55 protein-coding genes and 2 pseudogenes (1 of these 57 running past the window's edge) are annotated in these 57,671 nt (G+C 35.9%); 40 read left to right on the top strand and 17 right to left on the bottom strand.

From position 1 onward, the window contains the following. The 4 genes from BM012_RS22135 to BM012_RS22120 form a co-directional block, all read left to right on the top strand. Positions 1-645, top strand: the 3' portion of a protein-coding gene (locus BM012_RS22135; protein ID WP_061802946.1) for an ABC transporter ATP-binding protein. Its footprint begins 291 nt before the window's first position; 645 of the gene's 936 nt are visible here — the last part of the coding sequence; its start codon lies off the left edge, out of view; its stop codon occupies positions 643-645. A 17-nt stretch (positions 646-662) separates the two neighbouring features. Beyond that, positions 663-1,787: an ABC transporter permease gene (locus tag BM012_RS22130; RefSeq protein ID WP_061802947.1), complete on the top strand. Its 1,125-nt coding sequence runs from the start codon at positions 663-665 to the stop codon at positions 1,785-1,787. Then, complete coding sequence (locus BM012_RS22125) at positions 1,788-2,927, top strand: ABC transporter permease (protein WP_061802948.1); 1,140 nt, start codon at positions 1,788-1,790, stop codon at positions 2,925-2,927. A gap of 214 nt (positions 2,928-3,141) precedes the next feature. Then, complete coding sequence (locus BM012_RS22120; RefSeq protein WP_061802949.1) at positions 3,142-4,011, top strand: PhzF family phenazine biosynthesis protein; 870 nt, start codon at positions 3,142-3,144, stop codon at positions 4,009-4,011. A 62-nt stretch (positions 4,012-4,073) separates the two neighbouring features. Here the strand turns inward: BM012_RS22120 and BM012_RS22115 are convergent, their stop codons facing one another. Continuing rightward, entirely contained in the window at positions 4,074-4,346 is a 273-nt protein-coding gene (locus BM012_RS22115; protein WP_019392321.1) for an HU family DNA-binding protein, read from the bottom strand. A 370-nt stretch (positions 4,347-4,716) separates the two neighbouring features. Here BM012_RS22115 and BM012_RS26580 point away from each other — a divergent pair, with 370 nt between their 5' ends. Next, positions 4,717-4,881 carry a hypothetical protein gene (locus BM012_RS26580; RefSeq protein WP_161939282.1) on the top strand — a complete coding sequence of 55 codons (165 nt, stop codon included), beginning with the start codon at positions 4,717-4,719 and terminating at the stop codon, positions 4,879-4,881. Positions 4,882-4,921: 40 nt separating this feature from the next. Here the strand turns inward: BM012_RS26580 and BM012_RS22110 are convergent, their stop codons facing one another. Further along, the gene (locus BM012_RS22110) at positions 4,922-5,059 is read right to left on the bottom strand and encodes a YycC family protein (RefSeq protein WP_019392323.1); all 138 of its coding nucleotides are present in this window, start codon (positions 5,057-5,059) and stop codon (positions 4,922-4,924) included. Positions 5,060-5,117: 58 nt separating this feature from the next. After that, positions 5,118-6,341 (bottom strand): MFS transporter, encoded by a 1,224-nt coding sequence (locus tag BM012_RS22105; protein WP_061802950.1) that lies wholly within the window; start codon positions 6,339-6,341, stop codon positions 5,118-5,120. A gap of 175 nt (positions 6,342-6,516) precedes the next feature. Here BM012_RS22105 and BM012_RS22100 point away from each other — a divergent pair, with 175 nt between their 5' ends. Further along, a complete protein-coding gene (locus BM012_RS22100) occupies positions 6,517-8,226 on the top strand; it encodes an ABC transporter ATP-binding protein (RefSeq protein ID WP_061802951.1) in 1,710 nt (569 codons plus the stop codon). Positions 8,227-8,260: 34 nt separating this feature from the next. On the opposite strand, the gene BM012_RS22095 is transcribed toward BM012_RS22100, so the two are convergent. Beyond that, the gene (locus BM012_RS22095) at positions 8,261-9,493 is read right to left on the bottom strand and encodes a polysaccharide deacetylase family protein (RefSeq protein ID WP_061802952.1); all 1,233 of its coding nucleotides are present in this window, start codon (positions 9,491-9,493) and stop codon (positions 8,261-8,263) included. Positions 9,494-9,755: 262 nt separating this feature from the next. Between BM012_RS22095 and BM012_RS22090 the strand changes: the two genes are divergently transcribed. Together BM012_RS22090 and BM012_RS22085 are read left to right on the top strand one after the other, a co-directional pair. Then, positions 9,756-10,010, top strand: coding sequence for a hypothetical protein (locus BM012_RS22090; protein ID WP_061802953.1), 255 nt, complete (start codon positions 9,756-9,758; stop codon positions 10,008-10,010). 264 nt (positions 10,011-10,274) lie between these two features. Continuing rightward, positions 10,275-11,618: a hemolysin family protein gene (locus tag BM012_RS22085; protein ID WP_061802954.1), complete on the top strand. Its 1,344-nt coding sequence runs from the start codon at positions 10,275-10,277 to the stop codon at positions 11,616-11,618. 122 nt (positions 11,619-11,740) lie between these two features. On the opposite strand, the gene BM012_RS22080 is transcribed toward BM012_RS22085, so the two are convergent. The 3 genes from BM012_RS22080 to BM012_RS22070 all read right to left on the bottom strand — a co-directional run bounded on the left by BM012_RS22080 (position 11,741) and on the right by BM012_RS22070 (position 14,069). Continuing rightward, positions 11,741-12,196: a hypothetical protein gene (locus tag BM012_RS22080; RefSeq protein ID WP_061802955.1), complete on the bottom strand. Its 456-nt coding sequence runs from the start codon at positions 12,194-12,196 to the stop codon at positions 11,741-11,743. A gap of 120 nt (positions 12,197-12,316) precedes the next feature. Further along, a complete protein-coding gene (locus BM012_RS22075) occupies positions 12,317-13,174 on the bottom strand; it encodes a TIGR03943 family putative permease subunit (protein ID WP_061802956.1) in 858 nt (285 codons plus the stop codon). A 13-nt stretch (positions 13,175-13,187) separates the two neighbouring features. After that, positions 13,188-14,069 (bottom strand): permease, encoded by an 882-nt coding sequence (locus BM012_RS22070; RefSeq protein WP_061802957.1) that lies wholly within the window; start codon positions 14,067-14,069, stop codon positions 13,188-13,190. Between the two features lie 179 nt (positions 14,070-14,248). On the opposite strand from BM012_RS22070, the gene BM012_RS22065 reads away from it, so the two are divergent. From BM012_RS22065 to BM012_RS22050, 4 genes are all read left to right on the top strand, one after another. Further along, positions 14,249-15,970: a pyruvate oxidase gene (locus BM012_RS22065; RefSeq protein ID WP_061802958.1), complete on the top strand. Its 1,722-nt coding sequence runs from the start codon at positions 14,249-14,251 to the stop codon at positions 15,968-15,970. Between the two features lie 63 nt (positions 15,971-16,033). Next, positions 16,034-17,608 carry an FMN-binding glutamate synthase family protein gene (locus tag BM012_RS22060; RefSeq protein ID WP_061802959.1) on the top strand — a complete coding sequence of 525 codons (1,575 nt, stop codon included), beginning with the start codon at positions 16,034-16,036 and terminating at the stop codon, positions 17,606-17,608. A gap of 129 nt (positions 17,609-17,737) precedes the next feature. Next, positions 17,738-18,598, top strand: coding sequence for a CvfB family protein (locus tag BM012_RS22055; protein WP_061802960.1), 861 nt, complete (start codon positions 17,738-17,740; stop codon positions 18,596-18,598). Positions 18,599-18,735: 137 nt separating this feature from the next. Then, positions 18,736-19,044: a hypothetical protein gene (locus BM012_RS22050; RefSeq protein ID WP_019392335.1), complete on the top strand. Its 309-nt coding sequence runs from the start codon at positions 18,736-18,738 to the stop codon at positions 19,042-19,044. A 77-nt stretch (positions 19,045-19,121) separates the two neighbouring features. On the opposite strand, the gene BM012_RS22045 is transcribed toward BM012_RS22050, so the two are convergent. Both BM012_RS22045 and BM012_RS22040 read right to left on the bottom strand, forming a co-directional pair. Then, positions 19,122-19,595, bottom strand: coding sequence for a MarR family winged helix-turn-helix transcriptional regulator (locus BM012_RS22045; RefSeq protein WP_061802961.1), 474 nt, complete (start codon positions 19,593-19,595; stop codon positions 19,122-19,124). Between the two features lie 122 nt (positions 19,596-19,717). Beyond that, positions 19,718-20,158: an Lrp/AsnC family transcriptional regulator gene (locus BM012_RS22040; protein ID WP_061802962.1), complete on the bottom strand. Its 441-nt coding sequence runs from the start codon at positions 20,156-20,158 to the stop codon at positions 19,718-19,720. Positions 20,159-20,295: 137 nt separating this feature from the next. Between BM012_RS22040 and BM012_RS22035 the strand changes: the two genes are divergently transcribed. Continuing rightward, positions 20,296-20,703: a carboxymuconolactone decarboxylase family protein gene (locus BM012_RS22035; RefSeq protein ID WP_061802963.1), complete on the top strand. Its 408-nt coding sequence runs from the start codon at positions 20,296-20,298 to the stop codon at positions 20,701-20,703. 31 nt (positions 20,704-20,734) lie between these two features. On the opposite strand, the gene BM012_RS22030 is transcribed toward BM012_RS22035, so the two are convergent. Continuing rightward, complete coding sequence (locus tag BM012_RS22030; RefSeq protein WP_061802964.1) at positions 20,735-21,616, bottom strand: 5'-3' exonuclease; 882 nt, start codon at positions 21,614-21,616, stop codon at positions 20,735-20,737. A gap of 308 nt (positions 21,617-21,924) precedes the next feature. Between BM012_RS22030 and BM012_RS22025 the strand changes: the two genes are divergently transcribed. The 5 genes from BM012_RS22025 to BM012_RS22005 are packed head-to-tail and all read left to right on the top strand — an operon-like array spanning position 21,925 to position 25,618. After that, on the top strand, positions 21,925-22,563 hold the full coding sequence (locus BM012_RS22025; protein ID WP_061802965.1) for a biotin/lipoyl-containing protein: 639 nt from the start codon (positions 21,925-21,927) through the stop codon (positions 22,561-22,563). A 43-nt stretch (positions 22,564-22,606) separates the two neighbouring features. Then, positions 22,607-24,220: a DHA2 family efflux MFS transporter permease subunit gene (locus BM012_RS22020; protein WP_061802966.1), complete on the top strand. Its 1,614-nt coding sequence runs from the start codon at positions 22,607-22,609 to the stop codon at positions 24,218-24,220. Positions 24,221-24,252: 32 nt separating this feature from the next. After that, on the top strand, positions 24,253-24,786 hold the full coding sequence (locus tag BM012_RS22015; protein WP_061802991.1) for an NAD(P)H-dependent oxidoreductase: 534 nt from the start codon (positions 24,253-24,255) through the stop codon (positions 24,784-24,786). A gap of 8 nt (positions 24,787-24,794) precedes the next feature. After that, the gene (locus tag BM012_RS22010) at positions 24,795-25,160 is read left to right on the top strand and encodes a hypothetical protein (RefSeq protein ID WP_061802967.1); all 366 of its coding nucleotides are present in this window, start codon (positions 24,795-24,797) and stop codon (positions 25,158-25,160) included. A gap of 23 nt (positions 25,161-25,183) precedes the next feature. Beyond that, a complete protein-coding gene (locus BM012_RS22005) occupies positions 25,184-25,618 on the top strand; it encodes a MarR family winged helix-turn-helix transcriptional regulator (RefSeq protein ID WP_061802968.1) in 435 nt (144 codons plus the stop codon). A 30-nt stretch (positions 25,619-25,648) separates the two neighbouring features. Here BM012_RS22005 and BM012_RS22000 read toward each other — a convergent pair whose 3' ends face one another. After that, positions 25,649-26,128, bottom strand: a complete 480-nt coding sequence (locus tag BM012_RS22000) for a hypothetical protein (protein WP_061802969.1) — start codon at positions 26,126-26,128, stop codon at positions 25,649-25,651. 219 nt (positions 26,129-26,347) lie between these two features. On the opposite strand from BM012_RS22000, the gene BM012_RS21995 reads away from it, so the two are divergent. The 11 genes and pseudogenes from BM012_RS21995 (at position 26,348) to BM012_RS21945 (ending at position 38,197) form a co-directional block, all read left to right on the top strand. Then, entirely contained in the window at positions 26,348-27,871 is a 1,524-nt protein-coding gene (locus BM012_RS21995; protein ID WP_082802491.1) for a 3-hydroxybutyrate oligomer hydrolase family protein, read from the top strand. Positions 27,872-28,147: 276 nt separating this feature from the next. Continuing rightward, a complete protein-coding gene (locus tag BM012_RS21990; protein WP_061802970.1) occupies positions 28,148-28,915 on the top strand; it encodes a hypothetical protein in 768 nt (255 codons plus the stop codon). A 135-nt stretch (positions 28,916-29,050) separates the two neighbouring features. Beyond that, positions 29,051-29,575, top strand: coding sequence for a PadR family transcriptional regulator (locus tag BM012_RS21985; protein WP_061802993.1), 525 nt, complete (start codon positions 29,051-29,053; stop codon positions 29,573-29,575). Next, entirely contained in the window at positions 29,572-31,188 is a 1,617-nt protein-coding gene (locus BM012_RS21980) for an MFS transporter (protein ID WP_061802971.1), read from the top strand. Before BM012_RS21985 ends, BM012_RS21980 begins: the two co-directional genes overlap by 4 nt. Before the next feature lie 256 nt (positions 31,189-31,444). After that, positions 31,445-32,515 (top strand): ABC transporter ATP-binding protein, encoded by a 1,071-nt coding sequence (locus BM012_RS21975; protein ID WP_061802972.1) that lies wholly within the window; start codon positions 31,445-31,447, stop codon positions 32,513-32,515. After that, positions 32,515-33,438, top strand: a complete 924-nt coding sequence (locus tag BM012_RS21970; RefSeq protein ID WP_111924392.1) for a carbohydrate ABC transporter permease — start codon at positions 32,515-32,517, stop codon at positions 33,436-33,438. Before BM012_RS21975 ends, BM012_RS21970 begins: the two co-directional genes overlap by 1 nt. After that, on the top strand, positions 33,435-34,253 hold the full coding sequence (locus BM012_RS21965; RefSeq protein WP_061802973.1) for a carbohydrate ABC transporter permease: 819 nt from the start codon (positions 33,435-33,437) through the stop codon (positions 34,251-34,253). Before BM012_RS21970 ends, BM012_RS21965 begins: the two co-directional genes overlap by 4 nt. A gap of 20 nt (positions 34,254-34,273) precedes the next feature. Beyond that, positions 34,274-35,650 (top strand): ABC transporter substrate-binding protein, encoded by a 1,377-nt coding sequence (locus BM012_RS21960; RefSeq protein WP_061802974.1) that lies wholly within the window; start codon positions 34,274-34,276, stop codon positions 35,648-35,650. A gap of 62 nt (positions 35,651-35,712) precedes the next feature. Next, complete coding sequence (locus tag BM012_RS21955; protein ID WP_061802975.1) at positions 35,713-35,943, top strand: hypothetical protein; 231 nt, start codon at positions 35,713-35,715, stop codon at positions 35,941-35,943. A 624-nt stretch (positions 35,944-36,567) separates the two neighbouring features. Next, a pseudogene (locus tag BM012_RS21950) lies at positions 36,568-37,080 on the top strand (AAA-type ATPase lid domain-containing protein); the annotation flags it as partial. A gap of 241 nt (positions 37,081-37,321) precedes the next feature. After that, complete coding sequence (locus BM012_RS21945) at positions 37,322-38,197, top strand: DMT family transporter (protein ID WP_061802977.1); 876 nt, start codon at positions 37,322-37,324, stop codon at positions 38,195-38,197. A 735-nt stretch (positions 38,198-38,932) separates the two neighbouring features. On the opposite strand, the gene BM012_RS21935 is transcribed toward BM012_RS21945, so the two are convergent. Further along, positions 38,933-40,441, bottom strand: coding sequence for a glycine betaine uptake BCCT transporter (locus tag BM012_RS21935; RefSeq protein ID WP_061802978.1), 1,509 nt, complete (start codon positions 40,439-40,441; stop codon positions 38,933-38,935). Between the two features lie 1,227 nt (positions 40,442-41,668). Here BM012_RS21935 and BM012_RS21925 point away from each other — a divergent pair. After that, positions 41,669-42,337 (top strand): hypothetical protein, encoded by a 669-nt coding sequence (locus BM012_RS21925; protein ID WP_061802979.1) that lies wholly within the window; start codon positions 41,669-41,671, stop codon positions 42,335-42,337. 754 nt (positions 42,338-43,091) lie between these two features. On the opposite strand, the gene BM012_RS21920 is transcribed toward BM012_RS21925, so the two are convergent. Both BM012_RS21920 and BM012_RS21915 read right to left on the bottom strand, forming a co-directional pair. Beyond that, entirely contained in the window at positions 43,092-43,799 is a 708-nt protein-coding gene (locus BM012_RS21920) for an IS6 family transposase (protein ID WP_061802995.1), read from the bottom strand. A gap of 363 nt (positions 43,800-44,162) precedes the next feature. Then, the gene (locus BM012_RS21915) at positions 44,163-45,398 is read right to left on the bottom strand and encodes a Bcr/CflA family multidrug efflux MFS transporter (protein ID WP_061802980.1); all 1,236 of its coding nucleotides are present in this window, start codon (positions 45,396-45,398) and stop codon (positions 44,163-44,165) included. 284 nt (positions 45,399-45,682) lie between these two features. Here BM012_RS21915 and BM012_RS21910 point away from each other — a divergent pair. Then, positions 45,683-46,398, top strand: a pseudogene (locus BM012_RS21910) (IS6 family transposase). 194 nt (positions 46,399-46,592) lie between these two features. Further along, positions 46,593-47,954 carry a penicillin binding protein PBP4B gene (gene pbp4b / locus BM012_RS21905; RefSeq protein WP_061802996.1) on the top strand — a complete coding sequence of 454 codons (1,362 nt, stop codon included), beginning with the start codon at positions 46,593-46,595 and terminating at the stop codon, positions 47,952-47,954. Positions 47,955-48,372: 418 nt separating this feature from the next. On the opposite strand, the gene BM012_RS21900 is transcribed toward pbp4b, so the two are convergent. Together BM012_RS21900 and BM012_RS21895 are read right to left on the bottom strand one after the other, a co-directional pair. Continuing rightward, positions 48,373-49,764 carry a sodium/glutamate symporter gene (locus BM012_RS21900; RefSeq protein ID WP_061802981.1) on the bottom strand — a complete coding sequence of 464 codons (1,392 nt, stop codon included), beginning with the start codon at positions 49,762-49,764 and terminating at the stop codon, positions 48,373-48,375. Between the two features lie 21 nt (positions 49,765-49,785). Beyond that, a complete protein-coding gene (locus BM012_RS21895) occupies positions 49,786-50,952 on the bottom strand; it encodes an alanine dehydrogenase (RefSeq protein WP_061802982.1) in 1,167 nt (388 codons plus the stop codon). Between the two features lie 819 nt (positions 50,953-51,771). Here BM012_RS21895 and BM012_RS21890 point away from each other — a divergent pair. The 8 genes from BM012_RS21890 (at position 51,772) to BM012_RS21855 (ending at position 57,182) form a co-directional block, all read left to right on the top strand. Next, positions 51,772-52,194, top strand: a complete 423-nt coding sequence (locus BM012_RS21890) for a carboxymuconolactone decarboxylase family protein (protein ID WP_061802983.1) — start codon at positions 51,772-51,774, stop codon at positions 52,192-52,194. 207 nt (positions 52,195-52,401) lie between these two features. Then, entirely contained in the window at positions 52,402-52,935 is a 534-nt protein-coding gene (locus BM012_RS21885) for a GNAT family N-acetyltransferase (protein ID WP_061802984.1), read from the top strand. Positions 52,936-53,111: 176 nt separating this feature from the next. After that, positions 53,112-53,915 (top strand): tyrosine-protein phosphatase, encoded by an 804-nt coding sequence (locus BM012_RS21880; RefSeq protein WP_061802985.1) that lies wholly within the window; start codon positions 53,112-53,114, stop codon positions 53,913-53,915. 139 nt (positions 53,916-54,054) lie between these two features. Beyond that, positions 54,055-54,237, top strand: a complete 183-nt coding sequence (locus BM012_RS21875; RefSeq protein WP_061802986.1) for a hypothetical protein — start codon at positions 54,055-54,057, stop codon at positions 54,235-54,237. Between the two features lie 130 nt (positions 54,238-54,367). After that, positions 54,368-55,249, top strand: coding sequence for an alpha/beta fold hydrolase (locus tag BM012_RS21870; protein WP_061802987.1), 882 nt, complete (start codon positions 54,368-54,370; stop codon positions 55,247-55,249). A 228-nt stretch (positions 55,250-55,477) separates the two neighbouring features. Beyond that, positions 55,478-55,705, top strand: coding sequence for a DUF3923 family protein (locus BM012_RS21865; RefSeq protein WP_061802988.1), 228 nt, complete (start codon positions 55,478-55,480; stop codon positions 55,703-55,705). Between the two features lie 376 nt (positions 55,706-56,081). Continuing rightward, positions 56,082-56,765 carry a Type 1 glutamine amidotransferase-like domain-containing protein gene (locus BM012_RS21860; RefSeq protein WP_061802989.1) on the top strand — a complete coding sequence of 228 codons (684 nt, stop codon included), beginning with the start codon at positions 56,082-56,084 and terminating at the stop codon, positions 56,763-56,765. Positions 56,766-56,891: 126 nt separating this feature from the next. Beyond that, complete coding sequence (locus BM012_RS21855; protein WP_061802990.1) at positions 56,892-57,182, top strand: hypothetical protein; 291 nt, start codon at positions 56,892-56,894, stop codon at positions 57,180-57,182. Between the two features lie 178 nt (positions 57,183-57,360). Here BM012_RS21855 and BM012_RS21850 read toward each other — a convergent pair. Beyond that, a partial coding sequence (locus BM012_RS21850; RefSeq protein WP_139210422.1) for an IS3 family transposase occupies positions 57,361-57,671 on the bottom strand: 311 nt, incomplete at its 5' end.

Below are 57,671 nucleotides of genomic sequence, written 5' to 3'. Positions count from 1 at the left end.
AAATTCTTCGCTGGACTTTATGGACTAAGAGGAAGTTTGTTAAAACAGCGCGTTGAAGAAGCTTTAGAGTTTGTAGGGCTTGCGGATAAAGCAAAAAGTTTTCCAAAAAGTTTCTCAGGAGGAATGAAACGCCGTCTGAATATTGCATGTGCTATTGCACATCGACCAAAGCTATTAATTATGGATGAACCAACGGTTGGTATTGATCCTCAGTCTCGTAAACACATTTTGGAATCAGTCAAAAAGCTTAATGAAATAGGTTCTACCATCATTTACACAAGTCATTATATGGAAGAAGTAGAAGCGCTATGTACGAACATTGCGATTGTTGATCATGGCAAAATTATTGCAAAAGGATCAAAAGAAAATCTTAAGTCGCTGATTACAGATGTAAAAGAGCTATGGGTTGAAGTGAAAGATCCCTTGTATGTTAATTGTGAATCGATAGAAGAAATTGGTGGAGTAAAGCGTGCAAGCATTGAAGGAAATATAATTAAAATTTATTCAGACGTAGAAATTCAAAACTTGAATAAAATTATCCAAACTTTACTGAAAGCAGAAGTGGAAATAAGTTCGTTGGAAGAAAAAGCGCCTAATTTAGAAACGGTGTTTTTAACATTAACAGGACGTAATCTAAGAGACTAGGAAAGGAGGGAGGAATTATGAGGATAATTAATCTGATGGTAAAAGAAATAAAAAGCTATTGTCGAGATAAACAAATGTTTCTGTTTTATCTCGCTCTTCCGATTGGCCTCATGTTTATTTTAGGAACAGCCCTTTCCGGAGCGTTTGCAAAAGATGTGTCTATTAATGACGTGAACATTCTGTATAAAAGTAAAGGAGACAGTGAATTTACTGAAAGTTTTAAAAGCTTTATAAAAAAAATGGAGAAAGAAAGTGATCTATCTTTTAAGGAAGCAAAGGGAACATTAGAGGGAAAAGAAGCGATAAGGAAGGGAGAATATACGGCTTATATTGAACTTCACTCAAAAGAGGTAAAAATTTACAAAAATAGCACTACCTCTGTTGAACAAAGCGTTGTTCAAGCTATTATGCAAAATTTCGTAGATCGATATAATGCCGTATATGAAATAGCTAAAATAAATCCTAAAGGAATAGAAGAAGCTACAACAGCAAGTAACAGTGACTACATGAAAGAAAGAGCGCTAAACTCACCTAATAAGCCAAATGCAATGGATTACTACGCTGTTGTAATGACAACAATGACCGCGTTTTTTAGCTTGTTTCATAGTTTTCAGCTTTTAAGAGGAGAAACAGTGCTTCATACGAGTGACAGACTTCTATCTTCACCAATTAGCAAGTTTGAAATTTTTGTTGGAAAGGTTTTAGGGATATTAGTGGTGAATATGATGTTTCTCTTAGCTGTTATCTTATTTAGTAAATATGTTTTTAAAGCGAATTGGGGGGATCATCTTTTCCTTATTTTCCTCCTTTTAGCTACGGAAGTATTTCTAGCCGTCAGCTTAGGAATTTGTATTAGTTATATTGCTAAAACCCCTCAAACAACAAGCGTTATTTCCGTTGTCTTTGTACAGCTTGCTAACTTTTTTGGAGGAGCATATTTTCCTTTCACAGCAGAAGAAGGCACATTTTTGCATCTGATCGTAAATCTTTCTCCGCTTCATTGGGCAAATGAAGGAATTTTAGATGTTATATATACCGGAAGTTTTGACACAGCCTTCTCTGTTCTCTTTAGTAACATTGGGATAGCTTTACTGTTTATTTTAATCACTACTTTTGCTCTGCGGAGACGGGAGGGACTATAAGTGAAAGAAACAGGATGGATTATAAAAAATATTATAAAAAGCTTGCTAAATATGAAAGGAGGCCTTCTTTTATATTTATTCATTCCCCTTGCAGGAATTATTTTATCAACGGTTATACATGGAAGTGACAACCCGAATATCCGAATTGGCGTTGTTGATAAAGATAAAAGCGGCCTTACAGAAGACACTTTCTCCTTTTTAAAAGGGCTGGAAAATACGAGCGTTGAAAAAATTTCAATTAAACAACAAGAGGAATCCCTAACAGCGGGAGAAAAAGATCTTATTGTTATTTTTAAGAGCGGATTTGAAGAAAGTGTTAAAAGAGGAAAACCAGAAGGGATTGAGCTTGTATCTCTTAAAGGAGAAGAAGCAACGGCTTTTGTGAAAAGCTATCTTGCTAGTTATATTGATAATGTGGCTTCAATTGCGCGTGGAACAGAGGGGAATGAAGAGTTTCAGCTTGTTTATAACCGCTATCAGAACTCTGAAGTTAGGGTGACAGCTGCAGCACTTGAAAACACATCTCAGTATAAGCAAATGACGTACAGTTCCATTGGTTTTCTAATTGTAATCATGTTGTCCTTTGCTATGTCACTATCACTGCTTATTTTAAAAGAGAAAGAGACGAGAACTTATTACAGAATTACAGCGGCTCCTATTACAGCAAGACAGTATGTAGCAGCAAACATTATTGTAAATATGATTGTGATGAGCGTACAGGCTATTTTAACGTTAACCATTATGAAAGCTGTTTTTCACATTGATTACGGGATACCGTCTTGGCAACTTTTTTCTCTTATGTTCTTATTCTCTTTTGTTTCCGTTGGACTTTCATTAGCGCTCATTTCCTTTGTGAATTCAACTTCTGCAGCACCTGCTTTACAAAATGCCGTACTTATTCCTACATGCATGCTATCAGGCTGCTTTTGGCCTATTGAAGTTATGCCAGATTCCATCCGGAAAATTGCTGACTTCCTGCCACAAAAATGGGTATTAGAAACTATTACGGAATTTCAAGAAGGAAAAGGATTAGAAGATTTGTATATGAATTTTATTGTGCTGTTTTCATTTGGGATTGCTTTCTTTTTGATTGCTATCTATAAATTTAGTCGAAATAAAAGTGTAAGAACGTTTGTTTAACAAAACTTGTCTTACCTAGAATCAAAGAAGTTAAAATAATAAAAAGAGCTAATTTCTTATATAGAGCTGGGAAATTAGCTCTTTTTATAAGTTGCTGACGCTCTTATTGTAACTAGTAAATAACAGCAACCTAAAGCATGAGATGCGAAAATTAACAAATAAGAATTTATATTTTAATAGGATATGGTAAAATTTATAAAAAGGAGGACGTGTAATGACCATTAAATTTCATATTGTTGATGTGTTTTCAAAAGGGCGCTACAGCGGAAATCAGCTTGCTGTTTTTGAAAATGCTCGTCATTTATCAACGGAAGAGATGCAGAAGATTGCAAAAGAAGTGAATTTCTCTGAAACAACCTTTATTTTGGATTATAAAGAAAGGGACGGAGCGTGGGACGTAAGGATTTTTACGCCAACAGAAGAGGTTCCATTTGCAGGTCATCCCACATTAGGAACAGCACATATTATTAGGCAACATTTATTAGAAGAAAATGTGAAAAATATGACCTTACGTTATAAAATTGGCTCAATTTCAGTTTCATTTGAAGAAGATGGAAAAGTTTTGATGCTCCAAAACGAACCAACATTTGGGGCAACGATTGAAAAAGAAGAAGCGGCTGCTGTTCTAAATATAGGGACAGAAGAGCTTTGTGATACATATCCTGTTCAAGAAGTTTCAACAGGACTGCCTGTCATTATTGCTCCTATTAAAACACTACAAACCGTTAAAAACATTGTTGTGAACGAAAGAGCTTATTGTGAAATGATAAAAGATAGAGAAGCAAAAGCAATCATGGTATTTTGTCCGGAAACAGTAGAAGGGAATACGCTGCATGCTCGTGATTTTTGCTCTTACTATGGAGTCCCAGAAGATCCAGCGACAGGAAGTGCTAATGGATGTCTTGGTGCCTACTGCGTCTACCACAACTATTTTGGGGAAAGTTCTATATCTATGACGGTCGAACAAGGGTATGAGATAGGGAGACCTTCTCTTTTGTTTGTAAAAGTAAAAAAGGATGAGAATTTTCATATCGAAGTTGGTGGATATGTTGAACATATTGCTTCTGGTGCATGGAACGTATAGGTTAGGTATGAAAAAAGTCGCCTTCTCAATGAGAAGACGACTTCTTTGTAGTGGCATTTTTTTTACTTAACAGCTTCTTTTAACTCTTTCCCAGCTTTAAAGGCAGGCACTTTTGAAGCTGGGATTTGAATTTCTTCTCCTGTTTGTGGGTTACGGCCTGTACGAGCTGAGCGCTCACGTACTTCAAATGTACCGAAGCCAATAAGCTGGATTTTTTCTTCTTTTGATAATGTTGATGAGATTGTGTCAAACAAAGCATCAAGAGCTTTTGTTGCATCTTTTTTGCTTAGTTCCGCTTTTTCAGCTACTGCATTAATTAAATCTGTTTTATTCACACTAAACACCTCTTCATTTTAGCTTTTGTGTAGAAATATCCTTTATATGAAACATTTTACAAGCATCATCTCTTCTACACAAGAAAAATTGTTTGAAATAAAAAATTAGTTTGGTTATACATGAAGCATGATATGTTTTTATGATAACCTGTTATCAGTAATAACCGAATCTTTCATAGAATAAACCTTTTCTATTAAAAAAATTTATTTTGCTCTCCTAAGATGACATTTGTACAATAGAAAAGATGGGAAAAAAGCGCTTCATAAGCGGGAAAGAACCGTCTATCGGAAGAGGATCTAGAAAGAAAAGTTTGCTATAAAGAGAGAAAAACAATCTATTTTCAAAGGGAAAGATAACAGGAGGGATACAGTGGCAGATTGGACGATGCTAACAGAACAAGAACGAGAGCAGCTTTCAAATATGATAGAGGAAATGACGTCTTCAGAAAAAGAAAGCGATGTAAAACAAACAAGCGAGAAGATTCATCGCTTTATTAATTTATTGGAAGAAAAGCAGCAATCTAAAAAAAGATAGTATTGTAAAAAGGCAGAAGAATTTCTTCTGCCTTTTGTTTTTATTGTTCTTCTTTTTGCATTTCCGCAAGCTTTGCAAGTAGAATATGCTGTGGCATATGCATAATTTGCTCAAGCGGCATATTTAGCGACTGTGCTAGTTTTTGAGCTGTTTCAGCCGATATTTGTAAAGGTCTCATACAAGTTTCTCCTTAGCTTTTTTTTAATCATATCATAAATTAAAGCTGTACGTGATGCTTATTTATACCACTCTTGGATCCGTTCATCTTTTGGAAGAAGAAACGTTAAAAGTCCAAAGATAGGGAGGAAACCTACGCTAATAATCGTTGGATTGAGACCTATTTTATCAATAAAAAATCCTAAAGCAACGCCGCCAATGGCTCCCATTCCAAATGCCAATCCAACGGTTAATCCAGACATTGTACCAATTTTCCCTGGCACAAGCTCTTGTGCATATACAACGGTTACAGAAAAACTAGACATTAAAACGAGCCCAATGAGAGCTAGAAAAACGTAAGCTAAGAGCGGACTGACGTAGGGAAGGGCAAGTGAGAATGGAACGGTTCCAAGCATTGAAAATAAAATAACGTTTCTTTTGCCAAAACGATCTGCAAGAGGTCCACCTAAAAATGTTCCAACAGCTCCCATGAGAAGAAAAAGAAAAATATAGCTTTGAGATTGAGAGATGCTTGCTTCATAGTTTTGAATCGTATAAAAAGCATAAAAATTAGAAATAGCACTAATATACCAAGAACGGGCAAAGATGAGAAAAATAATAATAAGTAATGCGCCTTTAATTGCCTTTTTGGATTCTACATTCATCTGTCGCTGTGCTTTTCTTTTCTTCGGCGTATACATAACAAGGCGTGAACTATACCATCTAGCAATATAAAAAAGTAGGGCAACGGCAACCCCGCCGAAGATTGTAAACCAAGCAGCTCCAGCTTGCCCAAGCTTTGCTAGCACAAGCGCTGTCATTAAAGGAGCAAGCGCTTGCCCTGAGTTTCCTCCAACTTGATAAATAGATTGAGCAAGCCCGCGTCTATTTCCAGCTGCCATGTAGGCCACACGCGAACCTTCTGGATGAAAAACTGCAGACCCAAGCCCGATAAAAAATACACAAAGTAAAATAGTTTCAAATGAAGGAGCAAAAGCAAGAAAAAACATGCCAAGCATGCTGCTTGTAAGCCCAAGTGGCAGAGCATAAGGGATCGGCTTCTTGTCTGTATAAAACCCTACAACAGGCTGCATGACAGAAGAAACCATATTAAGGGTAAAAGAAATAAGTCCAAGTTGTGTGAATGTCAATCCCATTGATCTTTCTAAAATTGGAAACATAGCAGGGATAACAGCTTGTAAGGCATCATTTAATAAATGACAAAGTCCAATAATGAATAAAATGTTGTACACTGTTATTTTTTCTATGTTATCCGGTTTTGGTGCAGCAACAGTGGTTCCCATTAAAGAAAGTCCTCCTTTCAAAATATGTAAAATAGAAAAGCTACTCTTTATGATAGGCACAAATGAAAAGGAATTCAAGATAAGCAAGAGAAAAGAGGTAAAAAAAGCTTGTAAAACACAATGATAATCATTATCATTGTATGGAGTTATACTATAATGATAAGGGAGGAAAAAGGTGTTAAAACGTTTTTTTTCATACTATAAACCATATAAAAAACTTTTCATACTTGATTTTTCATGTGCTGTTTTTGTTGGGATTTTAGAGCTTGCTTTTCCGATTGCTGTAAATGAAGTGATTGATCGTTTACTTCCTATGGAAAACTGGACTGTTATCTCATTGGCATGTTTAGGTCTTTTAGCTATTTATCTTCTTAATACAGGTCTTCAGTACATTGTAACTTTTTGGGGACATAAACTTGGTATTAATATCGAAACAGATGTGAGAAGAAAGCTTTTTGGTCACATGCAAAAGCTCTCTTTTAGCTACTATGACGAAAATAAAACAGGACATTCGATTTCAAGGCTGACCAAAGATTTAGAAGAAATCGGGGAAGTTGCCCATCATGGACCTGAGGATGTATTTGTCGCTATTATGACGCTTCTAGGCGCATTTGGAATTATGCTTACGATTAATTGGAAACTTGCTGTGCTTTCTTTTATCGTTATCCCATTTTTAATGATTTGTGCTATTCACTTTAACAAAAAGATGACAAAAACGTTCCGTAAAATGTTTAGTGATGTAGGGGATATTAATGCCCGCGTAGAGGATAGCATTGGAGGCATTCGCGTTGTAAAAGCATTTGCAAATGAAGAACATGAACAAAAACGCTTTGAAGTAAACAATGAACGCTATCGCCAAACAAAGCTTCAATCTTATAAAATTATGGCTCAAAATATTATGGCCAACTACATGCTTATGCGCATTGTAACACTCTTTACACTTTTGTTTGGAACGCTTTTCGTTATTAAAGGTCAGCTTACATATGGAGAGTTTGTTGCGTTTCTTCTCCTTTCTAACATTTTAATAGGACCAATTCAAAAAATTAATGCGGTGATTGAAAGTTATCCAAAAGGAATCGCCGGGTTCAAGCGCTATACTGAAATCATGGATACACATCCTGATATCGTTGATTCAGAGCACGCTAAAGATATGACGGTAAAAGGAGAAATCCGTTACGAAAAAGTTGCATTTCGCTACAAAAATATGGAAAGAGTCTTAAATGGACTAACCCTTTCTATCAAAGAAGGTGAGACAGTTGCGTTTGTAGGTCCATCAGGAGCAGGAAAAACAACTTTGTGCAGCTTGCTTCCTCGTTTTTATGAGATTGAAGAAGGGAAAATTACAATTGATGGCGTAGACATTCGGGACTTTACTCTTCAATCACTGCGTAGCCAAATTGGTATTGTGCAGCAAGATGTTTTCCTTTTCTCAGGCACGATTCGGGAGAATTTGAGCTATGGTAAGCTAGATGCAACAGATGAAGAGATAGAGGAAGCAGCTCGTAAAGCTCAGCTGTCTGACTTTATTTCAACTCAGCCTGACGGACTTGACACCATCATTGGAGAGCGAGGAGTAAAACTTTCTGGTGGTCAAAAACAACGCCTTGCTATCGCACGAATTTTTCTTAAAAACCCACCAATTTTAATTTTAGATGAAGCAACCTCTGCTCTTGATACTGAAACAGAAGTTGCCATCCAACAAGCGTTAAATGAGCTTTCAAAAGGGCGCACAACTCTTGTTATTGCTCATCGCCTTGCTACAATTAAAAACGCAGATCGCATTATGGTTGTCACAAAAAATGGTATAACAGAACAAGGAACACACGATAGATTGCTAGGAGAGAAGGGAATATATAGCCGTCTTCACCAAGCACAGTTTGGATAATAAAAAAAGATTCAGCAGTTATGCTGAATCTTTTTTATTTAAAAATTTCTTGAAACTTTTCTAATGTTATGTCTGGTCCGATGCCGAACCGGTTAAGCAGCAGTGGGTTATCCCCAGGAAAGACGTAGCCTTTTTGTGTTGTAAAGGCTAGGGTAAATCCTGCATCTTTGACAGCTTGAACAGATGTCTCATTTAAGTGTCCAAAAGGATAAGCAAAGTATGCAGAGTGAGATGGAAGTACTTGTCTACTTTGTTTGAAGTCTGCTAACACTTGATCATAAGGAAGTTGGGTAATCATACCGCGTTTCTTCTCCTCATTCATTGAATGAAGCGCATTCGTATGAGAACCAAACGAGAACACATCCTTCATTTTTTCCATATCTTGATAGCTTAAAAAGTCTAATCGATCTGGATTGAATGGTTTGCTTTCCTGTGAAATTCTACTTGTAATAATGAAGTTTTCTGCTTTAAATCCATATTTTTTAAGAATAGGATAAGCATATTCTCTCGAAGAAATAATCCCATCATCAAATGTAATGACAACAGATTTTTCAGGTAATGCTTTTTTTCCTTGTATGTAAGGCTCTAATTCTTTGAGCGTAATAGCAGTATAGCCGTTGTCATGAAGCCACTTCATTTGTTCCTCAAAGGCTTCAGGAGTGATAGTTGTGGAAACATCTCTGAAGTTATGATTCTCCTCATCTTTTAAAAGGTGATGATACATAAGAACAGGAACGCCATTTTGTTTTTCAACACTATCTTTTGGAATGTAACCGATAAGACCGCCAACGTTTACTTCCATCCAGTCTTGGCCTGTATCCTTTGCTTCAATTTGAGTATGCTGATCAAATTCTCCAATTTTTTTAGACTTTTTAGACATTGAGCGATAAATTGGAGTTGCTTTTTTCACTAAAAGCGTTTCTCCTTCAAAAGCGCTCGTTAGCGACTGATCTTTGACAGCTGTTGCACTCGCTGTTTTCGTTTCCTTGCGTGGAACATAGCCAACGTCGTTTCCAACAGCAACTCGCCACCAGTCTTGGTTAAACGCCATATAGTTGCGATACTCAGTATCTTTAGTTAAATACCCTTTAACTTCTCTTTCTGTGTAAGGAGAAGGAACAGAATAGATTGGCGTGTATTCCTTTTCTGTTACAAGAGCTTGAGGAGCTTCTTTTGCAACTTCTTTCTTATAGAAGAGATATGAAGCAAATCCGACAATAAACACTAAAAACAAACAAGATAAAACAATAACCCCTTTTTTCTTCATCTCAAAAACTCCTAAATTTTTTTCTCTATTTGTGAGTATAATAGACTTTATTAACATTTGCAATAAAAATGTAACGAAATCGTAATATATAAGGTAAAAAATGATAATTAACGGAAAAGATTAACTAATCTAAATTCATTGAATATTTTTTCTATACTTTTTGTAAATCTTTACTATATGTTAAAATAAGGGTAAGACATACATTTCGTGAACTTTTTTGAAAAAAGAAGAAAAGGGGAAGTTTTGAGAAAGGGATGGAAAGATGGATCGCTTATGTAAAGCAGGTGGTATAGTTTTTTCTATTTTCACCATCATATTGGCTTTAACTATACTCATTATGGAAAAGGAAGGGAATATCGAGAATTTTAATGTTGTTTCTTGGATGCTAGTAGCGATGTCTTTGTCGCTTATTTTTAATAACATAACAGAGTTTAAAAAAGAAAAAAGTGAAGGGCATGTATCATGTGTCGTTTTAGGAGGGGCTGTGCTTCTTCTGCTTCTTACAAATGTGTTGTAATACATAGTGAAGAAAAAGTAAAAAACGGTGCCGGAATAATAAATATACATAGAAGTTAATATATGCTAAAATATAAGCTAATAAAAAGGGGGTGAAGACGTTGGGAAGGCGCTATGGAGAACGATTAGTCAGAAGAATGTAACCGCGTTAATTGAAAACAAAGGATCATTTTGGCTTGAGTACCTATCTCATGGTCATCACTCTACGGGTGGATATAAATAATTTTTATAGCGGAGGTGATTCCCTCTTTTTAGAGGGGATAAGTTGGACACGACCATTATCATTAATTTAATATTAGTAGCTCTTTTAATTGTATTGACAGCCTTTTTTGTAGGGGCCGAATTTGCTGTTGTAAAAGTAAGAATGTCGCGAATTGAGCAGCTTATCTCAGAAGGAAATAAAAAAGCGGTTGCTGTAAAGAAACTAGTAACCAATTTGGATTATTACCTTTCAGCTTGTCAGCTCGGAATCACAGTGACAGCTTTAGGTCTTGGGACGCTCGGAGAACCTACTGTAGAACGACTTTTGCACCCTGTATTCCATGAATTGGGCATTCCTACAGCTTGGACAACAGTTGTTTCTTACGCGCTTGCATTAGGTATTATGACGTTTTTACATGTTGTCTTAGGAGAACTTGCTCCGAAAACATTGGCTATTCAGTATACTGAAAGAGTTACGCTTTTGTTAGCTCAGCCGCTTGTGCTATTTGGGAAAATTTTATTTCCCCTCATTTGGCTTTTAAACGGCTCAGCGCGCATTATCCTTCGCATATTTGGGGTAAAGCCTGCTGGTCATGAACAAGCACACTCAGAAGAAGAGCTTAAAATTATTATGACGCAGAGTTACCAAAGTGGAGAAATTAATCAAACAGAGCTTTCATATATGCAAAACATCCTTTCATTTGATGAAAGGGTTGCAAAAGATATTATGGTACCAAGAACAAGAATGATTGTTTTTGATCAGGAGATGGAAAAGGAAGAGCTCTTACAAATTATTGATGAAAACCACTTTACACGTTACCCTGTAACAGAAGAAGGAGATAAAGACAAAATTATCGGTGTTGTAAATGCTAAGGAAATGGTCACAAACCTTGTTCTTGGGCGATCATTAAATATGAAAAAGCATATTCATCCAATTCCTTTTATTCATGAATCAACACGCTTGCAAGATGTGTTAGTGAAGATGAAAAAAGAACACATTCATATTGCAGTTGTTATGGATGAATACGGAGGAACGTCAGGGATTATTTCGATGGAGGATATATTAGAAGAAATTGTTGGTGACATCCAAGACGAATTTGATACTGATGAAATTCCAGACGTAGTAGAACAAGAACAGGGCTACTACCTTTTAAATGGACGCGTTCTTTTAGATGATTTAGAAGAGCGGTTCGGAATGACGTTTGATCAGCGAGAGAACGTTGATACAATAGGGGGATGGATGCAAGTGAAGATGGCTTCAACCCCAGATGAGAATCCTGTTGTTGAAGATGATCAGTACCGGTTTGAAGTAGTAGAAATTGAAAATCATCAAATTCTTCAAGTCTCTTTCTTAATTAAACAATTAAATGAAGAAACAGAAGACAATACGGAACGAAAGCACGGATAGTGAAGAAAGCTTAGAAGCTCCTGCAAAATAGCAGGAGTTTTTTTATGGAGAAATGCACTTAAACTTGTCCACTTTTTATCAATGAAGGACTCCTTTAAGAGGAAGACCTTCTACTCTAGCGTTTACATCCGGACAATAATAGATCCGCCTCCACCTGGCGCTGTGACCGTTTGACTTTGTTCAGGAGCTTTTCGATCTAAACGCTCAAGGAGCTGTTTGTTTTGCTCAATAAGTTGCTGAACTTGGTAAGAAAGATAATTCAAACGATATTCTAAACTACCTTCTCCATGTGAAAATGGGGGAGCAGTAGAGTGGGCAAAATTTTCATGATGTGGTGAAGAATAATTTTGTTCTAAACTACCTTCTCCATATGGAAATGGGGGAGCAGTAGGGTGGGCAAAATTTTCATGATGTGATGAAGAATAATTTTGTTCATAATTTCCTTCTCCATATGGAAATGGAGGAGCAGTAGGGTGGACAAAATTTTCATGATGTGATGAAGAATAGTTTTGTTCGTTTTGGTCGTTCGGCTTATAGTTTCTTTGATAATAACGAGGAAAGTAAGAGTGATGATGCACATGGATTACCTCCTTTTACAAGTCTCTTATAATATATACGAAAGATAAAATTCGGGGATTTGTCCTAAAAAAAATAGACAATTGCCTAATAAAAAAAGCCGCATTAAGCGGCTTTTTTTATTAGTATTGACGATAAACATAAGCATCTTCTGGTTCGCTTATTTTCTCGTACTTTTTCACTTTTAAAACAGGAATTGTTTTTTTGAACGGTTGATAATACATTGTGTCTAGTTCTCCACTTACGCGTAGCCATTCATCATTTTTTAAGTTCATATCGTCTGGGAATTGAATGAGCATCCCATAGACACCCGAATCTGCTACACAGTGAATAATTCCGAATCTAAATAGAAAAATTTCATTCTTCTTCAAGTCATCACTATTATAGGAAAAACCGGTTAGTGATACCGTTTTTCCGGTGAACTCTCCAGGGAAATTATAGATGGTTTCCATTCCCTTTAAATAATTGTTGTCATTTAGAATAATGGAGTTCTTCTTTTCATACTGTTTCTTTGATTTATCCATTAATTTTTCGTAATCTTCGGCTCCGTAATACGTGCTTGTATCAGGTTGCAAAATTTGATGGTTACTTGACGCATCATCACCTTCTAGAATAGGAAAGTGAAATCCTTTTGCTTCAACCATTTTTGAATCAAGCGTTGCAATTGGAAAGCACATAACAGCAACGAGAGGAAAAATCATAATAGGGTACACAACGAGCTTTTTGTACCATTTATCTTCATCATGGCTGTGATCATGGCCACAGCTGCATGAATGATCATGTTTATGATCATCGTGATTTTTCTTATCACCATCTTTTACGTAAAAATAAACTTGAGCAATGGTTAGTAAAATAAAGATAAATATCGTACTAAATGAGATATAGCTATATTTCATATTAATATATTTATTAATTGTTCCTGTAGCGTGCAGGTGCATAAAAATAAAACTAAAACCAATTAAGATTAAAATGCGTACCACTTTGTCTCCTCCTTTACAAATAAGAAATAATAAGTGCTCCTAAAAAGACAAAAATCGTAACGTAAAAGAGTAGGAAAAATACGAGTTTAGACTTAAAAGTTCCGAGCATAACAAGCATATTTTTAATATCAAACATTGGACCAAATACTAAGAATGCAACAAGTGAACCATTACTGAACGTGCTTCGGAAAGATGAAGCAACAAAAGCATCAGCTGATGAGCAAAGAGAAAGAACGAAAGCGAGTCCCATCATGATAATGATGGATATAATAGGTCCATCTCCTAAAGAAAGAAGTGTGGATGTTTTAACAAATGTTTGCATCGCTGCCGCAATTAAAGCTCCAATAATAAAAAACTTACCAACTGAGAAAAATTCATCTAATGTGTGACGTACCATATCGCCAAACTTCTTCGAAAAAGCAAGAGAATGGTCATGATGATGGTGTGTAGCCTCGTTGCGTAGCTGTCCGTCTTTAAACTGAAGGGAGATAATCCAACCAGCAAAAAGAGCTACAATAAAGGATAAAATGCACCGATAGCCAACCATCGTCCAATTGTTCCCAAATGCTACATATGTAGAGAAGATCACAACCGGGTTGATAACAGGTCCTGTTAGCATAAAACTTGTAGCTCCATGAAGAGGAACTCCTTTTCCGATCAGTCTTCTTGTAATAGGGACAATGCCGCACTCGCAAGCAGGAAAAAGGCTCCCAAGCACAGAGGTCACTATAACAGAGAGAAAACGATTTTTAGGAATAATTTTAGCTAGCATACTTTCTGTAATGAACATTTGAATCACGCCTGAAATAATGACGCCAAGAACGACGAATGGTAAGGCCTCTACTAATATACTAATAAAAACCGTATTCATTTGTAAAAAAGATTCTTTTGACATAAGTCTTCCATCTCCTTGTAAAGTAATCGTAATCCACGTTGATGAAAGAGGACAACAAAGACACATAGTTACAAACGAATGGAGAAATAAAAAGTTTCACTATATGAAGCTTTTTTATTTAATAATGTTTAAACTTTAAACAACGTGGAATATTTACCTAAAAAAGGAGGAACTACATTATGGCTAAAACAACGGCTGGTCAAGCATTAATTCGTTCACTACAAGAATGGAATATTAACCATATATATGGTCTTCCAGGAGATTCCATTAACAATGTAATGGAAGAGTTAAGAAAAGCAAAAGAGCAAATTAAATTTATTGGAGTACGCCACGAGGAAGCAGCGTCTCTCGCCGCTTCAAGCTACGCTAAAATTACAGGGAAAATAGGGGTATGTTTATCAATTGCAGGTCCTGGAGCAGTTCATCTTTTAAATGGGATGTATGATGCAGCATCAGATGGCGTACCAATGCTCGTTCTTGCTGGACAAGTATCAACTGAAAAACTTGGGAGAGATGATTTTCAGGAAATTAATTTGCAGCGCATGTTTGATGACGTAGCCGTGTTCAATAAAACGGTGCAAAGAGCAGACACGCTCCCAGATCTTTTAAATCAAGCAATTAAAACGGCATATGCTAAAAAGGGGGTCGCTGTTTTAACCATTCCAGACGATATCCCTGTTCAAGAAATTGACGAGAGTTTAATGTATACCTCATCAGTTTTTAGAGAAGCTCAGATTGTTCCAAATGGAGAGGATCTAAAGAAAGCTGTTACATATTTAAATGAAGCAAAACGTCCTGTTATCCTAGCTGGAAAAGGAGCACTGCATGCTAGAAAAGAAGTGGAGGCCTTCTCAGAAAGATTTGGCGCTCCAGTTGTTGTGACACTACCAGGAAAAGGAGTAATTCCAGACGATCATCCTTCAAATCTTGGAAACCTTGGTCAAATTGGAACAAAGCCAGCATATGAGGCAATGGAGGAAACGGATTTACTTATCATGATAGGTACATCTTTCCCATACCGAGATTATCTTCCTGAAAAAGCAAAAGCTATTCAAATTGATATGGAACCTACTCAAATTGGAAAACGCTATCCTGTTTCAGTAGGAATTGTAGGAGATGCAAAGGAAGTACTTCCATGGCTTACTGCACACGGAGCTTTTCAAGAAGATCGACATTTTCTTGAGAAATGTCAAGAAAATATGGAAAATTGGTGGAGACATATTGGAAAAGATGAGCAAAAAGAAGAAACCCCTATTACAGCTCATCAAGTCATTCCACAGCTTCAAAAAATCGTAGAAGATGATGCTATTTTATCTGTTGATGTTGGGAACGTTACCGTTTGGATGGCACGACATTTCCGCATAACAAACCAACAATTTATCATTTCAAGTTGGCTTGCTACAATGGGTTGTGGGCTACCAGGAGCAATTGCTGCAAAAATGGCTTATCCTGAGCGCCAAGCAGTCGCTGTATGTGGGGATGGTGGATTTTCAATGGTGATGCAGGATTTCTTAACCGCTGTAAAATACAAGCTTCCTATTATTGTTGTTGTATTGAACAATGAAAAAATTGGGATGATTAAATACGAACAGGAAGTGGGAGGTCACCTTGATTATGCCGTTGATCTTCAACCATTTAATTTTGCTCGATTTGCGGACGTATCAGGAGGCATTGGCTATAGAGTAGAAGAATTTGAAGAGCTTGCTCCTGCCTTTGAAAAAGCGGCTCTTGCCACAAAACCTGTTATTCTAGATATTCACATTAAAGAGCAGCCGCCTCTTCCAGGTAAAATTGGATACAGCCAGGCTTTCTCTTATTCCAAATATTTGTTGAAGAATTTCTTCAAAAATCATGAAGTAGAAATGCCGCCGCTTAAAAAAAGCTTAAAGCGTTTCTTTTAATAAAAGAAGAGGCATGAGAATTCTCATGCTTCTTTTTTATAAAGTAAAGAGGGGGATAAAGAAATGGGATGGACAATTACAATTCTAGTTGGGGTACTGCTTTTATTATTATTAATCCCAGGAGCCATATTTTTATGGATTTACATAAGAGATGAAAAGCAGAAGGAACATTCCGTGCTAAGAAATTTTCCTGTTTTAGGGAAAGTACGCTACATCTTAGAGAAAATTGGACCTGAAATGAGACAGTATTTATTTCATAATGATAATGAAAGTAAGCCATTTTCACGGATAGAATATGAGCAAACAATGAAATCTGCTAAATATAAAAGCAGGTTAATTGGTTTTGGCTCGGAACGTGAATTTGAGCGTCCTGGTTACTATATTGCAAATTCTCTATTTCCAGCTCAGCGTGAGGAGCTTAAGGTTGATAATAATCAAAAAGTAAAAACAAAAGTTTATAAAATAGACGAAGATAACTTGTTGAGACGAAAAGAATATCAAAAAGAGGTAGAGGCTTCCCCATATCTTCTTCATGAAGATGATGTGCAAATTATCGGCGAGCATACATGTGAAAAGCCTTTCTATGTAAAGGGAAACGTTGGGCAATCTGCAATGAGTTATGGATCGCTTGGGGACCGGGCTATTACAGCTCTTTCTAAAGGGTTGAAACTTGCTGGAGGAACGTGGATGAATACAGGAGAAGGTGGATTGTCTCCTCACCATTTGAAAGGAGGCGCAGATATTATTTGTCAAATTGGTCCGGGTCTCTTTGGAGTGCGAACGAAAGATGGAGAGTTTTCATGGGAGGAATTTAAAAAGAAAAGTGAAATAAAAGAACTGAAAGCATTTGAACTTAAGCTTGCCCAAGGCGCAAAAACAAGAGGAGGACATGTTGATGGCAGAAAAGTAACAGATGAAATTGCTGAAATCCGCCAAGTTGAGGCTGGAGAATCGATTGATAGCCCAAATCGTTTCAAACAGTTTAGTAGCAGAGAAGGAATGCTTGATTTTATTGAAAAGCTCCGTAGTATTGGAGGAAAGCCGGTCGGTGTGAAGCTTGTTGTAGGAAATGTAAAAGAACTTGAAGAGCTTATCGCATATATCGCCAAAAGTGGGCGAAGTCCAGATTTTTTCACAATTGATGGAGGGGAAGGAGGTACTGGAGCATCATATTCAGAACTTGCTGATGCTGCTGGGTTGCCGATTTATACGGCTCTGCCTATTGTAGATGATTTACTACGAAAATACGGAGTTCGAGATAAAGTAAAAGTATTTGCTTCTGGAAAGTTGCTTACGCCTGACAAGATTGCAGTAGCGCTTGCAATGGGCGCTGATTTTGTGAATGTTGCTCGCGGCATGATGTTTTCGGTTGGATGTATAAGAGCACAAGTCTGTCATACAAACAATTGTCCTGTTGGGGTTGCAACAACAGATCCTAAACTGCAGCAAGCCCTTATAGTAGAAGAAAAATTATTCCGTGTATGCAATTATATCTTGTCTCTTCGAGAAGGATTATATAATTTAGCTTCAGCAGCGGGCATCACTTCTCCTGTGCACTTTTCAAGAGAACATATTGTTTTTAAAGATGAAAAAGGCAACATTGAAAAACAAGAAAAAAGGGCAAAAGTATCAAGTTGAAGAATAAAAGTAGGAGAAACTAGCGCAATCTAAAACGAGTCTTTCTTGAAATAATCTATACATCTATACTAAATCATGGTAGATTTAGTAGGAGCAACAAATGCACCATTGAGGAGGAAGAGAAAGAGCATGAGTAAGATTGAAGCAGGAATGATTGTGACGCTAGAAGTGGAGCGCGAAGCACCGTTCGGCGTATTTTTAACAAATGGCAGTGAAGATGTATTGCTACATGAATCAGAAATTATTGGTGAAATTGAAGTTGGCGAAGACGTAGAAGTCTTCCTTTATCATGATAAACAAGAACGTATTACAGCTACAATGAAGAAACCAAACATTCAAAAAGGACGCTATGGATGGGCACAAGTTGTTGGCGTTCAACGTCATTTAGGGGTTTTTGTTGATATTGGCATAAGCACAGATTTGCTTGTTTCCCTTGATGATTTATCAGCGCTTGAACATTTATGGCCTGAAGTTGGTGATTGGTTATATGTAAGCATTAAAACGGATCGTAAAGGTCGTCTTCTTGGTCGCCTTGCGACAGAAAATATTATGGAACAAGTAGCACGTAAAGCTCCCAAAACTGCATACAACAGCGACATCACAGGAAACGTGTATCGTTTGTTGAAAATTGGCAGTTTCATGATTTCAGAAGAGGGATATCGCTGTTTTATCCATGAAAGCGAACGTAAACGTGAACCACGTTTAGGAGAAAGAGTAAGCGGTCGCGTTATTGATGTAAAAGAAGATGGCACTTTAAATGTATCTCTTTTTCCACGTAAGCAAGAAAAAATGAGTGATGACGCAGAAGAAATTTTAGCTTATATGGAAGGTCGAAATGGTGCGATGCCATATAGTGATAAAAGTCATCCAGATGATATTTTAGAACAGTTCGGAATGAGCAAGGGGGCTTTCAAGCGTGCGCTTGGAGGTTTAATGAAGCAAAAGAAAGTATATCAAGAAGATGGTTGGACATATATAACGAAATCTTAACACAAAAAGCCCTTTTAAAAAGGGCTTTTTGTTAAAATAATTGAAAATTCATATATTTTTTACATTTTAAAGCAGGATATTTCCTCTTCGTAGCGAATATTAAACTAAATACCGCAAACTAGAGGAGGTTTCTACTTATGATTATAGTAGCAGAAAAACACGCTTTACATAAAGCCGTATCTCATGGTGAACAAACGATTATGGTGAAAGGAATGATCGGAAAGCTTCTATCACCGCTCGCAAACGTACAGCAAAAACCGAAAGATCTTTGTATTACGATGACACCAGCCGTTGCGGCTGCTATTATTGCACCTCTTGCTGATATAACAACAGCCCTTGCTATTACGCTTATTCTTGTAATTGGCCTTGTCACAATCGTATCTATTTTCAAAGATTATCATATGGAAAATACGTATGACGGACTTGTACTACAGAAGAAAGCGTAGTATATTTTGTATTTATTAGATGACTTGATAACTCATATTTTGCTGTAGAAAGATAATAGAGATCAAAATGATTTCTGTTATCTTTTTATCCCATCTAAATTTCTTTCAATTCCGTTTTCGATCTTTTCAAGAATACGGAAATATTCCTTTGTTTCCTCCTCTGTTAAAACCGCGAGCATTTTACCCCAAAACTCATCACGCTTTTTTAGAGCGTTGCGAACAAGTTCTTTTCCTTGCTCTGACAATGTTAGCCAAACAATGCGACGATCCCGGCTATCACGACGTCTTTCAATTAAATTATATTCTTCAAGCTGATTAAGAGTAATGGTTGTTGCCCCAGATGATAACTCCAGTTTTTTGGATACATCAACAACCATGCATTTTTCTTTTTCGTAAATAAATTTAAGCATATAATATTTTGTTGGAGTAATGTTGTAAGGAAGTTTACTACATAATTCTTCAACAAGCTTTTTTTTGTGGCGAAAAAACGTATCCTTCATACGATCCATATGTTCCAACTGTTCTTTTATCTCTTTTGGATATTCACTCATTTTTGGTAATGCCCCCTTTATAATAAAACCAAAACGCTTTTTATTCTCCTTCTATTATAATAATAAAAAAAACGTTTTCAAATAAACCTTTCTAGAAATTGTTCTTTTCTCCTTCTAATGAACTAAGTAAAAAGACTTTCATTTTGAAGTTTTACGCTTGAAAAAATAATATTTGTAAACGTTGTTGTATAAGAGGTCACATCGTTAATAAAATCTTCAATCTGTTCAAGCTTTTTCACAGTTAGCATGACCATAAAGCAGGACTTTCCTGTAATACGATAGCAGAATAAAGCATTAGGATGCTGCTCAATAAACGTTTTAAATGCTTCATGTTTTCCATTTTTAACGGTAACTTCAATAATACAGTCAATAGAATAACCAAGCTTCGTTCTATTGACATCAATGGTATAGCGTTCAATGACCTCTTCATCCTCAAGTCTTCTAACTCTTTCAGCTACAGACGGCGGAGATAAATTGACTTTTTGACTAAGTTGTCGTATTGAAAGCCTCGCATTTTTCTTTAGTTCTTTCATAATTTTAATATCTAACTCGTCAATTTTCATACGCAACCTTCTTCTTCAAAATTTATATCAAATAAAAGTTCTCTATTGTTTTTTAGTTTCATTTGAAATGTGAAAAAGTTCTTTTTCTTTCTATAATTGTAACATAATTTACTTAAAAACAGGAAGGAAGAGGAACGATGACAACAATATCCTTATCATTAAATGGAGAAACTTCATTTCAAAAGCTTCTAGGACATAATAAAGAAGTAATGAAAAAGTGGAGTGAATTAGGGGAAGTACTTGAAAACACTATGTCGCTTTCAAAAGATTTAAAGGAACATGTGCGAACAGCACTTGCCCATGGAAACGGCTGTCTTTATTGCAAAGCTAAAAGAGAACCTGAGAAAAATATCCAGGATGAAAAAACAATAAAGGCTCTTGGATTTGTGAGTGTTTTTTTAAGAGTAGGGAGCGCTATACCACAAGGAACTTTTGAAGTATTAAAAGAAACGTTTAATGAAAAAGAAATAAGCGAACTTTGTGCTTTTGTTTGTTTTACAACCGCTTCTCAGTATTTTGGTGAAATGATGGATTTGCGTCCATAATATAAAAGCTCCCCTTATACAGGGGAGCTTTTTAAAAAGAAGCGAAAATACCTACCTTATTCATTTCTTTATATACAAGTGTTTCAGTAAGATCAAGAGAAAGAGTATTAAAATCAAACGCTTGAAATTCAGGAATAGAACAGAGAATTTGAGCTAGTTCTTTACTCACAAGGGTTGTTTCCCTTCCTTCTAAAAGCTTCTTCTTATATCGATTAAACTTCTTATCGAGCGTTTCCACATTCTCATAAAGGCCGTCAATAGACCCATAAAGTTGAATAAGAGGAAGAGCCGCCTTTTCGCCAACACCACGGCAACCTGGAATATTATCACTTTTATCGCCAAGTAGTGCTTTAACATCTACCCACTGAGAAGGTGAAATACCGTATTCAGTTTGAAAATCTTCCATTGTAAAAACGCTATCGCCACGTTTTCCTGCGACAATTTGAGCTACATCTTCATTTAATAGCTGAAATAAATCCTTATCATTACTATAAATGTAACACTTTCCTTCCTCTTGAACAGTCCATGAAAGAGAGAGAGAGCCGATAAGGTCATCTGCCTCATACGGGGCAAGAGACATCTGTTTAATTGAGAGAGCATCTAATATTTTTTGACATGTTTCATATTGCTCAATAAGAGGAGGAGGAAGTTCATTACGAGTTGCTTTGTAAAAATCATATTTTACTCGGCGATCTGTCTCATTTCTTTTTACATCCCAAGCAACTAGTGCATGTGTTACGTCATATTGTCTGAAAAGCTGAAATAGCTTTCGGAAAAATACATTTAAAGCATTAATATAGGTTCCGTCGATATTTTTTGTAAGATCTTCTTCATCTCGTCCATATGCTGTAGCAAAGTAACCGCGACTAAGCAAATTGAAGCCGTCAATTAACAGCAGCGTATTTTTCTTCATTATAGTAAGCTCCTTTTGAGTTATTCCTGCTCTATTATAGAAGAAAAAGAAGAGGAAAGAAAAGGGAGATTTAATTGAAAAAATAACCAAAAAAATTATGAGGAAAAATTGTTGCTTTTATATATATTCGTGTGGTAAGATTCCATATGTAAATTAACTTTATAGGAAAGTAATTACCGTAATGAATATACAATTTTATGTAGTAAAATAGTAGCTCTCTTAAAACAAGAGCTTATTCTACGGTTTTTATTTAATAAAGTTAAATATAAATTAAATTAATTATTTTAAGGGAAGAAAGGAGCAAGATTATGTCAAGAGGTCGTTTAGTTTTAATCAACATCATTGGTATCATCGTTATTTTAGCATTAGTTGGAGGCGGCGGGTATTACTACTACCAAAACGCTAACTACATTAAAACAGAAAATGCACAAGTTATGGGAGATGTGAAAAGCATCACTGCTCCACAGTCAGGAAAATTAGCAGAGTGGTCTGTTGAAGAAGGCGAAGATGTTTCAAAAGACAACGCTGTTGCTAATGTAAATACAGGAGAGGGCAGCGTAGATGTAACAGCTCCTGAAGATGGAAAAATCGTTAAAAAAGATGTTCTAAATAATGAAACAGTACAACAAGGTCAAGCAGTTGCTGAAGTAGTGGATATGACTCAACTTTATGTAATAGCTAACATTGAAGAAGATAAGCTAAAAGATATTGAAAAGGGTGACGATGTAGAAGTTACTGTTGATGGTGACGAAGGTACAATAATTGATGGGAAAATAGAAGAAGTAGGTTCTGCAACAAACTCTCTTTTCTCTTTAATGCCAAGCACAAATACAGATGGTAACTATACAAAAGTAACACACACAATTCCAGTTAAAATTTCAATCTCTAACTATTCTGAGAATGTTTTACCAGGAATGAATGCACAAGTAAAAATCAATAAAAACTAATTGAAATAAGTAATTCTTTTAAAAAGGGAAAGGAGGAAATTTAATGGCTTCATCTGTTAACGAAAATTCAGGTTCAAAAGGCTCTGGCCAGGGCGCTCTTCTCGGTATCGTTATGCTCGGTTTGTTCTTGGCTATTTTGAACCAAACGCTATTAAATGTAGCCTTGCCCCATTTAATCAATGAATTTGGCGTAACAGCAAGCAGTGCACAGTGGCTTTTAACAGGTTATATGCTCGTCAACGGAGCTCTTATTCCACTGTCTGCTTTCTTAATTGAACGTTTTGGAGTTCGTAAACTGTTCCTATTTGCGATGTTTGTATTTACAATCGGATCGCTTATTTGCGGAATTGCGACAACGTTCCCAGTTATGCTTGTTGGTCGTTTAGTTCAAGCCATTGGTGGTGGTGTCCTTGCCCCACTTGTTATGGCAATTATTGTTCAGATTTTCCCGCCGGAAATGCGCGGGAAAGGAATGGGGATTTTTGGTCTTGCGATGATGTTCGCACCTGCTGTTGGTCCAACTTTATCAGGTTGGATTGTAGAAAATTATGATTGGCATCTTTTATTTGAAGGAATGGTTCCACTAGGTGTAATCGTATTTGTTTTTGCTTACTTCAAATTAAAAGATATCCAAGAAGGCAAGAAAATCAAGGTTGACGTTTTTGGAGCAACAACTTCTTTACTAGGTATGGGATTTCTTCTTTACGGATTTAGTGAAGCAGGTCAAGATGGATGGACAGATCCTGTTGTTCTTTCAACAATGATTATCGGAGTTATTCTACTTGCGATGTTTGTAATTCAACAACTGCGTTCACCACATCCAATGCTAGACATGCGCGTATTTAAATTTAATATTTTCACACTATCAAGTGTTATTAATATCGCACTTACAATTAGCATGTATGCTGGTATGTACTTAGTGCCAATTTACTTACAAAATATTCGTGGGTATACGCCACTTGATTCTGGTTTATTACTACTACCAGGGGCGATTGTAATGCTTATTATGTCGCCGATTTCTGGGATTTTATTTGATAAGATTGGTCCAAGACCGCTTGGTATCGTTGGGATGATTATCACTGTAATTACAACATACCAATTCACACAGCTTACGTTAACAACATCATATGCTCATTTGTTGATTGTATATATGTGCCGTATGTTCGGAATGTCACTTCTTATGATGCCGATCATGACAGCAGGTTTAAACCAGTTGCCATCTCGTCTGAACAACCATGGTTCATCAATGTCAAATACGCTACGTCAAGTTAGTGGATCAATTGGAATTAGTCTTGTTACAACGATTTTTACCAATCGTACAACGTTCCATTTAGGCGCTTTAACTGAGAATATGAATACATCAAACACTGGTTTTATGCAAAGCTTTCATGAGCTAACAGTCAAAATTGCTTCAGCTATGCATGTGCCAATGGAGCAAGCACAGCAAACAGCTGTGAAGCAAGTGTATGCTAACGCAAGTGAGCACGCTACTGTAATGGGTATTAACGATGCTTTCTTCTGGGCAACAGGAATTGCTTTTATTGGTTTGATTTTGAGCTTTTTCTTACGTGACGTTCGTAAAGGTCCACAGCCAAAACAAGCAATTGAACCTGTACAAGAAGAAACAAAAATGCTTCCAGCTCCGAAAACTTCTTAATAATTTAAAGGGAAAAAGGGGGAGAAATGGTTATGAAGATTTGTATTGTTTATGATAGCGAAGGCGGACATACTGAAGAACTTGCACAAGCAATTGCTGAGGGAGCTCGTATGGTACAAGGTGGAGAAGTTTTTCTCCGCTCTGTTCATGAAGCAAATGTAAGAGAGCTTCCAGAAATGGACGCCATTATCTGGGGATGTCCAGGGCATTTTGGAACAATCAGTTCAGGCTTAAAAGCTTGGATCGATAAGCTTGGGTATCTTTGGGCGGAAGGGAAATTGATTAATAAAGTTGGGGCTGTATTTTGTACAACAGCTACAACACACGGTGGACTTGAAGCTACAATGCTTAATTTAATTACGCCAATGCTTCATCAAGGTATGATTATTACAGGTCTTACTGGAAATATCCCAGAAAATGCCCTTTACGGTTCTTACTACGGCGTAGGCATTACTTGTCCTGTTGAAAGCAATGGTCTTCTTTCTGAAAATGATAAACAGCTAGGAATGGCACTAGGAAAACGCGTTGCAGGAGTAACAGCTAAATTCAAAGGTCAGCAACTGTAGGTGATTATATGTTAACAATTATAATCATTGCGGTTATTGCTGTTGTACTTATTGCGCTTATTGTTTCTGTGAATATTAGAAGTCTTTCTCGTTCAAATGAGAAAAAAGCAGTGAAAACACAGCCTTCCGAAGAAAAGACACAACAACCAACAGAAACGAAGAAACGTGAAGAGCCTGCTGTTGAAAAACATGAAGAGCCAAGAGCTGTAAAAAGAGATTCAAACGAAATGAATGATAATGCGTACCGCCAAGCTTTAAAGAACATGAGCGATAAAGAAAAGAAACCAGAGTCTTCACCATCGCCGTCTAATAAAATGAACGACGATGCTTTTCGAAAAGCACTCAAATCTATGAACAAAAAAGATAATGAATAGCGGTAGGGAAGGGAAGAGACAGGATGGCTAACGGAGAAACGATTAATAAAGCCCATAGAACGATGATGAGTATTACAAAGAAAATCAGGTTAGCGGCTAAGCATAATCTTCATCCTCATAACATCACGCCCCTTCAGTTTCAAACGTTGTTTTTACTTGACTGTGAGCGTTCTCTCTACGTGAAAGAACTTGTTACAGAGCTTAATATTAAGCCGAGCGCTGCAACTCTTATTGTAGATCGCCTTAGTGAACAAGAACTTGTGCATCGCTATCATGATAAGAAAGATCGCCGCATGGTTAAAGTAGAACTTGCTCCAAAAGGACGTGCGCTTGTACGAGAAGTAAAAGGAAAGCATTTAGAAATGCTAACGAACTATTTCTCTATCCTAGGGCCAAAAGAGCAAGAAACGTTGGTGGATTTGCTCGGCAAATTAGAGAAGAATATCCCTGTCGCATAAAAAAACGCGTGCCTGTTGGCGCGCGTTTTTTTATATAGATACTTCCTTTATAGGTTCTGTGCTTTTTTCTTCCTCATGTTTTTCTATTCTTCTTAGAATTTCACCTTTTATAAAGGGAAGAGAACTACCTATTAGAAGGAGGATAGCGGGAAGAAAGGTCAAGCTGAATGAGAATATAAAAGCGATCAGCGCACAAGAGGCGATTGAAATAGAATATGCTTTAATATGCATAGGAGACAGAATCAACAAAACCATCGTGATGCTTGCAATAAGACAAAGGTAGCTCCCAGAAAGGCCACTATACTGCCCTGTTGCTTGAAGATTGACTAGTAAAAGACCGATATAAAAAAGGAGAAAACTACCTGCGCTGTTTAAAATAAAGCTTTCTTTCTTTATATTATATTCACGTTTCTTTTGAAGAAAGACTCCGACTGAGAGTAAAAGAGAAAGACAGAAGGCAAAAGGAATAAAGGTAAGGAAACTATATAGAGCGCTAATAACCTCAAGCAATAAAAAAACTCCTTTCTTGCATTGTTTATTAAATATATGTGAAAGACAAAAAGAAAAGTACCTTGTTTTTTACTAGTTTCTTGTCTTGTTCTTTTTCCCTTTTTTTCGTTTTTTAAGCTTTTTTTCATAGGACAAAAAGAGCAGGACTTTACCGAAAGAACAAGAATATAAAAGGTACGTAAGTTGGTAGAAAGCGTTTTCTCAAAAAGGGGGAGTATAGTGAAAAAAAAGCTGTTAAAATGGGGAATAGCTCTTTTAGCTTTAAGCTTTGTCACAGTAGGAGGAGAAAAGAAAACAGAGGGAGCATTCTCGCCTGTTGTGAAAGGGGCTCATGGTGTAGAAGTTACTGTATTTGATGGGAAAGAAGGAAGGTTTCTTACAACAGTAAATAGTGAGCAGTATCAAAAAGCCGCACTTTTTGGAAACGAAAGCTTAATTCCTTATAAATGGGGAAGCAAAGAAAACCATACAGGATGGTATGACTACTATAAGCCCCAAAAGGTAACGGGAAGGGAAATAAGGGGAAACTTTGACGATTCAAAATTTATCATTCGGGTGCCAGACAAATGGAATGGAAAACTGGTTGTTTCCGCTTCACCAGCTACACGAAATGAAACAAGTACAGATTTGTTGTTTAGCGACTATATGTTAGGAAAAGGCTACGCTTATGCAGTAACAGACAAAGGAACACAGGGGGAAATTGATCCTAATGATGCTCTTGCCAAAGTAAAAAATGCGCTTGTTTCAGAGGAAGACAGCATAAAAGAATGGAACGAGCGATTTCGGCAGTTAACAAAAGCTGCACAAACCTATTTAGTGAACAATCATGCTTCATCTCTGATTAAAAAAGGAGATAAATCAAATAGCGCGAGTAAGCTTATTACAAAAGACCATAAAGTTCCAACATATGCTATTGGAATTTCTAACAGTGGTTATGTTGTTCGCTATGCCCTTGAGCATGATGGAGCAAAATACAGCGGAGAGCCGCCTTTATATGATGGTGGGGTAGATTGGGAAGGTGTTCTTTGGCAAAGTAACAACGATAATTTAATTACTTCTCTTACAGACATTGTAAACAATGCTGAGCCTGCTCTGTATGGAGAAGGAAAGGAAAAGAAGAAAGCAATAAAAAAAATGTATAGAGCAGGATTACCAAAAGGATCTGAAGAACTCTGGCCTTACCATGATTTAGCGTACTGGTTTGTTACGCTAAATATATACCGAGATGAATTTGATCCTAACGCTCCAAAAAAATTAGCGTGGGAAGATTATTTAACGATCATAAACGGAGTACGTGATCGCTCAAATGACCATATTTTTAAAAACTATAACTACTTCAAGCGTCCTAAACAAGTAAGAGAGAACGTGGCTCAGATTGAGAATACAGGAAACATCCAGGCGCCTCTTATTAGCATAGCTGGATCACTTGATGCTCTCATTCCACCAAGCATTCATGCAGATCCGTATGAAAAGCTCGTAAAGAAAAATAAAAAGGGCCATATGCACCGCCTTTATACGATTGAAAATGGCAATCACGTTGATAGTCTGGTTTGGGATCCAAATGCTGATTCAAAAAAGAAGCTTCAGCCACTCCTTCCTTATGCCCATCAGTCATTTGATCTATTAGTTAATTGGGTAGAGAAAGGGACGCCGCCACCATCAAGCCGTACAATTCAAGCACCTACAAACCCTCTTCATGTAAGAGATATTGTAACAGGTAAAGAAAAAGATCCTTCTATGTAAATAAAGCTGAGAGCAAACAGTCTTGTTTTTATAAAAGCAAGGCTGTTTGTGTTTTGTGGTAAATCGATGAAAGTGTATTCCCTTAATAAGACAAGATGAGGGCTGAAACTTTCAAAAAAGTTTGAAATACGATACAATAAAAGTAAGCCTTATTACAGAGGGTTTCAAAAATACTCCAGCATATGCTAGGAGATTTATTTTTACACAATTATAGTGTTCAAGTGGTATAAAAATGATTCAGCAACTAAATATTATGATGAGAAAGGAGAGGTGTTTATGAAACAAGTATCCTTTTCGCTGTTGCCTAGACAAGCAGGAACGTATAAATCCCTTGTTGATTCGTCTATGCAGTCTAAAATTTTGCGGAATTATATTTTACATGAATATCAATTGCCAGAGCAGCTTAGCATTATTAATGAAGGAGATAAGAAAGGATTAAAACTTGAGAAATTTTTATTTGATGAACCTACAAATATAAGACTAAATGAACTTGTAAAATATGTTCGAAAAAACGGTTATATTGCGAATAGATCTTCTCTTATGAGACATATTTTATCCCAGCTTATCACAAACTTAAAGAAAAACAGCACCATTCCTCCAAAGGAAAGAGCTGTGCGCCCACTCAACTTTTATTTTAAAAAAGGAACAAAAGAAGTACTGGAGCAGTTCGTGTCTTTTCGCAATCGGAATGCCGTTATTGAGCGATTTATCCTTGAGGACTACAAGCCAAGTGATGTGCAACACCTTCTCGATAAACCAAAAGAACTAGAACAAATGAGAATAGGCGTTGATAGGACAGCGATTGAAAAGCTTGATGAATTTGTTGAAAACATCGCGCAAAAAGGTGTTACAAGAACAGCTCTTATGCGTGACGTTGTTGAAAAGATTATTGCTAAATTGTCAAACACAGATACACGGAAGCTTATTGCAGAAACACGTTTGCAAAATGCTCTTTTTGAATATGAGCAAGCATTTGGGAAAGATGTGCTAAGAGAACAACTCTACAAATATGTCACATATGACGAATCAGACCCTGTACATTAAAAGCTAACAAAAAGGACTTATAAAGAAGAAGTAAAAGGAATGATTTTAAAATCATTCCTTTTTTTGTATAAAAGGATTGACTATCATATTAACAATGTTAATATTAACATTGTTAATATGAAAGGGGAACTGTTGATGAATATTAAACACGTTATACTCGGATTTTTACTGGAGGAGTCAATGAGCGGATATGATTTAAAAGGGAAGATAGAAAACTCTGTTTCCTATTTTTTTGATGCTTCCTTTGGAGCTATCTATCCAGCACTCAAGCGTCTTGAGAAAGAAAAGCTTATTTACAAACAAATTATTCAACAAGATGGAAAGCCTAATAAAAATCTATTTGCGATAACTGAACAAGGAAGAGAAGAGTTTTTACGTTATATAGAAAGTCCGCTTCATCCAACCCTTATTCGTTCAGATTTACTTATTCGCATCTTTTTTGGAAGGCATACGAGCAGGGAAAAGCTAATAGAGTGGCTATTAGTAGAAAAACAGAGAGCGAGCAGACAAGCTGAACATCTAAAAAGTTTGAATGAAAAATATCCTGAAATGGATCGTTATCGAAAAATTACGCTTCTCTACGGAATTGATGAAGCACTATTTACATTAGAATGGATTAATAAGGAGCTAGCTTCTTTAGAAAAAGAGGAAGAGAGATGAAAGAAAAACGAATTGTATTCATCATGTGTATTGGAATGTTTCTATGCATGTTAGATTCCACCATTATGAATATTACGCTGCCAGCCATCCAAAATGATTTAGGCACAACGCTTGAACAAAGCTCATGGATGTTGAATATCTATACGATGACAATTGCTGTATTAGCTATTCCGCTTACTCGCTATGCCACAATGGTGGGGAAGAACAAAGTATATATAGGAGGGCTACTTTTATTTGGACTCGGTTCCTTACTATGTGGACTTTCCTCAAGCGGTACATTTTTAATTTTCTCTCGCTTTGTTCAAAGCTTAGGAGCCGCTGCTCTTATTCCTTTAAGTCTTGTTATTAGTATAAGCGCTCTTCCTAATACAAAACGTGCTTTTGCGTTAACGCTGCTAGGAGCTACGCAAGGCCTTTCCACAGCTCTTGGCCCCTCAATAGGAGGAGCTATCACAGAATTACTAAGCTGGCACTGGGTTTTTTACATAAATATTCCTCTTTGTTTAATAGGAGTGCTCGCATGTCTACGTTTTCTAAATATGAAGAATGAAGAGAAAGTAAAAGCAAAAATGGATGGTGGTGGCCTTCTTTTTTCGACTGTTTTTTTATTTTCTGTGACACTCGTGCTCATTAAAGGAAATGAGTGGGGCTGGAACAGTGGATATGCATGGATCTGTTATATCTTAAGTTTTCTATCTTTCATTTTCTTTATTTTCATAGAAAAGAGAGCGAAAAGCCCAATGATTGATTTCTCTCTTTTTAAAGATCGACTTTTTCTTGGTTCTATTTTTACAGCTTCAATAGGTTACCTTTTTTTAATAGGTGTTATGGTTCTTTTACCTCAGTTTCTGGCACGCTTTCAAGGGAAAAGCGAGCTTGAAGCAGCTTTTCTTGTAACACCTGTTTCAGCAGCTATCTTTCTTTTTTCTCAATTTGCAGCTCTTATGGTGAAAAAAATAGGATTTATTATTCCTGTTGTCATTGGTTTTTGTATGATGGGGGTTGCGTATTATTTACTATCAAAACTGACTGTTGAAAGTACATCACAACAAATTGTAACGTTGTGTATTCTACTTGGAGTAGGATTTAGTTTTCTTATTGCTACTTCTACAATTGCAAGTACTTCTAACTTTGAAGGAGAGCTGTTAGCTTCTTCGCAAAGTGTCTTCTCGATGCTTCGCAGTGTTGGGACTGTTCTTGCTGTAGCTATCTTTGTTGGTTCTTTAACAGCACAAATGAACACCGAGAAACAGGAAGTTGTAAATTATGCACAAGGGGTACTTGAAAAATCACACTTTATTCAAAATAAAGAAGAACTGCTAAAGTTAACAAGCAACGTAATCGATGAAAACAACGAGATGACGCAAGAAGAACTTATTAAAAGTTCCATACATAGTAAGCTTGTGAATCAAAATGAAGAAGAAAGTGTTCAAGAAGCTCTTGCTGTTAAAAAGGAGCTACAAAATTACGTTGCTGATGTTTCTAAAGAAGCAAAATATAAAATGGGAGAAAGCTTCGGCAATTTATATAGAACGGCATTTCCTTTTCTTTTCCTCTGCGCTTTTCTTGGCCTTTCTTTACGCTTTCCCTTTATCAAAAGAAGAATCCGATAATAGAAACCTCCTTTGGGAAACAGAGGAGGTTTTTTCTTTCTCTTTTTTCTTCCTCCTTTAACAAAATCTACAAAATCTATTAAAACTAGCTTAATATATCAGCGATATAGTAAAGACCATAGAAGGACTCTGGTAGAAGTTAGCTAAAAATGCCTCTTTTTACTAATTGTATTTTTTTATTTAAGTAAAATATTGTGACAAGCACTGTTCGGCTAGTGTTGGAACGGTTGGAATAGAAGTTAGAGGAGGATGTAAGTTGATTACATTAAATGAAATTTCAAAAGTGTATGCTAACTCACAGAAGAGGGCAGTAAATACTGTTTCTGCAACAATTGAAAAAGGAGAATTTTTTGTTCTTGTCGGTCCATCAGGTTGTGGGAAGAGTACGCTTCTCCGCATGTTAGCGGGGCTTGAAGACATTACAGATGGAAGCATGTATATAAAAGGAGAGTATGCGAACTCTTTGCCACCTAAAGATCGTCATCTTGCAATGGTATTTCAGAATTATGCTCTTTATCCTCATTTAACTGTAGAAGAAAATATTGTTTTTGGTCTCAAAGTCCGAAAAGTTAAAAAGGATGAGCGAGAAAAAAGACTGAAAGAGGCTGCAGAGATGGTTGGATTAACAGAATACTTAAAGGTAAAGCCAGGGCAGCTTTCAGGTGGACAGCGTCAGCGTGTTGCCTTAGCTCGCGCTATCGTAAGCCAAACGCCTATTTGCCTTATGGATGAACCACTTTCTAACCTTGATGCTAAGCTTAGGGGGCAAATGAGAATTGAAATTAGAGAAATCCAGCAGCGGCTTGGTATTACAATGATTTACGTTACACATGATCAAATTGAAGCAATGACAATGGGAGATAGAATTATGGTTCTAAATAATGGGGAAGTTCAGCAAATTGGAACTCCACTTGGTATTTATAATGAACCTGAAAATGAATTTGTTGCTTCTTTCATTGGATCACCCTCCATGAATATCGGAAAAGGAACTTTCATAGATAAAGGAGTGGAAATAGGAGATTTCCACATTCCTTTTTATAGTAATAAGAGAGGAGAAGTAAAAGTAGGAATCCGCCCTGAACATATTCAACTAGATGAAAATGGGCAAGAAGTTACCATTCATTCTGTTGAAGTATTAGGCTATGAATCCATTATTAATTTCTATATAGGAGAGTCCGTTTGGAAAGCAAAAGTTTCTTCCCAAGTGATGTTAGGAAAAGGGGATAAGATAAAACTTGCTTTCCCTTTAGATAAACTTTATTACTTTAATGCAGAAACTTCAGAACGCATCCTTATTCAAGAAATGAAGGAAATGGTGGGCGTGTAATGGGACTTGCTAGAAATATAAATCAAGAACCAAAGTCTAACAAGACGTCAGTGAGAAAATCTGATTTAAAAGTAGGGCTCCTTTTTCTTGCTCCCTCTATTTTACTGTTTTCTGTTTTTCTTTTTTATCCGCTTGTAAGAACTGTTTACTATAGCTTTCATATTACAGATATAACAGGAGAACAAAGCGTTTTTGTAGGAATGGAAAATTATCTGTTTTTATTCCAAGACCCCGTCTTCTATGAGAGTTTAAAAGCTACTTTCTTATTTGTACTCTATACTGTGCCAACAAGTATTGGAGTAGCTCTTTTTCTTGCGCTTCTTTCAAATGAAAAATTAAAGGGGATTGGTTTTTTTAGAGTGATTTTCTCATCTACAATGGGCATATCAGCAGCGGCAAGTGCTGTTATTTGGCTGTTTTTATTTCATCCAAGCGTTGGATTTTTTAACAACGTATTAAATTCACTAAACTTACCTGTTGTTCAGTGGCTTATTAATCCAGACTGGGCGCTTTTGTCTGTGTCTATTACAACAATATGGATGAATCTTGGGTTTTCATTTTTGATTTTACTAGGTGGTCTGCAAAATATTGATCAAACACTATATGAAAGTGCAGCTATTGATGGAGCTGGGTATTTTAGTAGACTATGGCGTATTACTCTTCCATCCCTTTCCCCGACGCTCTTTTTCATTACAACCGTTACACTTATTAACGCATTTCAAAGCTTTGGGCAAATTGATATTTTAACAGGAGGAGGGCCAAATGATGCGACAAACTTACTTGTCTACTCCATTTATAAGGAAGCTTTTGTTAACTATCACTTTGGAACAGCAAGTGCACAGGCCATCATACTTTTTGTCTTCATCTTCATTCTTACCATTTTGCAGTTCAAATTTGCTGAACGAAAGGTGCATTATCAATGAAAGAGATAAGGAGCAAGAAATTTATTTTTTATACACTATTAATTATTAGCGCTCTCGTTATCTTCTTTCCAATCTTCTATGCTATTTCTGTGAGCTTTATGAGTGAGGGAGATGTAAGAGCAAGAAAATTGTGGCCGTCAGATTTTACATTTTCTAACTATGGAAGTGCTCTTGAACAAATGCCTCTTCTTCATTACTTAAAAAATAGTTTTATTGTCTCATCAGTTGTGATGATTGGTCAGCTTATTTTATCAAGTCTAGCAGCTTATACCTTTGCTTTTTTGCAGTTTAAAGGAAGAAATGTACTCTTCTTTATTTTTATTTCTACAATGCTCATTCCTTGGGAAGCTACAATGATTCCGAACTTCCTTATGGTTCAAGGTCTTGGTTGGACGAATTCTTATGCCGGCTTAACTATTCCTTTTTTCGCAACAGCTTTCGGCATCTTCTTATTAAGACAGCATTTTCTTACTGTTCCGTATGAACTTCGTGAGGCATCTTTGATTGAAGGATTAGGACACTTTGGTTTTTTAACGAGAGTTGTTGTGCCTTACTGTAAAACAAGTTTTATTACGCTTGGTGTATATAGTTTTCTTACAACATGGAACATGTACCTTTGGCCGCTTCTTGTCACAAGCGATGATAGTGCAAGAACGGTTCAAATTGGAATGAAGCAGCTTCGTTCTCAAGAAGTGGCAACAGATTGGAGAGGTGTTATGGCAGGGGCTACGATTATTGTAATTCCAACGTTAATACTTTTGTTTTTAGGACAAAAACAGCTACAGCAAGGGTTAACAAAAGGAGCCATTAAATAAGGGAAGGAAAGGTGAAAAATATGACGCTTTTGAAAAAAGGTACGGCCGTGTTGGCGGCTGGGTTTATGGCCATGAGCTTAGCGGCTTGTTCTTCTAATAGTAGCAGTGGAAATGCAAGTGAAAAAAAAGAGGTAGCTCCTGTTGAAAAAGAAGGAGATAAAACGGTTGTTAGGTTTTGGCATGCTATGGGTGGGGATACGCAAAAAGTATTAGATGATATTGTACAAGATTATAATGAATCACAAGAGAAATATGAGATTAAAGCAGAATTTCAAGGCACATATGAAGAATCTTTAACAAAGTTTAGAAGTACAAAAACATCGAAGACAGCTCCTGCTCTTGTCCAATCAAGTGAAATTACAACGAAATATATGATTGACAGCGGGAAGATTACCCCTGTGCAAGAGTGGATGGACAAAGATAATTACGACACGTCTCAGCTAGAAGAAGCCATCACAAACTATTACACAGTGGACGATAAAATGTATTCAATGCCTTTTAACTCGTCTACACCTGTTTTAATTTATAACAAAGATGCATTCAAAGAAGCTGGATTAGATCCCGAGAAAGCCCCGCGTACATATTCAGAATTGCAAAAAGCAGCAAAAGCTTTAACAAAGAAAGAAGGAAATTCCACAAAGCAATATGGATTTTCAATGCTTAACTATGGGTGGTTCTTCGAGGAACTTCTCGCAACGCAAGGCGGTCTGTACGTTGATCAAGAAAACGGTCGTAAGGGTACAGCAGAAAAAGCAAAATTCCAAGGAAAAGAAGGGGAGCGCGTTTTTAATTTATTAAATGATATGAATAAAGAAGGCTCTCTTGGAAACTATGGTGCAAACTGGGATGATATTCGAGCAGCCTTTCAGTCAAAGCAGGTTGCGATGTATTTAGATTCTTCAGCAGGCGTGCGGAATACGATTGATACAGCGGACTTTAACGTTGGTGTTGCTTATATTCCCCATCCTGATGAAGTAGATTCAGAAGGTGTGATTATTGGAGGAGCATCTCTATGGATGACAAATATGGTAAGTGATGAAACACAGCAAGGAGCTTGGGACTTTATGAAGTATCTTGCTACAAAAGAAGTACAAGCAAAATGGCATACAGGAACAGGATATTCATCAATCAATCCTGATGCTTATGAAGAAGAGCTTGTGAAAGAGCAGTATAAAAAATATCCACAGCTTCAAGTAACCGTTGAACAACTTCAATCAACAAAGAAATCTCCTGCAACGCAAGGAGCTCTTATTACAGTATTACCAGAGTCTCGTGAAGCCATTGTTAAAGCTTTAGAATCGATGTATGAAGGAAAAGATCCGAAACAAGCTCTTAAAGAAGCAGCAAAAGCAACCGAGAGAGCAATGAAGCTTTCAAATCGTACAGCCCAAAAATAAAGGATAAAATGCTTCGTCTTGCTATTTTTGATACTGAATCATCTAAAAAGGAGGGGGTTAAAGTGGAAATAAGTAAATTGTCTGTATCAGAACATTTTCAACGAAAAGTAAAGATTACAAACGGGTCTCGTCCTCAAGGCAAGGCAAAAAGAGTTATGGTCGTTCGCGCCTTTGAAGTGCTTCATGGCGAATTTGAGCTGGAAGATTACCAAAAGAAAGAAGTTCTTAAAACTTTCTTAGAAGTTAAAGATAAGATGCCTCTTAACAAAACTGAAGAAGAGGAGATAGACTAACCGACGGACAATTCAAAACCTATGGTTTGATTTATTTCATTACACCACTTTTGTTTTGTTCTTTTAAATAATCTGAAGATAGAGAAAAGAACAGTGTACGATAACAAGGAGAAGCTTTCCTACTAACGGGATTTTTTGACTGATTCTACGTATCTATGCCAAAGCCACTCTTCTAATCAAGAGCAGCTTTTTTATTTCTTCTTCATCATTTCACCGAAAATGTTCGTTAAAGTGTATATATTTTAGAGAACGTTCGTAATTGATTATAAATTTAAACAGACATTAAAAAGAAGGTATTTCTCTGAAAATTATCAGTTTGTAAAAGTGCACTTTTATGGACGTTCACTTTACGAACTTTCTGCTTGTGCTCACTTTTTATGGTGTGGAAAGGTAATTAATGGATAGGGAAGTTATTATTAAAATGAAAATAATGGTATTATTCGAATGTATGGTAAGGAGTGATAGAGTTGAATACAGCATCTGTTATTAAAGGCTTCAAAGTTTTATTACGACAACCCAGAGAGAGTACAAAGGTTCACTAATGCGATCTTAAAAAATAAACTTGAATGGTGTGAGGTATCGCCAACATTTAAAAATCCTACGCTAAGAAAAAGTCAATTTCCTCTTTTAGAGAATATGGTGGCAGAGGGAACATTTAGATCTGATCTATTTTATCGTCTAAACGTAATCTCTACTCGAGTTCCTCCTCTCCGAGAACGTATGGAGGATATTCCTATTTTGGTCTATGATTTCTTAAAAGAATTCTCTTCTATATACAACAAATCAATTCCAACCATTCATCAAGAGGTCTTTAATCGATTGTGTGAATACAACTGGCCAGGTAATATAAGAGAACTACGCAATTTAATTGAGAGAATGGTTGTTCTCCATGAGGGTAATGAAATTTTTGAACAGGACATTAACCAGCTATTGCCAAACAAAATGGTATCTTCAAAATCATTTAATTCGATTACTCCTTCACTTACCGAAGAAAAAGAAAGTTTAGAAAGAGAACGTATTCTCCAAACTCTTGAAAAAACATATAGAAATAAAAGCATCACTGCAAAAGAATTAGGAATGTCTCGAGCTACTCTTTATAAGAAAATGAAGAAATATGGGATTAGTTTTACAAAATAAAGTGTCTTACGATAGAACACATAGACGGAGGATTTTCTACTTTAGAGAGATTTACGTTTAAACGAAACCTTTGTATAATAGCTCTATTAGATTGAAATTGAGGTGAAGCGAAATGTTTTTAGCTCCGTTATTTGAAAATGATGTACCAGTAGCACTTCTCCGTCCTTAATGGAGTAAAGTGACTACTTCTCTCCGTTAGGGCATTCATTGACCTAATTTTTAAAAACGGAGGGTACAAAAAATGAAAAACACCTTATTAGGTTCGATATATTTAGCGTTAGCTGCCAGCATTTGGGGTGGCATGTATGTTGTAGTGAAAGTAGTTGTAGACGTAATTCCGCCATTAGAATTAGTGTGGATGAGATATTTAGTGGCAATTATTGCTCTTTTTATCATTGGTCTCATAAAAAGACAATCCTGGAAGGTTCATAAACGCCATTTCTGGTTAATTGTCTCTATTGGAATCATTGGAAATACAATCTCTATTGTGACGCAAGAATATGGCACTATGCTATCTTCAGCTCAAATGGGAGCCATCATTACATCATCTACACCCGCCTTTATGGTGATTTTTGCTCGATTCATTCTGAAAGAACGGTTAAATATAAAAAAAGGGATATCGGTTTGCTTAGCTACAATTGGAGTATTTCTCATTGTAGGGAACGGTAATATTGATATGTCTAGCCAACTTGGCGGAATTTCTCTTTTGGTTGCAGCCTTAACATGGGCTCTTATGTCGGTTCTTATCAAGCGTGTTCCAAGCAGCTATTCTTCTCTACTGGTGACAACGTATTCCACTTTAGTTGCTCTTATCATCCTAACCCCTTTTGTTCTTAAAGGGTTAAGTGAGATTTCGATTGCTCAATTAAGTCATCCAACAATTTGGAGTGGACTTTTATACTTGGGTATTGTCTCGACAGCTTGTGCCTTTATCCTTTGGAATCATGGGTTACAATTATTAAATGCTTCGAGTGGAGGGTTATTTTTCTTTTTTCAACCTCTAGTTGGAACATTCCTTGGATGGCTCCTGTTAGGAGAAAACATTGGTGGAACGTTTTGGATCGGTTCGTTCTTAATTTTAATCGGTGTTTTGTTAGTTATTCGAGAAAAAGAGTAGAATGATAAAAAGAAAAAGCACAAACTTGTTAGCAATCAACAGGTTTGTGCTTTTCTAACTTCCTAGAATACATTTTATGTAAACTAAACTTGCATAGAATATCGAACAGATATAAGGAAGAATAATTTACTTTATATGGTATTATATATACAAAAAGGGGAGGTGAAAATATCAATAAAAATGTTAGGATTGTACTTGGTTTAATCGGTAATATTATATTGTGCTTTTATGGCATAAGGGGGTTATTAATAAATGAACCAATACCATTTGCTTCTTACCTCTTCGCCATAGGAGGGCTTATCGGAATTGTTGCCCTCATACTGGAATTAAAAAGGAAAAATGCTACTTAAATTAGGATTCTTAAATGAATTATAGATTGCTACGTTTAGAGTTAATGCTCTAAGCGTTTTTATCGTGAATTTCCGATAATCAACATTATGTGAACTAACTTTGCATATTATACATAACCTGAAGAATAAAGTAGTCGTTCAATCATTAGCATTCTATATGCTAATTTGGTGCTCTAATTATATATATTGGATAATCATCTGAACAAACTTTAACAACATAAGAACAAGTAAATGGGAAAATGTGTTTTATTGAATAAAAGAGCTATAAAAAAGCTAATTAAAGGTATTATTACATAAAATTCCACATTCGGAATTCCTCTTGCGAATCAAAAAAGCACATTAGCTAATCCATTAATTAACCAATGTGCTTTTTCGTTAAGAATCTTTATTTTCGTTTTTTCAACTTTCCAATTCCAAATTCTTTCGCTTCTTTGTTAAGAGCTTTAAGTAGACTAAATGTCATTAAGGCCATAACTATGGAAAAGGGAAGGGCTGCAATAATCATGGTGTTTTGCAGAGCCTGCAGTCCCCCCGAATAGAGAAGAACAAGAGCTATAGTTGTAAGTAATATCCCCCAAAGGATCTTTACACTGTTACTAGGGTTTTGAGAACCATTCGTTGTCATCATCCCTAAAACAAAAGTTCCTGAATCAGCTGAAGTGATGAAGAAAGTTCCAATAAGAATAATCGCTAAGATGGATAAGATTGTTCCCATTGGATAGTTTGCAAATACACCAAAGAGTGATTCTTCAGTTGCTAATTTTGAAATAGAAGCAATCCCCTTATGTTCAAGAAACATACTCGCACTACCGAATGTAGTGAACCAGATAAAGCCGATAAGAGAAGGAACCAGTAAAACATATATGACAAATTCTCGAATCGTTCTTCCTTTAGATACTCGAGCGATAAAGATTCCTACAAATGGAGACCATGCAATCCACCATGCCCAATAAAAGATGGTCCAACCATTGATCCAGTTACGATTTTCTTCATTAAGGGGAGCTATACGAAAGCTCATATTAATCAAATTCTGTAGATAAGTGCCAATTGTATCCGTAAATAAATTCAACGTAAATAGAGTGGGTCCCAATATAAACGTTAATAGAAATAATACAAATGCAATGGCCATATTAGCATTACTAAGAATTTTAATTCCTTTACCCAAACCTGTTAAGGCTGAAATGATAAATAAAATAGTAACAACTAGCACAATAAGAAATTGACTCACAAGATTGGAAGGAACGCCAAATAAATAAGTTAAACCACCATTAATTTGGACAGCACCAAAACCAAGAGTCGTAGCGACACCTATAACCGTTGCAATAACGGCAATAATATCAATGATCTTCCCTAAAGTCCCATCTGCATATTTCCCGATAACCGGCTTTAATGTCGCACTAATTAAGCTACGCTCTCCTTTTCTAAAGGTAAAGTAAGCTAATGAGAGAGCAATAATTCCATATATTGCCCACGCATGGATACCCCAATGGAAGAAGGTAAACCTCATTGCATCTTTCATTGCTTGATTTGTCCCTGTTTCACCTGTTGGAGAGCTGATTGCATAATGACTAATGGGTTCAGCTGTACCATAGAACACTAACCCAATTCCCATTCCTGCACTAAAGAGCATAGCAAGCCAGGTTGGACGTGAAAACTCAGGCTTATCCTCCTGTTTCCCGAGCTTAATTCGACCAATCGGACTTACTAACAAATACAGACAAACGATAACAAAGAACGTTACAACAATTAAATAGTACCAGCCAAATGTATTGGTAATAAAATCTTGCAAATTACTTGTTACAGTTTCAAGTTGTGCAGGCATTGTAATTCCTACAAGAACAAGAAGAGCCAGTATGACTACTGAAATATAAAAAACTATTGAGACCTTTTTCATGTTAGATTAAAAACTCCCGTCTTTGATTGATTCGCAGAGGGTTTTACTTCAATTGGAGAATATTAAAAGATGTACACGTAATTTAGACACTGTACTTTTTATGAAGCAAGAATAACTACCCCTTAAAGATTGCGTTAATAAAATACTTTAATTAAATGATTTACTTTTTACTTCACTCCTATTCTAGATTTGAACCAACTTAGCTAACCAAAACACTTACATGGTTAATTAGGTAAGAAACCTCTATAAGACGTTGTCTTTTGATTCATTTAATCAATATCCTTCATTACCTTTTGAACGGTTACTTATTTACCTATTTTTTGTTTAGTGGGGATGCTACTCCATTATAATTATTTCAGGGGGGATTAGAGGACATATTAGCATTATAACATTAATCTTACAGGAAGGTCTTGTCATCTGGATATACTGTAGGAAGGTTGTAAGATTAGAGGGTAAAGGATATACAATAGAAAGCGAATGCCGTTATGTCGAAAGAGAATAGGAAAGCAGAAAGCTATATAACTGAATGAATACGATCAACCTTATGGAAAAACTTGTGATAGGATTGAAAGGGAGCTGACTTCTCGTTAGTCTTTTATAGACAACATAAGGTTATGGATATAAAAACGTCCTATTATGTAAACCTTCATTTGGAGCGTCGGTGTACGTGTGACTTGCTGTTATGGCAGGTACGACAGCAAATGAACCTGCAATGGGAAATTTGAGCCGGGTGTGTCTTGAAAGAGACTCGCATGGTTCTTAAAAGAAACGGGGCAATGATGCACCTAACTTATTTAATGTAACTAAAGTTGTATATCCTATACGTTCTAAAGAGTAGAAATCTATGTAGAGTATCAATATTTGCACTTCATTCCCTTTTATTTTACCTTTGTACCAGAACACTAAATGTTGGAGATTTAAAACGGAGGTTTTATAAAACTCAATCATAATGTGAATTCTAAAATGGATACTAATAAAAAAGGGTAGTACCAATATTTCTGCAATCAGGGGAAAGGATACTACCATAAAAGAATTCCTTCATTAAGGAGTGCCTTCCTCGTATATCTGTATTGAATTTATAAATCAAAGAAAAAAAGATTTTTGGGGAGTAGTAATAGAACTGGTAATATTCACATAACTTCAGGGGAAAGTTAACCGATGTCAGGTATTATTCAATGAATTTTCTTAGCTTTTTAAAAGTTGAACAATTTGAAGGGAGAGTTATACATGAAACTATATCAAGTAAGAAAAGGACAATTTGTCTATTTTAACAATGAGTTGCACAGGGTATATTCAGTAAAGCCTGTATACAAACAGTCGGTCCATCTTGTCAAGCTGAAAGATTTAACACAGCATTTAACCAATGCCTCGAAAGTTGAAAAATATAAACCCAAACCCCTTGACAGCTTTATTTTCAATCACAAGACTTATACACTTCACAAGGATCAAAAAGCTGAAGAAGGGGACTATATCTTAATTACGAATCCAAGTCCCGATTACCTGGATCACTATTCATTACACGAAATTGAAATTGTATCGTCTGTTGAAACCAAAGGAGTGATTACAACTAAGTCTAATGGAGTCAAACATAACGAATATTTACTAATGGTTCCGGGCCGTGATCATGATAGTCATCCTATAGATTATTTAGATAAAAATATGGCAGATAGTGATTTAATGAGCAACGATTCTGTTCAACCTGCAAATATTACCCAAGGTGAAATGCCGAATGTTGGTGATGTATATAAAAAACGAGATGGCGATCGTTCTATTGAGGCAATGGTGGTTGCCATCGACGGTGACAAGATCATTTTGGGAAACAATTTAGAACTCTCATTGAAGGAGTTAAACGATAGTGAAATATGGGAGTTTCAATATAGCCTCCTAGAGGACTGATCATAGGGGAGGGATGTTATGAATAGTAAGGGCCTTATAGGATTATTTATCTATATCTAATAATTCTGTGAAATTTCTCTATTAATTTTCAATGATCCCTTTTCCTGTTCATATTGGGAAAATGAATTAAATATAATTTCCTTCTTCTAAAGTCTCCTTACTATAATCTTCTATTCTATATACTTAGTTATATATCAAGAAGATTGATCTTTATAAACGTAAATTTCTTCTTTTGATTGATGATTGAGATCTTATTAAAACCTGGATAAATGAGGGGAAATCATAGTATTTTCTTAATAAATGGCTACATAAGAATGGATTAAAAAAGCCGTTGAACTTAACGGGAGTCAGCCCCACGATTCAACGGCTTCTTTTACACATATTAAGGTTTGTTATGTAAATACCTTTCACTTCTTCCTAAGGATTATGAACAACAGTAGATAACTTTGCCAAAGGCATCTTCAGGAATATACAATTCTCATTCTTAACTTTATAAGGAATGTTATTGTCTTCAAGGAGTTTTAGGATACTCGGGATATATTGAGTTGTTATTTCCAATCAATTTTACATATTCTCCACTATATCCTTGTGCAGTAAAGTATGTAAATATAGCTGTGGTTAAAGCCGTTATATATAATAGAGAGAGTATAAATTTTTTCACCTTTTCCTCCTTCAGTAAATAAATTCTTAGGGTTCTGGTGCAAAGATTGCATTTATTTGAAAGAGGTATATAAATTTCTAATGAAATCTGTTCTTATGCAGCCATTCCAAATAGTTGATGAATGAACTTCACTTGATTTTGGACAGACTTGTCCGGTAAAGCAAGCTGTCCTTTTTTAATGATATGCATCGCTTCTATTCCCGAAAGAATAGATTTAGCTGTACGAAAAGATTTCAATCCTAACATCGAACGAACTCTCTTTTTAATAAAACGATGATCTTGTTCCACAATGTTATTAAGATATTTTACCTGCCTTATTTGGATGCCTACGGGCATCTTTTTCTCTTTCTTCAACTCTTCAATCGCCATAGGATAGGCTGGGCTCTTGTCTACTGTGATAACACGGGGCTTTGAAACATGAAAAGACCGTAAAGCTTTCTTGGAAAAGCGCTTTGCAGCTTTATGATCTCTTGTTTTGCTTAAATAAAAATCAATCGTATTTCCTTCTGAATCAACGGCACGATATAGGTACATCCATTGACCTTTGACTTTTACATATGTCTCATCGACTCGCCAATAATCATTGGTTGGCTTAAGATGACGCCGTACTCGCTCATCTAATTTGGGACCATACTGATGAACCCAGCGCATGATGGTTGTATGAGCAATAGATAGTCCACGCTCTTCCATCATTTCGACTAAATCACGAAAACTGAGGTTGTACCGTAGGTACCATCTCACGGTTAATAAAATAATATCAGGTTGATAATGTTTCCACTTGCATAGATTTTTCTTTTCTATACTGATCACGTCCTTTTTTAGAGTAATAGTATCAGTATGTCCAAGTTTGAGAGAATACTTGCAGATATTTTGAAGTTTTTGCACCAGAACCCCTTATAATACGAAATGGCCAGTTTGTGCCCTTTTCTTATTCAAGGAATTGTCTTTAGTTCAAAAAGGAAAACAATGAAAGAGCCTAAAATATGCAAACTTGTATGCAATAGTTGTATAGTTTGGCTCATTTTAGTTATAGAAACAATGCATCAAAACGAAAACAGCCCCAAGTGATGACTCATCACTTGGGGCGTGTTGTTAATAACGTTAATATTTTTTTCTTCTTACATGTCAACTGTCCAATTGACTTAAATAACGTACGTATCCCCATTATAGCCTAGAACCTTGTTCAGCATCATTGGACCCCTGCATCCTAACCGAACGCTTTCGAACTAAAACAAAATAGGAAAGAAACGCCAACAAGCTAGCGCCAAAGATCGTAACCCCCATTGGAACACCGGTATACGATCCCGCTATTCCAACAAGAGGGGCTGATAGCGAGCCGAGTACAAATGGCAACAAGCCTAATAATGCAGAGGCGCTGCCCGCAATATGTCCTTGTGATTCAATGGCTAATGCAAAGGACGTCGTACCAATAATACTGATTGATGAGACAAAAAAGAAAATCGGGATCGCCACGGCAATTAGTGGAGCTTTTAAAAGAAGAGCGATGAGTAGGATTGCTCCTGCTGCAATAGAAATTCCTAGTCCTATCTTTAAAAATGTCCGCTCCGAAATGCGATCAGCCAAGCGTCCAACCAACTGACTTCCAATAATCAAGCCTAAACCATTAACTCCAAAGAGTAGACTGAACTGTTGCGGAGAAACATGGTAAATATTTTGATAGACAAATGGAACACCAGATACATAGGCAAATATTCCAGCTGTCGTAAATCCTTGTGTGAATGCGTATCCCATGAATTCTCGATCCTTGAATAAGGTTCCAAAATTGCTCATGAGCTGTGGCAAATTACTAGGTACACGTTTTTCAGGTGGTAACGTTTCTGGTAGTTTTAGAGAAACCATGAAGATTAATATAGCTCCAATACAAGCTAAAACAATAAAAACTCCATTCCACTTGGTAAACGAAAGAATGGCTCCTCCAGCAATCGGTGCAACGATTGGTCCGAGGTTACCGACTAATACAATTAAAGTGAAAAATTTGGTCAGTTCCTTTCCACTAAAAAGGTCCCTGACGACAGCTCTTGAAACCACAAGTCCGCCTGCTGCGGAAAAGCCCTGGACAAAACGAGCCACAATAAGGAAATAGATATTTGGTGAAAACGAGCAAGTTAAAGAAGCTAATAAGTATAAGCAAAGAAACAATAGTAAAGGTTTACGACGGCCGTTCACATCACTCAATGGGCCAATAAATAATTGTCCTGCTCCCAATCCTAATAAGCATGCTGTCAAACTAATTTGTACGAGTGATGCCGTAGTATGAAAATCTTTTACGATTGTAGGGAAGGAAGGTAAATACGTATCAATTGTAAAAGGGCCTAAGAGTCCAAGTGATCCCAAAAGTATCGCAAGTTGAATTCTTTTTTTTCCACTAAGTGTATTCAATTTTTCCTCGCCTTTCTATATAGTTTGTATTTCATTTCACTACAGAAATGTAAGCTACAAGTTCCCATCCTACATTAAGCACAAAGGGACCAAAATGTAGATTTAATTCGATACCCGAAAATACATAGTTCTGATTATAACCTGTTATCATTTCCGGGTAAACAATTAAAAACTCAGCTTGCAGATGAAGGTTAAATATTTTGGTTCTGGGGCAAAATTTCAGCCGACTTGAAACTAATCTCTAAATCTTGGACATACTGATACTAGTATTCTAAAAGAAGGGCGTGATCAGTGGGGAAAAGCAAAACTTATTTAAGTGGAAACACTATCAACCTGATATCATTTTGTTAACTGTCAGATGGTACCTACGGTACAATTTAAGTTTTCGTGACTTGGTAGAAATGATGGAGGAAGGTGGATTATATATTGCTCATACAACGATTATGCGTTGGGTACATCAATATGGACCTCAATTAGAAGAAAGAGTACGGCATCATCTTACGTCAGCAAACGACTCATGGAGAGTCGATGAAACTTATATCAAAGTAACAGGGAAATGGATGTACTTATATCGTGCAGTGGATTCAGAGGGGAATACGATTGATTTTTATCTAAGTGAATTAAGAGATAAACAAGCAGCCAAGCGCTTTTTCAAGAAAGCCTTGGCTTTTCCGTATGTGTCTAAACCTCGCGTGATAACCGTAGATAAGAACCCAGCCTATCCTATAGCAATCCAAGAGTTAAAAGAAGAGAAACATATGCCTGAAGGCATACAATTAAGGCAAGTTAGATATCTCAATAATATCGTGGAACAGGATCATCGTTTTATCAAGAAGCGTGTTCGTTCCACGTTAGGATTGAAGTCGTTTCGAACAGTCACCTATATTTGAGTGGTATCGAAGCCATGCATACGGTTAAAAAGGATCAACCTCATCACCGGGAAAAGTCTGTCCAAAATGAGGTTGAATTCATTCATAAATTATTTGGAGTAGCTGCATAATCTCAAAGTTAACAGGATATTATCCTCCTATGTTTCTATTGCATTATTTTCGCACCAGAACCATAAATGGTATAGACGACTATAGTTATAATTGATAAGATTACAATGTAAGCGGATTTATAATTATTTGAAGTAAATTGATTGGTTGTTACATAAGCTATCAAAATACGATTTCGAAGGGGAAACGAAACATGATGAAAAAATGGACAAGCTGTGTGCTAACTTCTGTTTTGGCTATCTCATTACTTGTACCTTCCGCTTCTTTTGCAGAATCAAATGAAAAAACATCTCCTCAAGCACACGTTGAGTATCCTGTTTTAACAAAAGCAAAAAAGCCGGAGGAAGTCGGGTTTTCGTCTGAAAAACTTGAAAAAGTGGATCAGTTGATTGAAAAGGAAGTGGCCGCCGGTTTTCCTGGAGCAGCACTGATTGTCATAAAAGACGGTAAAATCGTGAAGAATGAAAGCTACGGCTATAAACAAAAGTTTGAGGGACATACACCGCTTAATAAGTTTTTGAAAATGAAAAAGGACACCATGTTTGATATTGCATCAAATACTAAGATGTATGCAGCGAATTTTGCCCTTCAGAAACTTGTCAGCGAAGGAAAAATTGATTTAAATTCACGGGTACAAGAATATATTCCTGAATTTAAAGATGAACCGACAGACAAGATCAAAGGAAAGAATACTATGCGTTTGGTCGACATTCTGCATCACAGTGCTGGTTTTCCGGCCGATCCCGCATATCATAATCCTGAAGTAGCCGGCGATCTATATTCGCAAGATCGTGAAACGACATTGAAAATGCTGACTAAAACACCGCTGGAATATAAACCGGGCACCAAAAACATATATAGCGATGTAGATTATATGCTTTTAGGGTATATAGTTGAAAAGGTCACCGGACAAAAACTTGATGATTATGTTGAAAATGCTATTTACAAACCTTTAGGTCTTAAGCACACTATGTTCAATCCTCTCCAAAAAGGTTTTAAACCAAAAGATTTTGCTGCAACTGAATTAATGGGTAATACACGTGATGGTGTCATCAGCTTCCCGAATGTTCGGACATATACATTACAAGGTGAAGTACATGATGAAAAAGCATTTTATTCAATGGAAGGTGTTTCAGGACATGCCGGCTTATTCTCGACAACTAGTGACCTCGCTGTTCTCCTGCAAGTCATGCTGAATGGCGGCAGTTACGGTAATAAATCATTCTTTGAAAAAGAAACGATAGAAGAATTCGTAGCACCTTCCAAGATGAACTCAACATACGGTCTCGGATGGAGATTAAACGGCGATGACAGCATGGACTGGATGTTCAGCAAATATGCAAGCGACAGTGCATACGGTCATACAGGCTGGACGGGAACAGTGACAATTATTGACCCTGAGCAGAACTTAGGAATCGTCCTGCTCACTAATAAAAAGCATTCGCCGCTTGTAGATCCTGCTGTAAACTCTAATCAATTTTTCGGTGATCTTTTCACAACAGGAAGATATGGAAGTGTGGTCACAGCTGTTTATGAAGCTTTAGAATCAAATAAATAATAAGTGGATGTAATTGAAGAAACAAATCTAACAGAATGGCGAGGAACAACCAAACTGTTATAATAAAGCGATTCTTTCGGAACCTCTGAAAGAGATTTCGAAAGTAGTTGGCGAAGCTAGGTACAGTCGAGAAAACCACGGATTTGTAGTCAGGCTGTTAATAAAACAGAGATAATTTAATTTATATTAAATGTTCAAGATTGAAATTCTATTATTGGCTTGCTTTGCTGTAATAATGTTGTCTCCAGAAGATTAGTTGGCAAAAAAACTTTAATTTTAAAATTAAGGTTTTTTTGTTTTAATGTGAAAAAAGGAACTTCTTTCAATCGAGGAAGTTCCTTTCAGATTGACGACAATCAGCCCAGTATTCGAGTTTTATTTAAAATGAGTTATATATGTTAATATACCATTTCGTTATTTAGATAACATCTTCATTCCTATCTAATGGAACAGGGGGGCGTCCTCCTAAAGGAATCTTCCAGTACCACCATTTGAAGATTCTAGCTATTACGAAACATCCGATAGAGATTGCTAAAAAAATTCCAACAAACGTCCAGTGTTGTCCGCTTAACAGCATAACAGGACCTGCCGACCATGCAAATAATTCTAAAGGCGTATTAAGAGGTCCAACTACCGCTGTATCTGTAAGTGTCTTTGACTTATTATTAGGATCAATAACTCTTAATAATGTAAGTCCAATAGCAAATACACCTGTTGAATAGCCATAAACAAATATGGAACGCTCAAACCAGCTTTCATAGTTCATAGCTGGTCCAATCACTATCAGCATTACCACAACTACTGCTACACCTGAAAGCATTAACAAACCAAGTGGAAGTGCATATTCAACAACAATAGGTAATTTAATTGAAGCTACACCGTAAAATACAAGGAAATCGGTTGCTGCACTGCCTAAACGATCAACTATCTTACTATCAACATATTTATAAACACCTTTTTCTCCTTTGCCCAGCAATATGTATATAAGTAACGCTAACAAAAATGCTATTGTAAATGTTGGGAATTCTAGACCCCAAGTAGTAGCAATATAATTATTTAGGAGGTAGCCCAAACCTGATGGCACAATTAATAATGCTAAATGAAATGCTAATGGGTCCAGTGCAATTGGTGAAACAGTATCGTTCCCCATTGCAGTTCTATTTTGAGGTTGAACTAATCCTGTTTTTAAATCTTCTGAAATTTCCGAGAAATTTTTTACATAGTGAGTGTAGCCCTTTCGAGTTGCCCATTTTATAAATATAAGTCCACCAAAAATACCTGCTAAAATACCACCAGTAGCTGCTGTCATTCCTAAGTCAGTTGCAGTCTCCCAGCCTAAATTTTCGAAGGTTGTACCTACCGCTGCCGCAGTTCCATGACCTCCATAAAATCCGGCTGCTAACAGTAAACCAAATCCGTTATTAATCTCTGGGGCAAACTTTGAAATAACTAAAATAGAAAAGATAATCGGAATAGACATTTGAAGACCTATACAGAGAATTTTATAAGTGGCATATGCGCCCATTCGATTAATATCCTTTTTCATATTGCCGGGTGAAAAGGAAAACCCGTTTATCCCAACTGCAGCAAATACAAAAATTGTAATTATCCCTGCATAGGAGCCAATATCTTCGGAAAAAGGTAGGATATTTAGAAAGTTAGGTCCTAATGCTAAACCTAAAAACCCTGCCAATAAGCTCGCTGGAATAAAGCTTCTTTGTATAAATTTAAATTTTGCGCGAAGCAGCATACCTATTAAAATCAGGATACTGGCACAAGCAAAATCTACTAGTATCGTATATACAGTCATTAATATCCTCCTTCAATAGCTTTAAATGCTTAAAAAGTTATCTGATCTAGTTGATGTAGCTGGTGGTGCTAGGTCAAGTTTTTCATTTTTTATATTTAATACATCTTCTGGTCTTATCCAAGGTCTATTTTGAATAGCACTTGTTTCCTCATGTGTAAGGTATCCTTTATAAGCTGTTAAACTGCGTCTTAAAAAGCCGTCTTTGATACAAGCTGCTTTCACACCTAAGTTTAAAATTGATTGAATATGTGGCAGTACAGATGCTGCATAAGCTACAGAGGTAGAATTAGCAATAGCTCCAGGAATATTGCTGACACAATAATGCACGACTCCATTTTCGATATATGTTGGATTTTCATGAGTTGTTTCACGGAAGGATTCAATCGCACCATCAGTATCATTACTAATATCCACAATAACTGCTCCATTTTCCATTAAATGGAGCATATCACAATCTATTAAATAGTCTTTGCGTTCCTTTGGCCATTTTACACAGTTAATCACCATATCAATTTCAGGAAGTAATTTTTTAATATTTTGCTTAGTTGATAACTGCGTATTTACTTTTTCATTATATGTTTTTCCAATCTCTCTCAACACCCCGTAATTCACATCCATTACAGTACACCATGCTCCCAATGAATGTAAAACCTGCAGCGCAGACCTTCCTACTAATCCTCCTCCAAGGATAAGTACCTTCATACCAGGGGCTCCAGCTAAACCACTAACAAATTTCCCCTTCCCGCCATTAATAGTCAGCATTGCTTGTAGACCCATTAATGCACCTTGTTTACCTGCTGCTTCACAGTTTACTGAACCGAATCTATGTGAATCCTCTGCTGTGAATGCAATACATTTGCTATCGAGTATAGCTTGTACTTGTTCTTTATGTGCAGCTGGATGTATGCAAGTATAAATAATTTGATTTTCCTTGAGTAATTTATATTCATTTTCTTCAAGTTCTTTAACTTTTGCTATAAAGTTACATCTTTCATACATCTCTTCAGTTGTTTCTACTATTTCAGCCCCCCCTTTCTGATATTGTTCATTGCTAAATCCTGCTAATAAACCCGCATCTTTTTGAACAAGTATCGTATGGCCATCATCCCTAATAGTAGCAACTTCTAAAGGTGTCATTATAACTCGGTACTCCCCTACTTTATTATCTCTTAGTACACCAAATATCATTTTAATCCTCCTAAATTAGTTTTTTTGAAAATGCAGCTCCTTTAACATCTATGCATCATATTCTATTAAGGTCTTAATCTACATTCACTTATCAAATTATAAATTAAGCTTAATGAAAATTCAAAAAATGGTGATAATTTGATCTTTTATAACAACAATTTAGTCATGAGGATATCTTTCAATTTCTCGTCCATTTTATAGAAGTAAAGACTAGAGGTCCAAAAAAGTGGATATCTGGACCTATGCTTATCCTTTTATTGATTTACACTTTTCTTAAGCTATAGTTATTTGCAATCGGTGTATATTATAGATATAAAATAACCGTCCATAAAAGTATACTTAAAGGGCAAGAAAAAGCTCAAACTCGTGGTAATTCAATGAGTTTGAGCTTTTATTACTTCCTAGAAGATCTATTATGTTAACTAAAAACCTATACGGTAGAAATGATAAAAGGGGGCGGGCATCTCATGTATATGGAGAAACCTAAAGAGATAAATAAGTTAGTCTGATGCTCTTTAGATAAATGGCAGGAGATTAAAAGCCTTTATTAATAGTAATAAGGGATTTTTAGTCTGAATGATTTATTTTATGACCACTAAATTTTTGTGTAATGTACACCTTTTAATGATCATCAAAGACAACTTTAATCTTAACATCATAATCAGGGTTTATAGTGACATTATAATAAGTAAATTTCATATAAAAATATTGTTCTCATTTTTAGTTTCATTTGTAAAATATATACTTAAATTCTATTTCATACGAAATAGATATCTATTATTTGGAAATTTATAATAAAAGGGAAAGGTTGGTGATAGCATGCCAAATATTTCTTTTTCTATGACTGGAAATACACCATTCCAACAATTATTAGGTCATAATCCATCTATTATGGGGACGTGGAATAACCTAGCAACTACGTTAGAAGGTGATGGTAGTCTCCATTCTAGTGTAAAAGAACAAGTAAGAAGAACATTAGCGCAAAATAATGATTGTGACTATTGTAAGGCAAAGGGAAAACCAGAATATCAGCTTTTTGATAAAAAAACAGCTATCGCTGTAGGATTTACAGAAGTTTTTTTGAAACAAGGTGGAAAGATAGAAGATGCAATTTTTAACGTGTTAAAAGAAACATTTAATGAACGCGAAATTAGTGAATTATGTGCTTTTATTTGTTTTACTATGGCATCGCAATACTTTGGCTCTATATTATCTTTAGAGGCTGATAATAAGGTGGAATAAATGAAAAAATCCAATGAATTTTTAACATGGAAACATTATTTTTATCAAATCATTAAGGCCTTAATTGTTTATAAATAGATCCTCCTCTACTATTTCTAGTTATATTCTATCACCTGAATAAACTGAGAAGAATATCTCTTAAAATAAGAAGGTTCTATATGACTCAGATTCTAACAGTACTATAAAAACACACTTGGGGAATCCTAATTGATTTCAGAATTATACACAAAAAGATTGTATTTAAGAAGGTTAAAGGAATCTGATTCCTCTACTTTATTTAAAATTTGGTCTGATCCCGTTGTCACTAAACATATGAATATTAGTCACTTTACGGAAGAACAACAAGCCAAAGATATGATTACATTTCTAAATAATCTTGATTATGAAAATAATGCTGCCCGTTTCACTATAATTGAGTTAGCTTCCAATAAAATTATTGGATCATGTGGTTATAACACATTAGACTTTGCACATTCAAAATCAGAAATTGGATATGAGCTTTCAAAAGCATTTTGGGGTAAAGGGTATGCCTCTGAAGCCATCTCAGGTTTACTGAAATATGCATTTGAAGATTTAGGTCTAAACAGAATTGAAGCAAAAGTAGAACCCCAAAATACGAATTCAATTAAAACCTTACAGAGATTAAATTTTACATTGGAGGGGACACTTAGACAGGCGGAAAAGTCTAAAGGAAAGTTTGTAGACCTTAATCTGTATTCAAGATTAAAAACAGATTCATAGTGAATTCCTTAACGGAATTATTGGACTTAAAACCAGTTATCTAAGTTGTGAAAACATGCAGTAGATAAAGTTAAGATATACATAAAAGTAAAGGATAGCTCTAAAATTGTCCTTTTTATCATCTGTATGTCTGGGATATACATCATGTGAATTTTAAAAAATAATGGAGAATGACAATGAGAACTGGAGAAAATAGATATCCATTTGAAAAGTTACATAATTTCCGGGATATTGGAGGACTTAAGACCAAAGATGGACGTAAAATGAAGATTGGTTTACTATTCCGATCGGAAGAACTATCTCGATTATCCACAAATGATATAGAGCATTTCCATCAGTTAAAAATAAAATCAATTTGTGATTTGAGAACCCCTACTGAACAGAAGTCTAAAGTTAGTCGGATTCAGTGTAATGAAAACGTTCAAGTATTAAAGGTATCTATCCATGACAAGAGCAGAGAATTCACACGTTTTGAGTTTTTTAAATTTCTAGTTACGAAGTCTAACACGATTAACTTTGAAGATGTAATGAAAGATATGTATGATTATATGGCTTGTGGAATATATAAAGAAATTAACCAAATTATTATGTTCCTTTCAGAACAAAGCCACTTGCCTGCTCTTATTCACTGTACAGGAGGGAAGGACCGTACTGGTTTTGTCTCAGCTCTTATTCAATTACTTGCAGGTGTTCCTTATGAGACGGTGATAGACGACTATCTTTTTTCTAATCAGCTAATTGCTGTTTCGATGAAGAAAAAAGGAAGATTAATTCAATGGATGAGCTTATTTCATGTCTCACCAGAACGTATAAAACCTATTCTAGAGGTTAGGCGAGAATATTTAGAAGAGGCTTATACCAAGATTATAAATCAATATGGAGATGTGGAAAGTTATCTTTGCTTAGCTTGTAAGATACCTAGACACAACCTGGATAGCTTTAAACAATTATTAATTGAAGGAGAAAAAATAGGATGCTAATCATTTTCCCTTCTCAGCCTTTTACTTTAAGAAGAATATCTGTTTTAAATCTATCGATAAAGAGCTATATAAACCCTTTTTTGAAGATAGAATTTTCGTGTAAACAATAGCTCTACATTGGGAAAAGAGGGAGATTACCATGAGTCAAATAAAGAGAAGTTTTCTAATTGCAATATTGATTTTAGTCGCATTAGTTATAGGGGTGGTTGCTACCTTTATTGATTCTCATGTTATAAATGTAACGTTGAAAATGATTGTAATCGTTATCGCCTTTGTAGTGATCGTTTTAGCCTTTCAGTCTCGAGCAGACCGAAGAAAATAGATTTAAAATTTGTTTCTTGTCTTGGTTAACTTTACTCCTAAAACCGGAAGAGATATAAAAGCATTGAATGCATCGCTAGAAATCAAAAAGACATTTGAAATGGCCTTTTTAACAATATGGGGGAAATTAAATGCATACTTCAAAGTTAAATGATCAAGAAAATAGTTATCTGCAATCTTATGATAAAGCCTTACAAAAACTATGGCCAATAGCCTTTTCTTCTTACTTTGTAGATACTTCTTACGGACATACCTATATTATTGAAAGTGGAGATAAGTTATCTCCTCCTCTAATCCTCTTACATGGGGCAAGAATGAGTTCAACGATGTGGTATCCGAATGTAGCAGAGTGGAGTAAACAGTATAGAGTCATTTGTATTGATATTATAGGAGACAAGAATAGAAGCGTGTTAGAAAAGAAGTTTACAAATCGATCAAGTTATGCCTCCTGGTTAAATGAAGTATTAGATCATTTACAAATTGATAAAACATATATTGTAGGATTATCCTATGGAGCTTTACATACAGTGAATTTCCTGTCCCTTTTCCCTCAAATAGTGAATAAAGCTGTCATTATAAGCCCAGCTGCCACTTACATTCCTTTCGATCCCGTATTCTACTCTTATGCTATGGGAATGGTTAGTAATAAAGAAGGCGTTAAGAGCTTTCTCGAATGGATTTTTGATCATCGTTATACAGTAGATCCTCTTATAGAACAACAATTAATAGCTGGAACATTTGGGAGCGCTCCGCCTCCTAATCAAGAAGAAACTCAAACAGAACAGGGATTTCCCTATGTGTTTAAGGATGAGGAGTTAGCCCAAATTCAAACTCAACTTCTCCTGTTATTGGGGGAAAAGGAAGTCATGTATAATCCCGAGGAAGCATTTTGTCGTGCTAAGGACTCATCTCCTCATATTACGTTAGAAATGGTAAGGGGAGTGGGTCACCTTATGTCTATGGAGAACCCTAAACAGATAAATAAGCGAGTCCTACGCTTTTTAGATAAATAGAAGGAATTTAGAAGCCCTTACTAATATGGATAAGGGCTTTTTAGTACCAATAACTTGTTTTATGTTAACTAGCTCTATATACGATATTTATAAAACTATACATCTTCAGAAGTATAGTTTTAACAAAAGCGAAGTGTTGAAATTTTCTAGGTTAATTAATGGATTTAATTTGAGGTGAAGTATATCTATTACTAGATTAAGAATCTGAAAAATGGAAGAAGTGATAATGTGAAAAAACGATGGATTTTTTGGTGGATAGCCAATATTATTTGGATTATGCTTTTTGCAGTAGGAACATTTGTCGTCTGGACAAGGAAAATTGATGGAGCAGGTGTTACTCAAACACCTGCTCTAAAGTTGTTGGCATTTATAATTTTATTAATGGCATTTATCTTTCCTCTGATTATTCAAGTTATATGGTTAATTGTTAATTTTAAAATTAACAGCAACAAATAATTTACTAGGTATTCTAGAAGATCCTGAAAAGTTAACATGATAAGGATTTTCAGGATCTTTATTTCCGATAATACCTTTTATGTAAACTAAGTTCACCTGAAAATTTAAAAAATGGTAAATTTTTATATATTTTAAATTTACAAATGGTAAAAATAGGTTTATTATTTAGAGAAGGAAAATAACCCTCTTTCTTTAATACCTTACACTATATAACCCTCCTTCCCTGATAGAAGGAGGGGCTTTTTTATTAAATTAATTAGGGGAGGTTGATATTTATCTTCTTCTCCGTTCTCCATCTAAACATAGCGCGGACCCAAATACTTTTTATGCGATACAAGATGATATAATTTTCAAAAAACTGTAAAGGGGGGATTTTATGGTTAAATTATTTTTATCGGGTGGTGGAGATGCGAAACAAACGAAAGAAATTGATAAAGAGTTTATTAGTCAGGTTAATTTAAATAAACCGTTATTATATATCCCTATTGCACTAAAAGGAGCTATTTCGTATGAGTTATGCTTTGAATGGATAAATAGCACATTAAATCCTCTAGGAGTTCAAAACATTGTTATGTGGACAGATTTATCAAATAAATCAATTAAGGATTTAAATCCATTCTCTGCTGTATATATTGGCGGAGGCAATACATTTAGTTTGTTACATGATATAAGGGTATCTGGGTTTGACTTAATTCTAAGGGAATATATAAAGAATGGTTTGGTTTATGGAGGAAGTGCAGGCGCTATCATATTTGGAAAAGACATTAATACTGCTTCTTATATAGATATAAATAACGTAAATATGCAGGATTATAGTGGGTTGAATCTTACACAAGGCTATTCGATATGGTGTCATTATCAAGAAAAACATGATGAGTTAATAAAAAGTCATGTAAAAAAAACGAGCAATCCTATAATGGCCTTGTCTGAAGAAGTTGGAGTTTACATCAGTCATAATAAACTACAAGCTCTAGGTGATTGTCCCCTATATGTCTTTAAAAAGGATAGATTAAAAGTAGTGAAAACGAAGATTATATCAGGGGACATGTTGTTATCCTAACCAGATAGGAAATAAAGAAAGTTAGTTTGCCGATAATTAACATTATATTATCTAAAATGTATAGAGTATAGAGTACTTATGAATTATTCTGGATCATCTTGAACTAAAAAGGAGTAGAGGTTGAGTATGAATCAATTATATTCGTCCTTAAATGAAGCAGGTTTGATATTTAAGGGAGATACAGATCAGGACGAGGCTGATTTCATTCTTCTTGAAACCTATGGGGATGGAACAACACACTCAGTGGATGTAGATGCATTCGAAACGCTTTTCGGGGATGTAGAAGAGAATCCGACCTATGAAGCCTTGTCGGGATTCCATACTTTTAAATTGGGAGATACGCAATACACCATGACTGCTGATGAAATGGGTTATCAAAAGTATTTCGACCAATGGAAAATGCAAGGGATTATTTAACTTAAAGGATTTCTTAAATTGAACAAGTAGCTAAAAGGATCTTTTACTCAAAGATCCTTTTACAATGCTGATAATCTGTGTTATGTTAACTAATTATTTTTGGATTTCCTGTAATAAAAAGAAACCCTTTGTCCAATGGAACTGCCCCCCGTTTTTGAGACAGGGATCAAAACACCATCTAAATAGCCAGTTTTCGGTATTGGACCGGAGACTGGTTATTTAGTTTCGTTTGGATACGGATATTGTTATAATAAGTGATGTAGTCTTCGACAATCTGTTTTACGATGGCGGTCGTAGTACAGGTTAAGTTGTCGAGGTAGAAGGTTTCAGTCTTTAGAGAAGAGTGAAACGATTCAATGGAGGCATTGTCTGCGGGCGTCCCTTTTCGGGACATACTCATAGTCATGCCTCTTTCTTTGACTTGTTTTTGATAAGCATAAGAAGTATACACAGATCCTTGGTCACTATGCAGCGTACAACTGGACGATA

It is taken from the genome of Priestia endophytica DSM 13796 (assembly GCF_900115845.1).
Taxonomy (GTDB): Bacteria; Bacillota; Bacilli; order Bacillales; family Bacillaceae_H; genus Bacillus_I; species Bacillus_I endophytica.
The sequence above is the reverse complement of the archived record's forward strand: the minus strand, read 5'-3'. Positions and strand labels throughout refer to the sequence as shown.

Coding starts and splice junctions, on each gene's coding strand:
- BM012_RS21980 (WP_061802971.1), top strand. CDS start 29,572: ATGAAAGAAAAACGAATTGTATTCATCATGTGTATTGGAATGTTTCTA.
- BM012_RS21900 (WP_061802981.1), bottom strand. CDS start 49,764: ATGACTGTATATACGATACTAGTAGATTTTGCTTGTGCCAGTATCCTG.
- BM012_RS21970 (WP_111924392.1), top strand. CDS start 32,515: ATGGGACTTGCTAGAAATATAAATCAAGAACCAAAGTCTAACAAGACG.
- BM012_RS22045 (WP_061802961.1), bottom strand. CDS start 19,595: ATGAGTGAATATCCAAAAGAGATAAAAGAACAGTTGGAACATATGGAT.
- BM012_RS21960 (WP_061802974.1), top strand. CDS start 34,274: ATGACGCTTTTGAAAAAAGGTACGGCCGTGTTGGCGGCTGGGTTTATG.
- BM012_RS21860 (WP_061802989.1), top strand. CDS start 56,082: ATGGTTAAATTATTTTTATCGGGTGGTGGAGATGCGAAACAAACGAAA.
- BM012_RS22020 (WP_061802966.1), top strand. CDS start 22,607: ATGGCTTCATCTGTTAACGAAAATTCAGGTTCAAAAGGCTCTGGCCAG.
- BM012_RS22070 (WP_061802957.1), bottom strand. CDS start 14,069: ATGTCAAAAGAATCTTTTTTACAAATGAATACGGTTTTTATTAGTATA.
- BM012_RS22105 (WP_061802950.1), bottom strand. CDS start 6,341: ATGGGAACCACTGTTGCTGCACCAAAACCGGATAACATAGAAAAAATA.
- BM012_RS22130 (WP_061802947.1), top strand. CDS start 663: ATGAGGATAATTAATCTGATGGTAAAAGAAATAAAAAGCTATTGTCGA.
- BM012_RS22095 (WP_061802952.1), bottom strand. CDS start 9,493: ATGAAGAAAAAAGGGGTTATTGTTTTATCTTGTTTGTTTTTAGTGTTT.
- BM012_RS22110 (WP_019392323.1), bottom strand. CDS start 5,059: ATGAGACCTTTACAAATATCGGCTGAAACAGCTCAAAAACTAGCACAG.
- BM012_RS22065 (WP_061802958.1), top strand. CDS start 14,249: ATGGCTAAAACAACGGCTGGTCAAGCATTAATTCGTTCACTACAAGAA.
- BM012_RS21945 (WP_061802977.1), top strand. CDS start 37,322: ATGAAAAACACCTTATTAGGTTCGATATATTTAGCGTTAGCTGCCAGC.
- BM012_RS22015 (WP_061802991.1), top strand. CDS start 24,253: ATGAAGATTTGTATTGTTTATGATAGCGAAGGCGGACATACTGAAGAA.
- BM012_RS21925 (WP_061802979.1), top strand. CDS start 41,669: ATGAAACTATATCAAGTAAGAAAAGGACAATTTGTCTATTTTAACAAT.
- BM012_RS21965 (WP_061802973.1), top strand. CDS start 33,435: ATGAAAGAGATAAGGAGCAAGAAATTTATTTTTTATACACTATTAATT.
- BM012_RS22060 (WP_061802959.1), top strand. CDS start 16,034: ATGGGATGGACAATTACAATTCTAGTTGGGGTACTGCTTTTATTATTA.
- BM012_RS22025 (WP_061802965.1), top strand. CDS start 21,925: ATGTCAAGAGGTCGTTTAGTTTTAATCAACATCATTGGTATCATCGTT.
- BM012_RS21985 (WP_061802993.1), top strand. CDS start 29,051: ATGAATATTAAACACGTTATACTCGGATTTTTACTGGAGGAGTCAATG.
- BM012_RS22055 (WP_061802960.1), top strand. CDS start 17,738: ATGAGTAAGATTGAAGCAGGAATGATTGTGACGCTAGAAGTGGAGCGC.
- BM012_RS22010 (WP_061802967.1), top strand. CDS start 24,795: ATGTTAACAATTATAATCATTGCGGTTATTGCTGTTGTACTTATTGCG.
- BM012_RS22040 (WP_061802962.1), bottom strand. CDS start 20,158: ATGAAAATTGACGAGTTAGATATTAAAATTATGAAAGAACTAAAGAAA.
- BM012_RS22005 (WP_061802968.1), top strand. CDS start 25,184: ATGGCTAACGGAGAAACGATTAATAAAGCCCATAGAACGATGATGAGT.
- BM012_RS21875 (WP_061802986.1), top strand. CDS start 54,055: ATGAGTCAAATAAAGAGAAGTTTTCTAATTGCAATATTGATTTTAGTC.
- BM012_RS21895 (WP_061802982.1), bottom strand. CDS start 50,952: ATGATATTTGGTGTACTAAGAGATAATAAAGTAGGGGAGTACCGAGTT.
- BM012_RS22030 (WP_061802964.1), bottom strand. CDS start 21,616: ATGAAGAAAAATACGCTGCTGTTAATTGACGGCTTCAATTTGCTTAGT.
- BM012_RS22120 (WP_061802949.1), top strand. CDS start 3,142: ATGACCATTAAATTTCATATTGTTGATGTGTTTTCAAAAGGGCGCTAC.
- BM012_RS21990 (WP_061802970.1), top strand. CDS start 28,148: ATGAAACAAGTATCCTTTTCGCTGTTGCCTAGACAAGCAGGAACGTAT.
- BM012_RS22050 (WP_019392335.1), top strand. CDS start 18,736: ATGATTATAGTAGCAGAAAAACACGCTTTACATAAAGCCGTATCTCAT.
- BM012_RS22035 (WP_061802963.1), top strand. CDS start 20,296: ATGACAACAATATCCTTATCATTAAATGGAGAAACTTCATTTCAAAAG.
- BM012_RS21880 (WP_061802985.1), top strand. CDS start 53,112: ATGAGAACTGGAGAAAATAGATATCCATTTGAAAAGTTACATAATTTC.
- BM012_RS21935 (WP_061802978.1), bottom strand. CDS start 40,441: ATGAAAAAGGTCTCAATAGTTTTTTATATTTCAGTAGTCATACTGGCT.
- pbp4b (WP_061802996.1), top strand. CDS start 46,593: ATGAAAAAATGGACAAGCTGTGTGCTAACTTCTGTTTTGGCTATCTCA.
- BM012_RS21855 (WP_061802990.1), top strand. CDS start 56,892: ATGAATCAATTATATTCGTCCTTAAATGAAGCAGGTTTGATATTTAAG.
- BM012_RS21870 (WP_061802987.1), top strand. CDS start 54,368: ATGCATACTTCAAAGTTAAATGATCAAGAAAATAGTTATCTGCAATCT.
- BM012_RS22090 (WP_061802953.1), top strand. CDS start 9,756: ATGGATCGCTTATGTAAAGCAGGTGGTATAGTTTTTTCTATTTTCACC.
- BM012_RS21890 (WP_061802983.1), top strand. CDS start 51,772: ATGCCAAATATTTCTTTTTCTATGACTGGAAATACACCATTCCAACAA.